Source organism: Clostridium sp., from assembly GCF_036646415.1.
GTDB lineage: Bacteria > Bacillota > Clostridia > Clostridiales > Clostridiaceae > Clostridium_J.
Genome location: NZ_JAVXMF010000011.1, coordinates 1 through 57,671 on the forward strand (window position 1 = coordinate 1; position 57,671 = coordinate 57,671).

Annotated in this window: 51 protein-coding genes (1 of these 51 running past the window's edge); 46 read left to right on the forward strand and 5 right to left on the reverse strand. The window is 30.6% G+C overall.

From position 1 onward, the window contains the following. Positions 1-253 precede the first annotated feature (253 nt). A complete protein-coding gene (locus RSD37_RS09055) occupies positions 254-1,315 on the forward strand; it encodes an LCP family protein (protein WP_346946405.1) in 1,062 nt (353 codons plus the stop codon). 171 nt (positions 1,316-1,486) lie between these two features. Here the strand turns inward: RSD37_RS09055 and RSD37_RS09060 are convergent, their stop codons facing one another. Further along, the gene (locus RSD37_RS09060) at positions 1,487-1,993 is read right to left on the reverse strand and encodes a hypothetical protein (protein WP_346946406.1); all 507 of its coding nucleotides are present in this window, start codon (positions 1,991-1,993) and stop codon (positions 1,487-1,489) included. 332 nt (positions 1,994-2,325) lie between these two features. Here RSD37_RS09060 and RSD37_RS09065 point away from each other — a divergent pair, with 332 nt between their 5' ends. Continuing rightward, entirely contained in the window at positions 2,326-2,748 is a 423-nt protein-coding gene (locus tag RSD37_RS09065; protein ID WP_346946407.1) for a hypothetical protein, read from the forward strand. Between the two features lie 157 nt (positions 2,749-2,905). Here RSD37_RS09065 and RSD37_RS09070 read toward each other — a convergent pair whose 3' ends face one another. Beyond that, entirely contained in the window at positions 2,906-3,475 is a 570-nt protein-coding gene (locus tag RSD37_RS09070) for a sigma-70 family RNA polymerase sigma factor (RefSeq protein WP_346946408.1), read from the reverse strand. Between the two features lie 258 nt (positions 3,476-3,733). On the opposite strand from RSD37_RS09070, the gene galU reads away from it, so the two are divergent. From galU to RSD37_RS09160, 18 genes are all read left to right on the forward strand, one after another. After that, a complete protein-coding gene (gene galU, locus RSD37_RS09075; RefSeq protein WP_346946409.1) occupies positions 3,734-4,618 on the forward strand; it encodes a UTP--glucose-1-phosphate uridylyltransferase GalU in 885 nt (294 codons plus the stop codon). 50 nt (positions 4,619-4,668) lie between these two features. Then, on the forward strand, positions 4,669-5,484 hold the full coding sequence (locus RSD37_RS09080; protein WP_346946410.1) for an SGNH/GDSL hydrolase family protein: 816 nt from the start codon (positions 4,669-4,671) through the stop codon (positions 5,482-5,484). A 137-nt stretch (positions 5,485-5,621) separates the two neighbouring features. Then, positions 5,622-6,803 (forward strand): FprA family A-type flavoprotein, encoded by a 1,182-nt coding sequence (locus RSD37_RS09085; RefSeq protein ID WP_346946411.1) that lies wholly within the window; start codon positions 5,622-5,624, stop codon positions 6,801-6,803. Between the two features lie 115 nt (positions 6,804-6,918). Then, a complete protein-coding gene (locus RSD37_RS09090) occupies positions 6,919-7,671 on the forward strand; it encodes a Wzz/FepE/Etk N-terminal domain-containing protein (RefSeq protein WP_346946412.1) in 753 nt (250 codons plus the stop codon). Then, positions 7,668-8,696: a dTDP-glucose 4,6-dehydratase gene (gene rfbB / locus RSD37_RS09095; RefSeq protein WP_346946413.1), complete on the forward strand. Its 1,029-nt coding sequence runs from the start codon at positions 7,668-7,670 to the stop codon at positions 8,694-8,696. Before RSD37_RS09090 ends, rfbB begins: the two co-directional genes overlap by 4 nt. Before the next feature lie 365 nt (positions 8,697-9,061). Beyond that, entirely contained in the window at positions 9,062-9,718 is a 657-nt protein-coding gene (locus tag RSD37_RS09100) for a CpsD/CapB family tyrosine-protein kinase (RefSeq protein WP_346946414.1), read from the forward strand. A 122-nt stretch (positions 9,719-9,840) separates the two neighbouring features. After that, positions 9,841-10,500 carry a sugar transferase gene (locus tag RSD37_RS09105; RefSeq protein ID WP_346946415.1) on the forward strand — a complete coding sequence of 220 codons (660 nt, stop codon included), beginning with the start codon at positions 9,841-9,843 and terminating at the stop codon, positions 10,498-10,500. 72 nt (positions 10,501-10,572) lie between these two features. Next, the gene (locus RSD37_RS09110) at positions 10,573-11,892 is read left to right on the forward strand and encodes a UDP-glucose/GDP-mannose dehydrogenase family protein (protein ID WP_346946416.1); all 1,320 of its coding nucleotides are present in this window, start codon (positions 10,573-10,575) and stop codon (positions 11,890-11,892) included. Positions 11,893-11,937: 45 nt separating this feature from the next. Next, positions 11,938-12,396, forward strand: coding sequence for a PssD/Cps14F family polysaccharide biosynthesis glycosyltransferase (gene pssD, locus RSD37_RS09115; RefSeq protein ID WP_346946417.1), 459 nt, complete (start codon positions 11,938-11,940; stop codon positions 12,394-12,396). Then, positions 12,393-13,919 carry a PssE/Cps14G family polysaccharide biosynthesis glycosyltransferase gene (gene pssE, locus RSD37_RS09120; protein ID WP_346946418.1) on the forward strand — a complete coding sequence of 509 codons (1,527 nt, stop codon included), beginning with the start codon at positions 12,393-12,395 and terminating at the stop codon, positions 13,917-13,919. The genes pssD and pssE overlap by 4 nt, the downstream gene beginning before the upstream one ends. Before the next feature lie 14 nt (positions 13,920-13,933). Next, positions 13,934-14,797, forward strand: a complete 864-nt coding sequence (locus tag RSD37_RS09125; protein ID WP_346946419.1) for an ATP-grasp fold amidoligase family protein — start codon at positions 13,934-13,936, stop codon at positions 14,795-14,797. A 160-nt stretch (positions 14,798-14,957) separates the two neighbouring features. Beyond that, positions 14,958-15,959 carry an O-antigen ligase family protein gene (locus tag RSD37_RS09130; protein ID WP_346946420.1) on the forward strand — a complete coding sequence of 334 codons (1,002 nt, stop codon included), beginning with the start codon at positions 14,958-14,960 and terminating at the stop codon, positions 15,957-15,959. 123 nt (positions 15,960-16,082) lie between these two features. Further along, the gene (rfbA, locus tag RSD37_RS09135) at positions 16,083-16,952 is read left to right on the forward strand and encodes a glucose-1-phosphate thymidylyltransferase RfbA (RefSeq protein WP_346946421.1); all 870 of its coding nucleotides are present in this window, start codon (positions 16,083-16,085) and stop codon (positions 16,950-16,952) included. A gap of 38 nt (positions 16,953-16,990) precedes the next feature. Next, positions 16,991-17,911 (forward strand): glycosyltransferase, encoded by a 921-nt coding sequence (locus RSD37_RS09140; RefSeq protein ID WP_346946422.1) that lies wholly within the window; start codon positions 16,991-16,993, stop codon positions 17,909-17,911. 55 nt (positions 17,912-17,966) lie between these two features. After that, positions 17,967-18,377 carry an FdtA/QdtA family cupin domain-containing protein gene (locus RSD37_RS09145; protein ID WP_346946423.1) on the forward strand — a complete coding sequence of 137 codons (411 nt, stop codon included), beginning with the start codon at positions 17,967-17,969 and terminating at the stop codon, positions 18,375-18,377. Positions 18,378-18,400: 23 nt separating this feature from the next. Beyond that, positions 18,401-19,498 carry a DegT/DnrJ/EryC1/StrS family aminotransferase gene (locus RSD37_RS09150; RefSeq protein WP_346946424.1) on the forward strand — a complete coding sequence of 366 codons (1,098 nt, stop codon included), beginning with the start codon at positions 18,401-18,403 and terminating at the stop codon, positions 19,496-19,498. Positions 19,499-19,537: 39 nt separating this feature from the next. Further along, the gene (locus tag RSD37_RS09155) at positions 19,538-20,959 is read left to right on the forward strand and encodes an oligosaccharide flippase family protein (protein WP_346946425.1); all 1,422 of its coding nucleotides are present in this window, start codon (positions 19,538-19,540) and stop codon (positions 20,957-20,959) included. Then, positions 20,956-21,954 (forward strand): GNAT family N-acetyltransferase, encoded by a 999-nt coding sequence (locus RSD37_RS09160; RefSeq protein WP_346946426.1) that lies wholly within the window; start codon positions 20,956-20,958, stop codon positions 21,952-21,954. The genes RSD37_RS09155 and RSD37_RS09160 overlap by 4 nt, the downstream gene beginning before the upstream one ends. A 56-nt stretch (positions 21,955-22,010) precedes the next feature. Here RSD37_RS09160 and RSD37_RS09165 read toward each other — a convergent pair whose 3' ends face one another. Next, positions 22,011-22,646, reverse strand: coding sequence for a hypothetical protein (locus RSD37_RS09165; protein ID WP_346946427.1), 636 nt, complete (start codon positions 22,644-22,646; stop codon positions 22,011-22,013). A gap of 297 nt (positions 22,647-22,943) precedes the next feature. Between RSD37_RS09165 and RSD37_RS09170 the strand changes: the two genes are divergently transcribed. The 9 genes from RSD37_RS09170 (at position 22,944) to recJ (ending at position 37,551) form a co-directional block, all read left to right on the forward strand. Next, positions 22,944-23,732, forward strand: coding sequence for a hypothetical protein (locus RSD37_RS09170; RefSeq protein ID WP_346946428.1), 789 nt, complete (start codon positions 22,944-22,946; stop codon positions 23,730-23,732). Between the two features lie 73 nt (positions 23,733-23,805). Then, the gene (locus RSD37_RS09175) at positions 23,806-24,675 is read left to right on the forward strand and encodes a radical SAM protein (protein WP_346946429.1); all 870 of its coding nucleotides are present in this window, start codon (positions 23,806-23,808) and stop codon (positions 24,673-24,675) included. A gap of 141 nt (positions 24,676-24,816) precedes the next feature. Continuing rightward, positions 24,817-26,085, forward strand: coding sequence for an L-serine ammonia-lyase, iron-sulfur-dependent, subunit alpha (locus RSD37_RS09180; RefSeq protein ID WP_346946430.1), 1,269 nt, complete (start codon positions 24,817-24,819; stop codon positions 26,083-26,085). A gap of 248 nt (positions 26,086-26,333) precedes the next feature. Beyond that, positions 26,334-27,269: an alpha/beta hydrolase gene (locus tag RSD37_RS09185; RefSeq protein WP_346946431.1), complete on the forward strand. Its 936-nt coding sequence runs from the start codon at positions 26,334-26,336 to the stop codon at positions 27,267-27,269. Between the two features lie 205 nt (positions 27,270-27,474). Next, positions 27,475-28,497: a tRNA 2-selenouridine(34) synthase MnmH gene (gene mnmH / locus RSD37_RS09190; RefSeq protein ID WP_346946432.1), complete on the forward strand. Its 1,023-nt coding sequence runs from the start codon at positions 27,475-27,477 to the stop codon at positions 28,495-28,497. Positions 28,498-28,797: 300 nt separating this feature from the next. Continuing rightward, a complete protein-coding gene (locus tag RSD37_RS09195) occupies positions 28,798-30,753 on the forward strand; it encodes a DNA topoisomerase IV subunit B (protein WP_346946433.1) in 1,956 nt (651 codons plus the stop codon). An 11-nt stretch (positions 30,754-30,764) separates the two neighbouring features. Continuing rightward, on the forward strand, positions 30,765-33,680 hold the full coding sequence (locus RSD37_RS09200; RefSeq protein ID WP_346946434.1) for a DNA topoisomerase IV subunit A: 2,916 nt from the start codon (positions 30,765-30,767) through the stop codon (positions 33,678-33,680). Between the two features lie 664 nt (positions 33,681-34,344). Next, on the forward strand, positions 34,345-35,709 hold the full coding sequence (locus RSD37_RS09205) for a pitrilysin family protein (protein WP_346946435.1): 1,365 nt from the start codon (positions 34,345-34,347) through the stop codon (positions 35,707-35,709). Between the two features lie 72 nt (positions 35,710-35,781). Further along, on the forward strand, positions 35,782-37,551 hold the full coding sequence (gene recJ / locus RSD37_RS09210; protein WP_346946436.1) for a single-stranded-DNA-specific exonuclease RecJ: 1,770 nt from the start codon (positions 35,782-35,784) through the stop codon (positions 37,549-37,551). A gap of 156 nt (positions 37,552-37,707) precedes the next feature. On the opposite strand, the gene RSD37_RS09215 is transcribed toward recJ, so the two are convergent. Both RSD37_RS09215 and RSD37_RS09220 read right to left on the reverse strand, forming a co-directional pair. After that, entirely contained in the window at positions 37,708-37,899 is a 192-nt protein-coding gene (locus RSD37_RS09215) for an alpha/beta-type small acid-soluble spore protein (protein WP_150845035.1), read from the reverse strand. Positions 37,900-38,025: 126 nt separating this feature from the next. Further along, the gene (locus RSD37_RS09220; RefSeq protein WP_346946437.1) at positions 38,026-38,226 is read right to left on the reverse strand and encodes an alpha/beta-type small acid-soluble spore protein; all 201 of its coding nucleotides are present in this window, start codon (positions 38,224-38,226) and stop codon (positions 38,026-38,028) included. 283 nt (positions 38,227-38,509) lie between these two features. On the opposite strand from RSD37_RS09220, the gene RSD37_RS09225 reads away from it, so the two are divergent. The 17 genes from RSD37_RS09225 to fliY form a co-directional block, all read left to right on the forward strand. Then, the gene (locus tag RSD37_RS09225) at positions 38,510-39,583 is read left to right on the forward strand and encodes an undecaprenyldiphospho-muramoylpentapeptide beta-N-acetylglucosaminyltransferase (protein WP_346946438.1); all 1,074 of its coding nucleotides are present in this window, start codon (positions 38,510-38,512) and stop codon (positions 39,581-39,583) included. A gap of 384 nt (positions 39,584-39,967) precedes the next feature. Next, a complete protein-coding gene (locus tag RSD37_RS09230) occupies positions 39,968-41,362 on the forward strand; it encodes an MBL fold metallo-hydrolase (protein WP_346946439.1) in 1,395 nt (464 codons plus the stop codon). A gap of 224 nt (positions 41,363-41,586) precedes the next feature. Further along, positions 41,587-45,099, forward strand: coding sequence for a pyruvate:ferredoxin (flavodoxin) oxidoreductase (gene nifJ / locus RSD37_RS09235; protein ID WP_346946440.1), 3,513 nt, complete (start codon positions 41,587-41,589; stop codon positions 45,097-45,099). Between the two features lie 152 nt (positions 45,100-45,251). After that, the gene (locus tag RSD37_RS09240; RefSeq protein ID WP_346946441.1) at positions 45,252-45,686 is read left to right on the forward strand and encodes a DUF1292 domain-containing protein; all 435 of its coding nucleotides are present in this window, start codon (positions 45,252-45,254) and stop codon (positions 45,684-45,686) included. Between the two features lie 171 nt (positions 45,687-45,857). Beyond that, positions 45,858-46,496, forward strand: coding sequence for an HAD-IB family hydrolase (locus RSD37_RS09245; RefSeq protein ID WP_346946442.1), 639 nt, complete (start codon positions 45,858-45,860; stop codon positions 46,494-46,496). 2 nt (positions 46,497-46,498) lie between these two features. Beyond that, positions 46,499-47,320: an aminotransferase class IV gene (locus RSD37_RS09250; protein ID WP_346946443.1), complete on the forward strand. Its 822-nt coding sequence runs from the start codon at positions 46,499-46,501 to the stop codon at positions 47,318-47,320. 105 nt (positions 47,321-47,425) lie between these two features. Continuing rightward, positions 47,426-49,186: a flagellar assembly protein A gene (locus RSD37_RS09255; protein ID WP_346946444.1), complete on the forward strand. Its 1,761-nt coding sequence runs from the start codon at positions 47,426-47,428 to the stop codon at positions 49,184-49,186. Positions 49,187-49,197: 11 nt separating this feature from the next. Continuing rightward, entirely contained in the window at positions 49,198-49,656 is a 459-nt protein-coding gene (locus RSD37_RS09260) for a chemotaxis protein CheW (RefSeq protein WP_346946445.1), read from the forward strand. 3 nt (positions 49,657-49,659) lie between these two features. After that, complete coding sequence (locus RSD37_RS09265) at positions 49,660-50,148, forward strand: chemotaxis protein CheD (RefSeq protein WP_346946446.1); 489 nt, start codon at positions 49,660-49,662, stop codon at positions 50,146-50,148. Between the two features lie 25 nt (positions 50,149-50,173). Further along, positions 50,174-51,271 carry a chemotaxis response regulator protein-glutamate methylesterase gene (locus tag RSD37_RS09270; protein ID WP_346946447.1) on the forward strand — a complete coding sequence of 366 codons (1,098 nt, stop codon included), beginning with the start codon at positions 50,174-50,176 and terminating at the stop codon, positions 51,269-51,271. Then, a complete protein-coding gene (locus tag RSD37_RS09275; protein ID WP_346946448.1) occupies positions 51,271-52,035 on the forward strand; it encodes a protein-glutamate O-methyltransferase CheR in 765 nt (254 codons plus the stop codon). The genes RSD37_RS09270 and RSD37_RS09275 overlap by 1 nt, the downstream gene beginning before the upstream one ends. Before the next feature lie 11 nt (positions 52,036-52,046). Continuing rightward, positions 52,047-54,260: a chemotaxis protein CheA gene (locus tag RSD37_RS09280; protein ID WP_346946449.1), complete on the forward strand. Its 2,214-nt coding sequence runs from the start codon at positions 52,047-52,049 to the stop codon at positions 54,258-54,260. A 13-nt stretch (positions 54,261-54,273) separates the two neighbouring features. After that, entirely contained in the window at positions 54,274-54,867 is a 594-nt protein-coding gene (locus RSD37_RS09285; RefSeq protein WP_346946450.1) for a chemotaxis protein CheC, read from the forward strand. A 13-nt stretch (positions 54,868-54,880) separates the two neighbouring features. Continuing rightward, complete coding sequence (locus RSD37_RS09290; RefSeq protein WP_346946451.1) at positions 54,881-55,240, forward strand: response regulator; 360 nt, start codon at positions 54,881-54,883, stop codon at positions 55,238-55,240. 12 nt (positions 55,241-55,252) lie between these two features. Beyond that, positions 55,253-55,651 (forward strand): chemotaxis protein CheW, encoded by a 399-nt coding sequence (locus tag RSD37_RS09295; RefSeq protein WP_346946452.1) that lies wholly within the window; start codon positions 55,253-55,255, stop codon positions 55,649-55,651. 27 nt (positions 55,652-55,678) lie between these two features. Next, positions 55,679-56,674: a flagellar motor switch protein FliM gene (fliM, locus tag RSD37_RS09300; protein ID WP_346946453.1), complete on the forward strand. Its 996-nt coding sequence runs from the start codon at positions 55,679-55,681 to the stop codon at positions 56,672-56,674. Then, on the forward strand, positions 56,667-57,671 hold the 5' portion of the coding sequence (gene fliY / locus RSD37_RS09305) for a flagellar motor switch phosphatase FliY (RefSeq protein ID WP_346946454.1). The gene runs 174 nt beyond the window's last position; the window shows 1,005 of its 1,179 coding nt (coding positions 1-1,005); the start codon lies at positions 56,667-56,669; the stop codon falls past the right edge of the window. The genes fliM and fliY overlap by 8 nt, the downstream gene beginning before the upstream one ends.

The following is a 57,671-nucleotide window of genomic DNA, read 5'->3' on the forward strand; positions in this document are numbered from 1 at the left end:
CCGCACGTACGGTTCTAAGAGGGGCTAGGGTAGTGATTCCCTAGTCTACTTACCGATTGTAAAATATTTAAACAACAAATGCCGCTAAAGCAAAATTTAGCGGCTTTTATTTTGGGTTTTATCGGTTACTAATCTATTCTTTTCACATACTATATTATAAAAGTAGTAAAATTATTGATTTTTTAGTATGTAACAGTATAAGTTAGTAAAGCTATTAGAAAATTTAATCTAAACATACTATATAGGAGGAATCATGGGGATAAAAAGTACAGATAATAGAGGGGACAAGAAAAGAAAATCAAAAAACACTGTAATAATCTCAATTGTAGGTATATTTCTAGCTCTAGTATTCTCAGCAGGGTTCTATGGCTATAAACTATATTCCAACGTAGAACAGGTAAAGATAACGGATGAGGAGTTAGGCTTAACTACAAAACCTGTAGAAGGAAGTGAAGAAGAGATTGAATTGAAGGAAAGTGAAGAAAAAGAAAGTGAAGTGAATTATGGAACCTTTCGTCAAGGTGATAGATTTATAAATATAGCTTTAATGGGAGTTGATGCAAGAAGCTTAAAGGATGATACTGGTACAAGGGCAGATTGTATCATGGTTTTATCCATAGATAGAGAAAATAAATCCATGAAGCTTGGATCTATTGCTAGGGATACCTATGCAAATATTGAGGGTTATGGAATGGATAAGATTAATCATGCTTATGCATTTGGAGGACCTGCGTTAATGGTGAAAACTCTAAATCAGAATTTTGATTTAAATATTAGTAACTTTGTTGTGGTTAATTTCTTTGGCATGGAAAAGATTATTGATAGACTTGGTGGAGTTGAAATTGAAGTGGATGAGGAAGAAATTCAATATATTAATAGCTATATAAATGAGATTAAAAACATTGAAGGTGTTAGTTGTGATGGAATAACAACTCCTGGAATCTATAATTTAAATGGTATACAAGCTGTTGCTTATTCAAGAATAAGATATACATCAGGAGGCGATTTTAAAAGGACTGAAAGACAGAGAGAAGTATTACTGAAGCTGGCTGGAAAAAGTAGTAGTATAAAGCTTACTGATGTAATGCCAATAATAAATGAATTATCCTCAAATCTTAAAACAACTTTAAGTGCATCAGATATGCTAAGTATTGCCACTGAGATAATTAAAGGTGGATACCAAAGAAATATGGAAGAAAAAATGTTTCCAGAAGCTGAGTATTCAGGGGGAGATATGATTAATGGAATATATTATTATGTAACAGATTTAGAGCAGGCAAAAGCAAGAATCCATGAATACTTATTTGGTGAATAGCATCATCAAGGCAACGCTCCACGAGAGTTAAAAAATTTACAATTGATAAGTTAACACCATAGAATTTGATTTTGTGGTGTATTTTTATTTAATAATACCACAATATCCAAGGCGGCAAATATTTAAATATGTCCATATTTCAATATAGAAATATGGACATATTTAAGTTGTCTACATATTACAAAAATTATCACATAAAACTATGATTTTTGATGGTGTTGTCATTGCAGGTATGCTCTTAGTACTACTACCATATACCACTACAAGATTTCTATTTTCAATATTACCTAAAAAAGTCTGGTTATTTTGAAGCAATATCTGTGTTTTATGACTAATATTAAGCTTAAGCATACCATCACTATTTATTAGTTTTCTATTGAAATGATCAACCTCAACATTTTGTTTTTTGGATTTTACCGCTATGACAATAGCACGGAATTGAGGTGGAAATATCAGTGGTACAGGCGCGAAAGCATCATAAAATGCAATTATATTATCACCAGGTCTGATATTAACATGGTCTACAAAATAAGTATTTATGCTAACTACCAAATTAAAGTTATCATCACTTTTACCTCGCACTGACATGAGCATTGTACATCCAGATTCATCATCTGTTGTAGTTTTCATAATTTCTATACAAGTAACTATTCCCTCAACACTTAAAAAATTTTTCACTATTAAGCCTCCATATAGTAACATATTATTTTATTATATATTATGAAAATGAAGAATATGTGTTACTAATGGAGATACTTGTTTCAATAATATAAGAATGGAAGCCTGGTAAATTTATTGCCAGGCTTTTTGTTCGTCTAACATGTATGCTAAGACCATAGGTTAATAGATGTTATGGGTCTTTCTAATAGAGACTTAGAATGGAATATACTAGAATAGAGGAAATTAAAGTAGTAAATAATACACATAGAGTAAAGTAATTACAGAATAAATCGAATATTAAAATATAACTAATATTAAAACATAACAAAAAACAAGAGAGGAGGATTATGATGACAAAAGGTTTTACAGATGAAATAATGTTAAAATACATAGAAGATAAATTAAAAGGGAAACTTATAAATGACTTTGACACTGACTTCATCAATGAAGCCATTAAGTTCAATATAAATGATAATATTTGTACAATATGTGAGTTTATGAGAATTGATTATGTAATTAAGAAAATGAATTGTCATGAAATTATGGATTATATAAAATTATACTCTGTATATGGATATATTTTATATCAATGTACAGAAACGGAGGAGCTAGACAGTGACCAAATAGTTGTAGTGTTGCAACTAGTTTTAGAAATAAGTGATGCAATAACTAGTTACTTAACTATGAGATATAATGAGAATGAATTAAAGGGTGCTTTGAAGCAAATTCAAAGTAAGTTAAATTTTAATAATGAACTTGAAAACAAGTTTTAAAAATAACAACTATATAAAATAGATACTTATAAAACTGCGTTTTTACGTAGTTTATTTTTTTCATTAACATACTAAATTAATGTTTAGCTTAGATGATCATTAATAAAGGGACAGACTCAAAACATATTGAATTTGAAGTTCATCCCTTTTAACTATATTAAATTTTAAGTATAGTATTTAATTTTGATAAGGCTAAATTCTTACGCTTTATAACAGTGTTATATCCAATGTTATTTAATCTAGCGTAATCACTTAAGGTTCCAAAGTTATCAAGGTATACAAATTCTATCACATCTCTTAGTTTTTCTGAAAGATTTTCAACTTCCTTTCTTAAAATTTCACAGCCTTCCTTTGTAACATAGTCATCTTCAATGGAGGTTTTATCTGGCAATAAATCTTTGAGTTCAAGTCCGCTTGATACTGGAGTTTCTAAGCTTTGAATAAAGTTTTCGTTAGTCTTTTGTCTTATTAAATAATTGAAGTTATTTTTTATGGCAAAGGTAACATAACTTGTGAAGTTTCCTTTACCTGGAGTATATTTTTCAATTGCCTTTATTATTGACATATATCCAATCTGTATTAAGTCATCCATCTCATATCCATTGATATATACCCTAGAAGCGTGTTTTATTATGAAGAATTTATAAGAACTTAATAATTCTTCTATGGCAACAATATCCCCCTCTTTTGCATTTGCAACTAATTCATCTAATTCTTTGTAATTCATTAGCATGTCCCCCTTAATTTATTTAATAAGATATATGCAATTTTTTTATTAAATGTAAAATTTATCAAGCAATAAATTAATATTAACACAAACGTACGTTCTTGTAAACCGAATGTTGAAAATTTATATTCTATTTTTATTTATAAAATCAGGAGTAATATATAATCATAATGGATGAGAAAACTTGGATTATGGTATATAATGTTATGGGGTAAGTAAATACATTAGGAAAAACTATTGGGGGGGGGTAATAATATAATGAACAAAAAAATTCGTAAAGCAATAATACCAGCGGCAGGTCTTGGTACAAGATTTTTACCTGCAACAAAGGCACAACCAAAGGAAATGTTACCAATTGTAGATAAACCTACTCTTCAGTACATAATTGAAGAATGTGTAGCGTCTGGAATAGAAGAAATTCTTATTATCACGGGGAGAAATAAGAAGAGTATTGAGGATCACTTTGATAAATCTATAGAGCTAGAGATGGAGCTTGAGAAATCCGGTAAGGATGAAATGCTTAAAATGGTTAGAGATATCTCTGATATGATTAATATTCATTTCATAAGACAAAAGGAGCCAAGAGGTCTTGGCCATGCTATTCATTGTGCTAAGACTTTTGTAGGGGATGAACCCTTTGCAGTACTTTTAGGGGATGATATTGTGTATAACGATGAAAAGCCATGTTTAAAGCAGCTTATTGATTGTTATGAGAAGTATGAAAGTTCCGTACTGGGTGTACAAACTGTAAATAAGAGTCAAGTGAATAAGTATGGGATTGTTGGAGGAACTAATATAGCAGATAGAGTATATAAAGTTCATGATTTAGTAGAAAAGCCAGCTGTAGAAGAAGCTCCTTCTAATGTAGCTATATTAGGTAGATATATAATAACTCCAAGGATATTTGAGATATTAGAAGAAACAGCTCCTGGTAAAGGTGGGGAAATCCAACTTACTGATGCTCTTCTTAAGTTAATAGAGGAAGAGGATATGTATGCCTATGACTTTGAAGGAAAAAGATATGATGCTGGAGATAAACTTGGGTTTCTTCAAGCTACAGTAGAATATGCCCTTAGAAAACCTGAACTAAAAGATGGATTTATTCAGTACTTAAAGGACTTAGTAGCTTCATTAAATGATTAAACTTAAAAGGTTTAGTAAAAGTATAATGTTAGGTGAACGGAGGGATATACTTGAAAAGTGAAAGAATGCAAACAGCTATATGTATAGTGTTATTAGTTGCCTTAATAGGGGTTTTAGGACTAGGGGTATATAAGAGTAAGAAGGAACATGATAAACTTGCAAAATTAAAGGAAGATTATGAGGTTTCCATTAATACAGAGGCTAAGAATACGGAAAATAATACTGGTGAAGGAACTGTGGCAGAGAAGGATGTCCAAGATAAATTCGATTTAAAGGATAAAAATCTTCTATCACTGGGAGATGGAGTATCTAAGGATGGGATTTATCAAGGAAAGGTCAAAGAGCTGACAGGTATGGCATCAGTAACCAATTTAGCTAGTAATGGATTATTACTTAGCAATATGGTAGATAATATTAATGTGGAAACTCTAAAGGATGTAGACTTAGTAATAATCATGGGTGGAACTAATGATTACACCAATAATAAGATTATAGGTAATAAAGAAGATGATGATAAGGTAGATAGCTTCTATGGAAATATTCAAGGTGTTATCAATAAAATAAAGAAATCAAAGAAAGATGTTGAAATAGTATTCTTAACACCATTAAAGCATGGGGAAATTCAAAATCAACCAAGTTACCCAGATGCAAATAATATCGGAAGCAAGCTAGATGACTATGTTAATGCTATTATAGAAGTCTGTGAGAAAAATTCAGTTAAGGTAATAGATCTATTTAATGAAAGTGGAATTGAATTGAGTAATATGGCAGAGTACACTACTAATAACATAATGTTAAATGAAAAAGGACATGAAAAAGTGGCACAGATTATTAGTGAGAAGTTAAAAGAAATATATTCAAAATAATAATAAGATGTGAGTTTTCATGTTATAGTGTATATCAAAAATTTAAACAAATCATCCGGTATTACTTGCGAAAGATAATGAGTGTTTGTTAATATTAAACATATAAGTGTTGTAAAATATAAATGGAGGTATTGAAAATGGAACCTTTAAAACTAACTAATTCTGTTCATTGGGTAGGGATTAATAATCCAGAGCTCAGAGTCTTTGACATAATAATGGAAACAAAGAAGGGAACCACCTATAATTCTTATTTAATTGAAGATGAGAAAATTGCTATAATTGACACAGTTAAAAGTGGATACTTTGATCAGTATTTAAAAAATATCAAGTCCGTTATTGGAGATAAGAAGGTTGACTATATTGTGGTCCAACATACGGAGCTTGATCACAGTGGTTCTTTAAAAGAACTTTTAAATGAATATCCAGAGGCAGTAGTAGTTGGTTCTAAGGCTGCTTTAAAATATACTAGTAAAATCTTAAATAAAGAGTTTAATTCTATGGATGCTAAGGGTGACCTTTCTCTTGGAAACAATACACTAAGATTTATTTCTGCACCAAATCTTCACTGGCCTGATAGTATTTTTACTTATCTAGTGGAGGAGAAAATTCTATTTACCTGTGATGTTATGGGCTGTCATTATTCTTCTAGTGGATGTATTACTGATGTATGTAATGATAACTATGAAACAGAGATGAAATATTATTACGATGTTATTATGAGTCCTTTCCAAAGGTTCGTTAATATGGCTCTTGATAAAATTGAAAACTTAGAAACTGCAATGATTGCTCCAAGTCATGGACCAGTTCATGTTAATGATATAGAGCATTATAAGAATCTTTATAGGAAGTGGGCTAAGCCTTATATAGTTGAAGAGAAGAATATTCAGATATTCTATGTTTCAGCCTATGGAAATACGGAAAAGGTTGCACATTACTTTAAGGAAATTATAGAGAAAGCTGGAATTAAAGCTGATGTTCATGAGATAACCTCACGTCCAATGGCAGAGCTTATAACTCTTGTGGATAGAGCCAGTGGTATTCTTGTAGGTTCACCAACAATAAACCAAGATGCAGTGGAGCCAGCTTGGGATTTACTTGCTCATGTTAGTGCTATTGTTAATCGTGGGAAGATAGCTGGAGCCTTTGGTTCATACGGATGGAGCGGTGAAGGTGTTGACATGTTAACAGCTAGATTGAAAAGTCTTAAGCTGAAGGTGGTTGAACAAGGCTTTAAGTTTAACTTTGTACCAAGTGAAGAAGAGTTTAAGATGGCTGATGAATTTATTGGAAAATTCCTTGATTTAAGATCTACTTGCTAAATTTATAATTAAGACAAAAGAGATGTTCAAATAGTTTGAACATCTCTTTTGTTATTGTAACTTTAAAAAAATTTTAACATATATTATATTGTACCAAAATAATTTAGGGGGTAGTATGAAATCAAATATAAGAGGGAACTTAGGTAGAAATATTAGTGAGAGAGAATCTACTAACTTAGAAGAAACCATTAATATAAAAGAAATGTTAGATGTTCCAATAAGAAGATGGAAACTTATATTAATTTCTATCTTAAGCATAACTTTAATGGTAGCAATATTTACGTTTTTCTTAATAAAGCCACAATATGAGACAAGTGCTAAAGTATTTATTGGTAAGGAGCAAGGATCTAAGGAAGAGTATAGTACCAATGATGTACAAATGTATCAGCAACTCCTAAAGACTTATTCAGAGTTAATAAAGACTAAAGATTTAACCAAGGCTGCAATAGACTCTTCGAGTATTGATATTACTCCAGTAGAGGTTCTAAAAAAATTAACGGTGGTAACAGTGGCAGATACTCAGATAATTGAAATTAAGTATAGAAGTAAAAGTCCGGATGAGGCTCTTAAAATGATAAATTCTATAATAAATGAGTTTGTACAATTGTCGGTTAAGCTGGTGCCAAATGGTAATGTGCAAGTTTTAGAGAGTGCAACATTCCCAGAAAAATCAGTTGTTCCAAATAAGATATTGAATTTATGTGTAGGAATTTTATTAGGGTTAATGGTAGGTATAGGATTAAGTTTTTCATTAGAATTTTTGGATAATACCTATAAAACCAGGGAGCAGGTAGAAAGAGAATTAGGTATACCTGTAATTGGACAGATTCCCAAGGATGGAATTATAAGTAAAGGGGAGAAAAAATGAAAACTTACTTAGTAACAGGTGGGGCAGGGTTTATAGGATCAAACTTTGTGTTATACATGTTAGATAAATATGTAAATATAAAAATAGTTAATTTAGATAAGTTAACTTATGCAGGTAATTTGAAAAATCTAAAGTCAATAAAAGATGATGAAAGACATATATTTCTTCAAGGTGATATATGTGATAAAGAGTTAGTAAGTGGACTGTTTGAAAAATATGATATAGATTATATAGTTCACTTTGCTGCAGAATCTCATGTAGATAGAAGCATCAGGGAACCGGAGGTTTTTGTAAAGACTAATATATTAGGAACTGTAAATTTATTAAATTGTGCAAAGAAGGCATGGGAAACTTCAACAGGGTGGAAGGCTGGTGTGAAATTCCATAATGTATCTACAGATGAGGTATATGGTTCACTTGGGAACACAGGTTATTTCACGGAAATTACTCCCCTAGATCCACATAGTCCTTATTCTGCCAGTAAGGCGGGGGCCGATTTAATGGTTAAGGCATATGGAGATACTTATAATATGCCTATAAATATTACAAGATGTTCAAATAACTATGGAAAATTTCAGTTTCCAGAAAAATTAATACCGCTATTGATAAATAATTGTCTACAACACAAGGAGTTACCAATCTACGGTGATGGAATGAATATAAGAGATTGGCTATTTGTTGAGGATCACTGTAAGGCTATAGATATGGTAATTAATAAAGGGAAATTAGGTGAAATATATAATGTGGGTGGACATAATGAAAAAACTAACATTGAAATAATTGATACAATTATTCATTATCTAAATGAGAATGTAGATAATGAAATAACTGAAAAGTTAAAGAAACATGTAGAAGATAGAAAAGGTCATGATAGAAGATACGGGATAGATCCTAATTATATTAAGGAGGAGCTAGGATGGTATCCAGAAACTACTTTTGAAGTGGGCATAGTTAAAACTATACAATGGTATCTAGATAATAAGGAATGGATGAATAATGTGACTTCTAGAATTTATCAAAGTTAATATGATAATATGTATATAAAGTAAATAATAGTTCAAGAGATGACACCTAAGATTTTATTGAAGCTGATAAGGATGATAATCCTAAGTAAACTGCAAATCAAAGAAATAGCATCTAAGATTTTATTGAAGTATCAAAGTGATATTTTCATAAAACTTAGGTGCTTTCTTTATGTAGTTTTATATAGACCTAATATTTAGCTAGTAAGATTTTTATGTAGAGGAAGGGAAATATGAATCAATAATTCTATGAAAAATAGATGTATCACAAATCAATATAAAAATCATATACTGTACTATGCAGAAATGATTTATGTAACTGAATAGAAGTAAATATACTAATTTTTACTTGAGGAGGAGAGGAGTAAATGCATATAGTTGAAAAAGAACCCAAATCTATTGTAGCAGAGAGTTATAGAACGCTAAGAACAAATTTGCAGTATTCATCCTTTGATGGGGATTATAAGGTAATAGTAATAACTAGTTCAAATCCAAGTGAGGGAAAGAGTACTGTAGCAGGAAATCTAGCCCTATCTTTAGCAAAGGGTGATAAAAAGGTAATATTGATAGACTGTGATTTAAGAAAACCAGCCTTACATAAAAGGTTTAAATTGTCTAATGTCACAGGATTGTCAGATATAATATTAGCAAAAGAAAGGAGTGTAGTAGTAGGGCAGAGATATAATGAAAATCTTATAGTGATAACAGTAGGAACCATACCACCAAATCCATCAGAAATGCTAGGATCTAAATATATGGCTAACTTAATAGAAGCTTTAAAGAAATTATATGATTATGTGATATTAGATACTCCACCTATACAATTAGTTACAGATGCACAAGTTTTATCTGCCAAGGCAGATGGAACCATATTAGTAATAAGAGCAGAAGAAACTAAGAAAAGTTCAGTACATAACGCTATAGACCTATTAAGAAAGGTTAATGCCAATATTATAGGGATTGTACTAAATGGAGTGGATATAAAGGAAAGCAACAACTACTACTATAGTGATACCGATAAGTAACCATTTACCCTTGTAGTACATTTCTAGAGCGTTTATGTTCCTCATTAGGTAGAGCATTAGGATAACCACAGTGAAATGAGGGGTGATGAAATGGAGAGCGTATATTTTATGGGGGAGATGGCATGAAAAAGTATGCCTTGAAAGGTGCGGGACAACAAGGTGAACTTGTAAAAGAAAGTTTGTTTTATTTGTTTTGTAAAAGAATGATGGATATAGTAGCAGCTACATTAACACTTATACTATTAAGCCCAATGTTAATAGTTGTAGCTATTTTAATAAAAATAGAATCCCATGGACCAATAATTTTCAAACAAGAGAGAGTAGGGTTAAGGGGCATACATTTCAATATTTATAAATTTAGAAGTATGGTTATCAATGCTGAGGAATTGAAGAAAAAGCTTGAAAGCCAGAATGAAATGTCAGGTCCAATGTTTAAAATGAAAAATGATCCTAGAGTTACTAGGGTAGGTAGATTTATAAGAAAAACAAGTATAGATGAGTTTCCACAATTTCTAAATGTTTTAAAAGGTGAAATGAGTCTAGTAGGACCTAGGCCAAGCCTTCCAAATGAAGTTGAAAAATTTGAGCCTTGGATGTTGAAAAGATTAACTATAAAACCAGGCTTAACTTGCTATTGGCAGGTATCGGGTAGAAATAATATTGGATTTCAAGAGTGGATGAAAATGGATATAGATTATGTTAATAAAAGAAATTTATGGATAGATATTAAATTGATATTTAAGACTTTAAGGGTGTTGTTTGGAGATGAAAATGCATCTTAGAAGGATTGGCTTATACAACTAGATTAAAGTGAATATACCGTATAAGTTAACAAAATGAGGAGATTTTAGTATATGAATATAGTGATGGTTGGAGCAGGGTATGTTGGGTTAGTTACAGGTGCGTGCTTTTCAGAGGTTGGACACAAGGTAACCTGTGTAGATACTGATGAGAAAAAAATAGAGAAAATGAAAAGCGGAATATCACCCATATTTGAATGTGGGCTAAATGAATTGCTAAAGAAGAATTATGAGGAGGGAAGACTGAACTTTACAGTAGATTATAAAAAAATATATAAGGATGCAGAAGTAATTTTTATAGGAGTTGGAACTCCGGAGAGAGAAGATGGTTCACCAGACCTAAGTTATTTGTATCAGGTATGTAAGCAAATTGCAGATAATGTGGAGAAGGACTGCTTAGTGGTGGTAAAGTCAACAGTTCCAATTGGAACTAATGATAAAGTAGAGGAGTATCTTAATGAGCATAAAATTAATTCAGTTAATATAGAAGTTGCATCAAATCCAGAGTTTTTGTCACAAGGTACAGCAGTTATAGATACACTATATGCAAGTAGAATTGTCATTGGTGTTGAATCTGAAAATGCAGAATCAGTTCTAAGAAAAATTTATGAAAGATTTAATCAACCTATAATAGTCACAAATAGAAGAAGCGCAGAGATGATAAAGTATGCATCAAATGATTTTTTAGCTTTAAAGATTTCATTTATAAATGAAATTGCTAATGTATGTGAAATAGTAGGTGCGGATATTCAAGATGTTACCAAGGGAATGAGTTATGACCCAAGAATAGGAAATAAGTTTTTAAATGCAGGGATTGGATATGGGGGATCCTGTTTTCCAAAGGATACAAAGGCTCTTCATTGGCTTGCAAATGACCATGGATATGAGATAAAGACAATAAAGGCTGCCATAGAAGTTAATGAGAATCAAAAATTTAAATTGTTTAGGCGAGCTAAACAAAGATTTGGGTCTTTAAAGGGAATGAAGGTTGCAGTGTTAGGGTTAACTTTTAAACCAGAAACAGATGATTTAAGAGAAGCTCCATCAATTCCTAATATAAGAAGACTATTAGAAGAGGGTGCAGAAGTAGTTGCTTATGATCCTGTAGGAATAGAAAATTTCAAGGAAATATATCCTAGAGAAATTCAGTATGTAGATACACCAGAAGCAGCATTATTAGGGGCTGATATGGTATTTATATTCACTGAGTGGCAACAAATTAAATTAATAGAATTGAAGAAGTATAAAGAGTTCATGAGCACTCCAATAATATTTGATGGAAGAAATTGTATAGATTTAAAAGAAATTGAGAATATGGGAATAGAGTATTATTCAATAGGAAGAAGGGAAATTGGACCTAGTAAAGTATCGTAAAAAAGTGGTTACAACTACAATATGTTAAGGAATGGTGAAATTATAGTGAAGAAGATTTGTTTTATCGCATCCACAGGAGGTCATTTTGAACAAATTATGATGTTAAAACCACTGATGAATAAATATCATAGTTTTATTATAACAGAGAAGGCTAGTTATAAAGTATCAAATAAAGGTGAAAAAATTTATTATATAAAACAAGTAAATAGAAATGAAGTAAGTTTTATTTTTAAAATGTTATTTAATACCTTAAGTAGCTTAAATATATTCATTAAAGAAAGACCAGATATAGTAATATCTACAGGTGCTTTGGCAACTATACCAATGTGCATAATCGCTAAACTATTTAGAAAAAAAATCATATTTATAGAATCCTTTGCTAAAGTTAATTCACCAACCTTAACAGGAAAGTTAATTTATAAATTTGCAGATAAATTTTATGTGCAGTGGTATAGCATGCTTAATATTTATCCTAAAGCAATATTTAAAGGGGGGATATATTGATATTTATAACTGTAGGATCACAAAAAATCCAATTCAATAGACTATTAAAGGAAGTAGACAGATTAGTTGAAGAGAAGAAAATTACTGAAGAGGTATTTGCTCAAACGGGTTATAGCGATTATTCTCCTAAAAATTATAAATATAAAAAATTCTTAGATAGAGATGAGTTCTCTGACATTATGATGAGTTGTGATAAGGTTATAACTCATGGAGGGACAGGTACTATTATAGGAGCTTTAAAACAGGGAAAAAAGGTTATAGCAGTTCCTAGACTTAAAGAGTTCAGGGAGCATGTAGATAATCATCAGCTGCAAATAATAAATGAGTTTAAAAGTATGGGTTTTATAGAGTCTGGTGAAAACTTAGAAATCCTTAGTAAAGTTATAAAAGATGTAGAAAATATGGAGTTTAAAAAATATACTTCTAATACTGATAATATAATTAATTCAATAGAAAAATTTATACACAAAGAGACTTTTTTAAAAATACTAATGATTGGACCACATCCATATAAGGTTAAAGGTGGTATGTCTACAGTAATAAAAAATTACTATAATTCCCAATTGGCTAAACAGAATAAGATTATTCCAATAAATACTGTAGTAGATGGCAATAAAATTACCAAGTTACTATGTTGTTTATGTTCATATATAAAAATGTTTATGTATTTAATATTTTGCAATATTGATATAGTTCATGTCCATGTAGCATCAAGAAAAAGCTTTTACAGAAAATCCTTCTTTATTAGGTTGGCCCATAGATTTAGGAAAAAAATTATTATCCACATCCATGGTGGTGAATTTGATAAATTTTATTGGAATGAATCAAATAGTAATCAGCAAAAATATATAACTAAAATATTAAATTATGGTGATACAATAATTGCACTAGGAGAAAAATGGAAAACCAGTATATCAAAGTATTGTGATAGAAATATTGAAGTTATATATAATTCTATAGATTCAAGAAGTGAGAATTCTTATGATTCCAATTCTAAAAATATCGTTTTTTTAGGAAGGTTGGAAGAGCAGAAAGGGGTTTATGATCTAATTGAGGCTGCAGAAAAGGTTATTGCTGAAGAGCCTGATATAAAGTTCATATTAGCTGGATGTAGCAAGGATAAGAAAATAGAAGATATTCTTCATAAGAAAGGGCTTAAAGATAATTTTATTTTACCTGGCTGGATTAATGAAGAAGAGATAAAAAAATTATTTTGTAATACTATGATTTTTGTACTACCATCCTACAATGAAGGAATGCCAATGTCAATTTTAGAGGCTATGTCTTTTGGTATTCCAATTATTTCAACCAAAGTTGGGTCTATACCAGAAATAATACAACATGGAACAAATGGCATATTACTTCAACCGGGGGATGTTGAAACCTTAGGAAATTCATTATTAGATCTAATAAGTAATAAAGATAAAAGATTGTTTTTTAGTAGAGAAAATTATAAAGATGCAAATGAAAAGTATAGTAATATAGCTAACTATAAGAAATTAAATAGTTTATATGAAAGGTGATTAGTGTGTAGAAGATGAAAAAATTAAAGAAGATATTAAGGAAATCATGTGCTATTTTACCGAGAAAGTTAGTGGTATATATAGATTATATAAGATCCTATAAAATGATGCTAAATTTAAAGAATCCTAAATATTACGGTGAAAAAATTCAGTGGATAAAATTATATGGAAATTTAGAGCGTTTTGCACCCTATGTGGATAAATATGAAGTTAGAAAATTTGTAAAAGATACTATTGGTGAGGAACATCTACCTAAATTATATGGTGTATATGAAAGAACTGAAGAAATTGACTTTAATAAATTACCTAAACAGTTTGTTCTAAAAATGAACAATGGTTCTGGGGGAAATATTATTTGTAAAGACAAAGATGAATTTAATAAAAAACAATGTATAAAGAAATTAAATAAATGGTCTAAAGAAAAGTTTTATAAATATACAAAAGAAAATCAATACAAAGGAATAAAAGCTAAAATAATTTGCGAAGAATATTTAGAGGATGAAACTGGTTCATTAAGAGATTATAAAGTACAGTGCACAAATGGGAAAACTCATATTATTGAAGTTCATACGGATAGATTTAAGGAGCATAAAATGAACTTTTACTCAGCAGATTGGGAGAAATGGGAAGCATATGATAAGTATGCTAAGGAAGTAGATTTTATAGAAAAACCAGAAAAATTAAGTGAGTTATTATATTTAGCTGAATTACTGTCAAAGAATTTTAGTTATGTAAGGGTAGATTTTTATATAGCTAAGGGTAAAGTGTACTTTGGTGAATTGACTTTTACACAAAGTAGTGGAACAGAGCCATATTTTCCATTAGAGAAAGATTTAGAAATTGCAGAGATTATTGATATCCATAAATATAATTTATAGTAGGTAAAGTTATATGGAAAATATACTATTTATTTTAATAATTTTTAGACCTTTTTTTAGAATTTTCTCTAGATGGCTAGGGTTTCTTACTGATATTAATTCTGGAAGTATAATTATAACTTGTTTTATAATTTTGGTTTTTATAAAAGGGATAAAGCCTTTGGAACATTTATTTTTCATATATATTGTAATATTAACATCCATTTCATTTATATCAGCAGATATGATTAGTTTAGTAATTAAAGATCCTTACTGGTTAAGCATAGCCATACTAATACTTGTATGCTGTAGACGGAAAGATATAACTGATAAGTTTATAAAATTTGTGAAGAGTAAAAGGAAATTAATTAAATATGAATTAATTATTATAAATATAATATTGTTTATATCAATTTTTGATATGTCTTGTTATGAAATTAGATGGGGTGAGGGGCGGTATTTTGGTTCATATTTAGAAGGTCCACACCCCTTAGGATTTTTTCTGATTTTAGTTATTTCAATTACATTATTATTGAAAATCATAACCAGAGATAAAAAGATAAATTTTTTATTGATATTACCTACTGTAGCTATAATGATGACAGGTGCAAGAACTGTGCTTATAACTATGGTTAGTTTATATTTGATTTTTATGAGAATTAATGTGAAATCCGTTATGTCATGGGCAGTAGTATTGAGTGGGGTAATATTTTCATTTTGGGATAGAGTGATTAAAATACCTATTATTTACAAGTTTACGGCTCAAAAATCTTCAGGGGACCTAAGTAGTGGTAGATTTGATTTTTGGTTAAAGGATGTTGAAAGTTTTTTTGAATTAAATTTGTTGGAAAGGTTTATAGGTGGAGGCTTTGATTATCCCTATATAGTTAATTATCAAATGAGAGGCGTATATATATGGGCACACAATGATATTATAAATTTACTTTTATCAATAGGGATAATAGGACTTAGTATTTATTTATACTTTATATTTAAGTTATGCAAGTATATTCATAAGAAGTTAAGAGGTATAAACTTTATTATGTTTCTAATATTTCTTTTAGGTACAATGAGTTTAAATGGATTTTATAATTATACTGATTTTGTAGTATCTGTTTTTATAGTATCTGCAAGTTTATTTATTAATAGAAAGTCTAATTTTGGAGTGGAAATTTATGATTAGTGTAATTATGAGTGTATATAATGAAGGAAATCAATGGCTGAATAATAAGTTACATATGATGAAAAAACTTGAAATATACCAATGATTAAGTGATTATAATAAAGTATTTAAGAGGTGTAATGTATGAAGGGAATTATTTTAGCAGGAGGAAATGGTACAAGATTATATCCAGTAACCAAGTCTATTTCAAAGCAAATTGTGCCGATCTATGATAAACCGATGATTTATTATCCTATGTCAATTTTAATGTTAGCAGGCATAAGAGATATATTGATAATTTCTACAGAGAGAGATATAAAAAACTTTAAGGAGCTATTTAAAGATGGTTCAGAATATGGAGTAAATGTACAATATGAAGTACAATACAATCCCAATGGATTAGCAGAAGCATTTATAATTGGTGAGGAATTTATAGGGCACAGCAATGTAGCACTAGTCTTGGGTGATAATATATTCTATGGAAAAGGATTAAGCTATTACCTACAAGAAGCTTGCAAACTCAAAGAAGGAGCATTAATTTTTGGACAATATGTTCATAACCCAAGAGACTTCGGAGTTGTTGAATTTGATGACTATGGGCAAGTGTTATCCCTTGAAGAAAAACCTAAATACCCTAAGTCAAAGTATGCTGTACCAGGATTGTATTTTTATGATAATACTGTGATTGAAAAAGCTAAAAAATTAAGATTATCTAATAGAGGAGAACTAGAAATAACAGATTTAAATAAATTATATTTAGAGGAAGGAGCTTTAAAGGTTGAAATTTTTGGGAGAGGAATGGCATGGCTTGACACAGGTACTCACTCATCAATGCTTAAAGCTTCAAATTTTGTTGAGGCAATACAAACAACTCAAGGAACTTATATTGCATGTTTAGAAGAAATAGCTTACAAAAAAGGATGGATAAGCAAAGAAAAAGTTGCAGAGTTAATTATACCATTAATGAAAACAGGATATGGTAAATATTTGGAAGATATTATAAATGAGGACTAATGTATTTTACTGTGTACCATTTAGAAGAGGTGAAGAATATGAATGAGTTAGTTAGTGTAGCAGTAATAGCTTATAATTCCGAGGATTATATAGAAGATACAATATTAAGCATTTTAAATCAAAGTTATACTAATTTAGAAGTAATAGTAGCAGACGATGGTTCTGTAGATAAAACCATTGAGGTTGCAACGAATATCTTTAAAACACAAAATTTTGAGAATTATAAGTTCATTAGTGATGGTGAAAATAAAGGCATTCCAGCTAATTGTAATAGAGCAATTAATAATTGTAGTGGACAATATATAAAGGTAATTTCAGCAGACGATATTTTACTACCTGATGCTATAGAGAAAAATGTTGACTTTATGAAGAAGAATAATAGTTTAATACAATATTCAAGAGCAAAAGATTTTACAAAAGAGGAAGAACGGATGGTATATCTACCTAGTTCAGCAAAGTATGATGTAAATTTTAATAGTTATGATGTAAAGAAGCAATTTAAAATAGTAAGCTATGAAAATATTATTATAGCTCCTACTATTTTTTATAATAGGCTCTTCTTTGAAAAATTTAAGGGGTTCAATGAAAAATATAGACTTATAGAAGATTACCCAATGTGGATAAGGGTCTTATATAATGGAGAAAAGATATATTTCATGGACGAATTAACAGTATTATACAGAAAGCATGATAAATCTGTAAGTAGGAATAGTAAAGTAGCTATAAATGAAAATATGTTTAATGATTACTGCAATTTCTTTAAATATGAATTTGAAGAATATTTAAAAGAAAATAAGAATTATTTACTACTCCTTCATAAGAAAATTTATATTTATAGAATGAAAAAAATTATAAAGCATGGTAATTGTAGAAATAAGTTTTTTATAATAAGTAGATTATATTATTTATTAGATCCGCTGTTTGTAGTGAGAATGGTAAATATCTTTAAAAAGAAATAGTAGAATGTATTTAAATGGTTAATTTTAGAAATTGGAGATAGTGGGTGAATTTACTATGTACAATGTTTCGTTATTGAAGTTTAAAAATATTAAAAATCAATGTGGAAATCTTACTCCAGTAGAGGGGAAAACGGATATTCCATTTAAAATAAGAAGGATTTATTATATAAGTAATGTTCCAGAGGGAATATCCAGAGGATTTCATTCCCATAGAAAACTTCATCAAGTATTAATATGTTTAAATGGAAGTGTAAAGATAAGAGTGAAAAATCCTAAAGAGGAAGAGGTTATAGAGTTAAATAATCCTTCAATAGGATTGTATATAGGCAATAAGGTGTGGCGAGAAATGTTTGATTTTAAAGATAATGCAATATTATTAGCATTAGCTTCAGAATATTATGATGAAAATGATTATATTAGGAACTATGACTCTTATATAGAAGATTCCAATAAAAATTATGATTAATGTATATTATGGGAGGAAATTCTGTGAAGGTTATTTATTCAAAATTAGATTTTATGCACAATGAAATGAAAGAAGAACTTAAAAATGCATTTAACAATGTTCTTGATTCTCAACGGTTTATAATGGGGGATTTTTTAGATGAATTTGAAAAAAAGTTTGCAGAGTTCTGTGGAGCAGAATATTGTGTTGGTGTTGGCTGTGGACTAGATGCAATTCAACTTATTCTAAAGTCATATGGAATAAAAGCAGGAGATGAGGTTATTCTTCCATCAAATACCTATATAGCAACTGCATTAGCGGTTAGTTATGTTGGCGCTACACCAGTATTAATTGAACCAGATATTAAAACTTTGAATATTGATGCAGATTTAATAGAAGAAAAAATAACTTCTAAAACAAAAGCAATAATTGTAGTACACCTATATGGTAGAGCTGTAAATATGGATAAGATAAGGGATATTGCTCAAAGATATAAATTGAAAATAGTAGAAGATGGTGCTCAAGGTCATGGAGCATATTACAAGGGTAAAAGAGTTGGAAATTTGGGGGATGCAGCAGCTTTTAGTTTTTATCCAGGAAAAAATTTGGGGGCATTAGGGGATGGTGGTGCTGTTGTTACAAGTGATAAGGAAATAGCAGATAAGGTAAGAGCCTTAAGAAATTATGGATCATATAATAAATACTATAATGAATTTAAAGGCGTAAATTCAAGACTAGATGAGTTGCAGGCCGCATTTCTTTTAGTTAAATTGAGAAATTTAGATAAATGGACAAAGGAAAGAATCCGAATAGCTAATAGATATATAAATGAAATTAATAATGAGAAAATTGCACTGCCTATAGTTGAAGATATGTCATCACATGTATATCATATATTTCCTATTCTATGTAATGAAAGAGAGAGGTTAATGTCATATCTAGATGAAAAAGGTATAGAAGTTTTAATTCATTATCCCATTCCTATACATTTACAGAAAGCATATAAAGAATTAGGATTTATTAAGGGCGATTTTCAGATAGTAGAGAAAATATGCAAAATGGAATTAAGTATTCCATTATATCCAGGAATGTCTGAAGAAGAAATAACTTATGTAATAGACTCAATAAACAGCTTTAAATAGGACCGGGTTTCCTATCCTATTTTTTTTATAGGAGATAATATGAATAGAGGGAAATTATTTATACAAAATTTCCTGATCTATGGAATTGGAAATATAATATGCAAAATAATACCGGTGATAATGCTACCCATAATAACTTCTATAATCCCTAATAGTGGTTATTATGGAATAAATGATATGGTTAATTTAATTGTTAGCTTTGTAGCAGCTATAGCCATGATGGGTATGTATGATTCCATGTTCAGGATGTTTTTTGAAAGAGAAGATATTGAATTTAAAAAGAGTATATGTTCTACTGCTATTTTTTTTGTAATGTTGTCATCAACTATAATTTGTATCTTAATGTTTATATTTAAGGACTTGATATTAAATGCAATTGTTAGTGATGTTAAATATAATTTATTATTTTTCATTATTATATTTAACATCTTCTTCAGTGGAGTTTCAAGTATTGTATCTGCACCAACTAGAATGGAAAATAAGAGAAAAGTTTTTCTCATTGCCAATGCTGTAACACCTATTTTATCCTATAGTGTATCTATACCTTTACTTTTAAAGGGTGAATATGTATATGCTCTTCCAATTGCAGCTATGAGTTCAACTGTAATTATGTCAGTTGTTTTTTATATAATTAATAGAGTATGGTTCTCATATAAACTAATATCTTTTAAATATTTAAAAGAATTGATTAAAATGGGAGCACCGTTAATGCCAACATTTTTAATGTATTGGGTGTTTAGTTCATTTGATAGAGTAATGATTAAAGAAATGTTAGGACTAAATGAGCTTGGTGTTTATAGTGTTGCAAGTAGAATAGCACAAATATCTCAATTTATATATACAGCTTTTGCTATGGGATGGCAGTATTTTGTATTTTCAACAATGAATGATGAGGATCAAAAGGAGTTAATTTCAAATGTAGCAGATTACTTGCTAGTAATATCTATAGTAGCTACTATAGGCATAAATGCATTATCTAAAATAATATTTAGTATCTTAGCCAAAGGGAGCTATGGTGAGGGGTTTATAATATTACCATATTTATTTATATCCCCATTACTATTAATGATATACCATACTATAGGAAATCAGTTTTTAATAGTTAAAAAAACCTGGTTAGAACCAATAATATTAAGTATTGCTGTAATTACTAATGTAGCTTTAAATTATGTCTTAATACCAATAATGGGTATAGAAGGAGCTTCCATTGGCACAATGATAGGTTATTTAACGGCAGTGTTAATATGCTATTTTACTTGTGTAAGGCTTAAATTAATTATCAGTAAGCCAAGGATTTTAATATCACTGGGTATATTTACAACTTATTTAGTAGTATGGAGAGTATTCTTAGTTAACAAATTTTGGGTAACAGCATTATTTTCAATAATAACAGTTATGATATATATATTTCTGTTTAAGGAAGAATTGTATATTATTAAGGGTAAGGTGATTAAGGTATGAATATATTTAGAATTGAAAGATATAAATTTGAATATGAAAAACAATGGGATAATTTTATTTTCAATGATGCGATTAATGGAACATTTTTGCAAAGTAGAAGATTTCTTAATTATCATCCCAAAGAGAGATTTTCAGATAGTTCATTAATTATATTTGATGAAAAAAATGAAATAGTAGGTGTAATTCCCGCATGTGAATATGTGGAGAATGGAGAACTAGTGTTTGATTCTCATAAGGGAAGTACTTTTGGTGGTGTTATAATTAGTAAAAAGTATAATAATATTGCAAGTATATTAGAGGTTATAGACTTATTAGAAAAGTTTCTGTATGAAAATTCATATAATAGAGTATTATTAAAAAACACTTCTCAGATATTTTCTAAGGAAAATGTAAGTTTAATAAATTATTTACTATATTCCAGGGGTTATGACACTTATGAGGAGATAAATTCTGTAATTGATTTAGATTTATATGAAAAAGAAGATATATTAAGTAACTGTAATGCTACTAAAAAAAAGCAAATTAAAAAAGCAATAAAGAATGGATTTAGATTTAGGGCTTTAACCAATGATAATGAATTAAAAGAATACTATAGCATATTGGAAGAGAATATAGGTAAATTTGGAAAGAAACCTGTTCATAGTTATGAGGAGTTAAAAGAATTTAAAAATTTTAGGCTAAGGGATCAGGTTATCTTTATGGGAATATTTTTAGAGGATAAGATGATAGCGGGAGCTATGTTATTTAACTTTAATAATAAAGGATTACATGCTCAATACATTTCATCAAAACAAGATTATTTGAAATTGTTTCCAGTGCAATTCATCTATTATAAGATAATAGAATATGCAATAAAAGAAGAATATAAGTATGTTTCCTGGGGCATATCAACATTAAATCATGGAAGAGAGCTAAATAAAGGTTTACTTGAATTTAAAACTGCCTTTGGAAGTAAATTTGATATAAATAAATCTTATTTTAAGAAGTTAGAATAAGATGAAAAATGAAAACCACAATGAAAGAACAGAAGATTCTTCATTGTGGTTTTTGTTTAAACTTCTTCGTTTTCTACGATTTCTAGGTTGTGTCTTCTGTTATCTAAAGGATTAAGATTGATATGATGAACTGTTACGTTGTTTTCAACGTTCATAAGTAGTTTATCCATGTAGATTCTACCTTCAGGGGTATTTGATACTACACAAGGGTTACCAAAGTTTTTATAGTATACCCAGCTGTGGTTATCATTTAATACTTTAAATAAATCCTCTTTTGAAATTAATGCTTTCTCTTGAGGTTTTCCATATTTATCTTTAAGGATTATAGCTACTTCATCGTTGCCTACTAAGTCATATTCATTTTTACTGTTTCTTTCAACAAGCTCTAAATTGAATTTTGTATTGTCTAAAGTATCTTCATTAATATGTCTAATAGGAGCTTTAGGAGAAGCATTCATGATTACAGAGTGTAGACTTCTCTTTACAGTTTTAGTTTTACCATTAAGTGTAGCTGGTCCTAAGTTTTGTACAAGATAGCTGTTGAAATCTTTATGCCATTCAGCAAACCAAGTACCCATACTTTTTACTCTGTCTACATCTTCACTATCGATTTTAGCTATAAGTGGAGTTCCGTCTTTTTTGTAGATTGTAATTAAAGCAGTGTTATCTTGAATTTCATATTCATTATTCATATTTTTATAATTATTATTTATTTTGAGCACCTCTTTCGTATTAATATGATTTTATTCATATTAGGCATCTGAAAATAAATAATAAGTCAAAGATGCGAAGGATATTTTGACTTATTTATTTTTTGAAGATGCCTTAAGTTATTATAACAAAACAAATGAAGAAAAGATATGAAAATTTGAAGTAGAAGAAATTCACTGGTATTAATAATAAGTTCACATAGTATATTAACTTAAATTAATTTGCTACAATAGAAAAATATGATAGAATATACTTATATTTTATAGGGAGTGATAAGGTTGAAGTGGTTAAATAAATTAGAGAAAAAATACGGAAAGTATTCAATACATGGATTGATGAAATACATTGTAGCTGCAAATTTAGCAGTATTTTTATTAGATTCAATAAGTCCAGGATTAATAAATAATTTGGCATTAATACCACAAGCTGTTATGCAAGGGCAAATTTGGAGAGTGCTTACATTTATATTCATTCCGCCGAGCATGTCAGCCTTTTGGATATTATTTACTTTATATTTCTACTTTATAATAGGATCAGGTCTAGAGCAAGCTTGGGGAAGCTTTAAGTTTAACATATATTATCTTGTAGGTATGATTACTACAATAGCGGTATCACTTATAAGTGGAAACTTTGGTACAGCATACTATTTAAATTTAACTTTATTTCTTGCTTTTGCATCTATATATCCAAATCATGAAGTTCTTTTATTCTTCATTTTACCAGTTAAGATGAAATATCTAGCTCTTCTTGATGTTCTTCTTCTGTTAAACCAGTTTGTTATGGGAGGCTTTGATATTAAACTTATGATTTTAGCTTCATTAGCAAACTATCTAATATTCTTTGGTAAGGATTTTATTTGTTTATTTAAGACTAAGAAGGTTGTAAAGAAGAATAAGGAGCGATTTAAAGTTATAGAAATGAAGAATTATGTTCGTCATAAATGTACGGTTTGTGGAATTACAGAAAGAGATGATCCTAACATGGAATTTAGATATTGTTCAAAATGCAGTGGTCATAAAGAATACTGTATGAATCATTTAAGAGACCATGAGCATACTACAGACTAAACTTTTAAGGCTATGTTTATTAGTTTAAACATAGCCTAATTTAAACATAATAAATATAGGGAGGAAGTTAAATATGAGATATGAAGGTGCAGTTTATAGACCGCCTAGTGAGGGAAGAAGCTTAATTGTTCAAGGAACTATTGGCTGTTCTCATAACAAGTGTAGCTTTTGTAATATGTATAAAGCAAAACAATTTAGAATGAGAAAAATAGATGAGGTTATTCAGGATTTAAAATGGGCAAGGGAAAGTTATAAATACATAGAAAAGATATTTATAGCTGATGGAGATGCTTTAATTATGCCAACTGATAAGCTTAGCTTAATTCTTGATGAGATTAAGGTTCTGTTTCCAGAGTGCAAAAGAGTTACTGTCTATGCAAGTCCTAGGTCTATTCTTTTAAAAACACCAGAGGATCTTGAAATCTTAAGGGATAAGGGATTATCCATGGTTTATCTGGGAGTAGAGAGTGGCGATGATGATATTTTAATTCAGGTTAATAAAGGAGCAACATCTAAGGAACTTATAGAAGCAGGAAGAAAAATCAAGACTTCTGGTATTAAGTTATCTTGTACTTTAATAAATGGATTAGGTGGAAAAGAAAATTGGGAAAAACATGCTGAAAATTCCGCAAAGGTTATAAATGCAATTGATCCTGATTATTTAGGATTATTAACCTTAATGACACCGGAGGATGCACCTATTTACAATGTAGTAAAAGAAGGGAAGCTTACAATTTTAAATCCACAGGAAGTTATGGTGGAAATCTATGAATTTGTTAGAAGGCTAGAACTTACAAACTGTATATTTAGAAGTAATCACGCTTCAAACTATGCTCCACTAGCTGCAGTGTTAGGAAAAGAAAAACAAGAATTGTTAGAAGATATTAAGAACTTTTTACAGGGGGAGGAAACCTTTAAACCTGAGTATTTTAGAGGCTTATAAATAAATAGTATAAGTTCTATATTTTCATCCTATTTATCATCCTTGTAAACCATTAAATAACTTGATACAATGTAGTGGTTATAATGATAATTTTAAATCCATAGTAAGGTTACATAAGATATTAAGAGGAGATGTTGAATAATGAATGATACATACATAAATATTCTTAAGAGAGAAGTTATACCAGCACTAGGATGTACGGAGCCAATAGCTTTAGCTTTAGCAACAGCAAAGTGTAGTCAAGCTTTAGGTGGAGTTCCGGAAAAAATTACAGTATTTGTTAGTTGCAACATTCTTAAAAATGGTATGGGCGTAGGAATACCAGGAACAGGAATGGTTGGATTAAACATTGCAGCAGCTCTTGGAGCTATTGGTGGAAATTCAGATGAAGGGCTAGAGGTTTTGAAGGATGTAACTAAGGAACATATTGAAAAATCAAAACAATATTTAGCGGAAAATAGAATTACAGTAGAACTTACAAAAGCAACAGAAAAACTTTATATTGAGGTTGTTGGAGAAAAGGGTGAGGATAGTTCTTCTGTTATTATTAAGAATAAGCATAATAATATAGTTCTTATAACAAGAAACGAAGAGATATTATTTGAAATAGAAGAAGTTAAATCTGTAGCTACAAATAGTGAGGATGAGTGTTTATCTATAAAATCAATATATGAGTTTATAACCACTGTACCTTATGAAGATATAGAGTTCTTAATGTCAGGAGTAGAGATGAATCGTAGGGTTTCAGAATCAGGAAGAATAGATGATTATGGTCTTAAAACTGGAAAAACCATATTAAATAGTAAGAATAACAAGGTCTTTAGTGATTCATTACAAACTTATGCTATGGGAGTTACAGCAGCAGGGGTTGATGCAAGAATGGATGGCTGTACTCTTCCAGTTATGAGTACTGGGGGAAGTGGAAATCAAGGATTAACAGCTACATTACCTGTAATTGCAGTAGCAGAAAAGCTAGAGCTTAGTGATGACACATTAGCTAGAGCCGTAGCACTTAGTGATCTTGTAACTATCCATGTAAAGAGCTTCATAGGAAGACTTTCAGCACTATGTGGATGTGGAGTTGCAGCATCTATTGGATCTAGTTGTGCTATAGTTTATATGCTAGGTGGAGATTTATGTGCTATAAATAAAACTATAAAAAATATGGTGGCAGATGTATCAGGAATGGTATGTGACGGTGCAAAACCAGGATGTGCCCTTAAAATTTCTACAGCAGTAGGAACAGCAGTGTTATGTGCAGCCCTTGCCATAGACGGTATAGAGGTTTCAAGTCATGATGGAATTGTTCATGAAGATGTGGAAAGAACTATAAAGAATATGGCTGATTTAGGTGTTGTTGGAATGGCTGATGCAGATAGAGTTATCCTTAATCTAATGATGTGTAAGTAACTGTTGACATGTCCCCATAAATGGAATATAATTCTAAGGTGATTATTCAAATTACAAATTAAATAGAATTATAATTTAAATCTAAATTTTTAATTATATAAGTGAAGAAGTTACCCACTTTGATAACCTTCAAAGTGGGTTTTTTTTATCTATATATATTGATAGAAAATGGGAATTTGTATATAATTTATTTTAAGGAATTATTTGTAGGGATTATAATAAAGAAAAGTGATAGGTGGAGATATATTATGGGGTATGTAGAGCAAACATTAAAGATGAGAGATGGTAAGGAGATTTATTTACATAAATGGGAACTTAGTGAAGGTGTGCAACCTAAAGGTATAGTACAGGTTATTCATGGAATGGCGGAGCACGCTCTTCGCTATGATAAATTTGCAAGGGAGCTTATAAAAGAGGGTTTCATTGTGTATGCTGATGATCACAGGGGACATGGAAAATCAGCAGAGAGTTTAAGTTCCTTAGGATATATAAGTGACAAAGATGGGTTTCATACAATGGTTCAAGATCAAGAGGAAATAAATAGATTCATAAAGAAAGAAAATCCAGGATTGAATGTATTTATTTTTGGTCATAGTATGGGATCTTTTATAACTCAAAGATATATAGAGATTTATGGTGATACAGTTAAGGGTGTTATTCTTTCAGGAACTGGTGGAAAACCATCTGGAAAAAACAACATAGGTATAATGTTATCAAAGATAATTATGGGGTTAAAAGGTAGAAGATCCAGTGGAAAACTAATTGATGATATGGCATTTAGTAGTTATAATGATTTGGTAGAAAATCAAAAGACTAAGTTTGATTGGTTAACGAGAGATGATGATGAAGTTGAGAAGTATATTTTAGATCCATATTGTGGTAGCGAATTCCCTATATCTTTTTTCTATGATTTCTTAAAAGGTATGAAAGCTATTCATAAGAAAGAAAATCTTAGAGCAATACCTAAAGAGTTGAAAGTAAATATTCTAAGTGGAGATAAAGACCCTGTTGGTGAATATGGTAAGGGTATTTTATCTTTAGTGGAAACATTTAAAGAATTAGGTATTGTGAATCTATCTCATAAACTATATGAAGGTGGAAGACATGAGATATTAAATGAAATCAATAAAGAGGAAGTAATAAATGATGTTAAAGCTTGTCTTAAAGAGTGGAGCGCCAGTTAAGTGACACTGAAAATTGAGTAAGTTCGAAGAGCTAAATCATAGATTTAGATTCTCACTTACGGTTTGACATATGACTCATTACAATATAAAATAGATAGAGTTGTAGTTATTTAAAAATTCTATAGATAATTGCAAAATATATTATTTATATAGTGAAATGACTCCGAAGAGGAGTATATATTTACTTGAATTTGGAGGCTTGATTATGTCAAAGACCGTAGAATATAAAGACTTAACTGGAGATTGTGTACTTGTTGATGTTAGAAGTAGTGGAGAATTTGAAGAGGCTACTATTAATGGTGCAGTAAGTATTCCTCTTTTTAATGATGAAGAAAGAGCTATTATTGGAACCATATATACTAGAAAAAGTACAGAAGAGGCTAAAAAATTGGGAGTTGAGATTGTATCAAAGAAGCTTCCATTTATATATGATAAAATTTATGAGTTGGAAAAGCAACATAAAAATGTAGTGTTATTCTGTGCTAGAGGTGGAATGAGAAGTGCTTCTATTACAGATTTGCTATGTGCTCTTGGCATGAGGGTTAGAAGGATTCAAGGTGGATATAAGGGATATAGAGCCTTTATTAATGAAGAATTACCTAAAGTCAATGAAAAGGTTAGTTATATAGTACTACATGGTAATACCGGGGTTGGAAAGACTGAGATTCTTAAAAAGCTGAAGGCAGATGGCTATGATGTATTAGACCTAGAGGGATGTGCAAATCATAGAGGGTCTATACTTGGTTCAGTTGGACTTGGGAGTGGAACTACTCAAAAGCAATTTGAATCTAATGTTTATGAAGAATTAAAAGCAGTTAAGGGTAAATATGTGTTTATTGAAGCAGAGAGTAAGAGAATAGGAAGAGTCCTAATTCCAGATTATATTCATGAATATATGAAGAAGGGAATTCATATTTTTGTAGATGCTCCTATAGAATTTAGAAGTAAGATAATAATAGATGAATATACTAAGAGCAGTAGTTTCAAAGAAGAAATATGTGAAGCTTTAAGAAAACTTCAAAAACACATTAGTGAAAAGAATATAGAAGCTTACTGTGACATGGTTGAAAAAGATGAGTTTAATGAAGTAGTTAAGGAACTTATGGTAAAATATTATGACCCTCTATATATGCATAGCTCAGATAAATACGACTATGCTAAGAAATTAATGATAAATAGTGTAGATGGTGCAGTAAATGAACTCAAAGAGTTTATTGATACACTTTAGAAGGTAGGCCATGTTTTAACCTAGTGTTGGTTATGGTCTTTTAAAACATAACTAAAAAGAGCTAAATAACAGAAAATAAAGGCTTATGATTGATGTTGATAAACTTATACAAATTAGTTTGTATATAGTTCCAATTAAACATGTAATTGTAAGTTTTTTTTATTAAGAAATATTGCTCAAATTAAGTGGTTTTTAAAACTTATGAGAACATAAGTTTTCATGGATTTAAAGAAAAATCTTTACTACTTTAGTATAAAGTTATACAATAACAATTGTAACTCAGGTTTGAGGAGGGATATAATGACAGAAAAAGCGAATAATAGAGGAAGTTATGAAGTTACGGATCTTACATCTCTTGAAAAATTAGAGCCAGTAAGAGTTAGACCGGGAATGTATATTGGTTCTACAGGAACAAAAGGTTTACATCATTGTATATGGGAAATATTGGATAACTCTATCGATGAAGTTGCCAATGGATTTGGTGATAAGGTAGTAGTTACTTTAAATAAAGATAAAACAGTTACTATAGAGGATAATGGAAGAGGAATACCAACAGGGATACATCCAGTTAAAAATAAATCTGGAGTAGAAATGGTTTATACAGAGCTTCACACTGGAGGAAAGTTTAATAATAATAATTATAAAACCTCTGGAGGACTTCATGGAGTTGGAGCAGCAGTTGTAAATGCGCTATCTAAGTGGCTTGAAGTAGAAGTAAAACAAAAGGGAAATATATACAAACAAAGATTTCATTACGGATATGATGTGGAACTTAAAAGGGACATGCCAGGAACCCCTGAGACTAATCTTGAAATAACAGGTAAATCTAAGGATACAGGTACTAAGGTGACTTTTTTAGCGGATAGTGATGTTTTTGGAACTGTAGATTTTAAATTTGACATAATTGATGAAAGATTAAAGGAATTATCTTTTCAAAATAAAGGCATTACCTTAGTTCTTAGAGATACAAGAAAACAAGAAGTAGTGGAAAAGGTCTATCATTCAGAAAGAGGACTTTTAGATTTCATTGATTATTTAAATGAGAGTAAAACAGTTCTTCATAAGGAACCTATAATTTTCTTGGGTGAAAGAGAAATTAATGGACTTTTAGTATCTGGAGAAGTGTGTATACAGTTTACTGATTCTACTGCTGAACATATAGCTAGTTATGTAAATAATATACCAACAAAGGAAGCAGGTACTCATGAAACTGGCTTTAAGACTGGTATGACTAGAGCATTTAAAGAGGGTAGTAAAAAGCTAAATCTTTTAAAAGAAAAGGATAAGGATTTTGAAGGTGATGACATTAGAGAAGGTATGACTGCCATCGTTAAGGTTAAAATCACAAACCCTGTATTTGAAGGACAGACAAAGACAAAGCTTGGAAATGTTGAGGCCTATTCTGTGATGAATGAACTTGCCTATACAAAGCTTGGAGAGTGGATTGAAGATAATAAAGAACTTGCAAGCATAATCATTAATAATGCTATTTCAGCCGCAGCAAGAAGAGAAAAGATAAAGAAGATAAATGATGCGGAAAGAAAGAAAATTGGTAATGGAACTTCACCACTAGCTGGAAAAGTAGCTGTTTGTACTTTGAAGGATAGAGAGTTTACAGAATTCATTGTAGTTGAGGGAGATTCTGCGGGGGGATCTGCAAAGCAAGCTAGAGATAGAAGATTTCAAAGTATTATGTCTTCTAAAGGTAAAATTATGAATACGGAAAAGCAAAAGTTAGAGAATGTTCTTGCTAGCGAGGAACTTAGAATTTTTAACACTGGAATTGGTACGGGAGTTCTTGAAAATTTTAAATTAGAAGAATTAAAGTATGGAAAAATAATAATACTTAGTGATGCAGATGTTGATGGTTATCATATAAGAACTTTATGGATGACCTATGTTTATAGATATATGAGACAAATGATTCAAAATGGAAACTTATTTATTGCACTACCACCACTTTATAAGGTATATAAAATGACTAAAAACGGTGAAGTTCATAAGTATGTCTACAATGATGAAGAATTAGATAAGGCTAAGAAAGAAATTGGTAAGGGCGCTCTTATTCAAAGGTATAAAGGACTTGGAGAGATGAATGCAGACCAACTTTGGGATACAACTTTAAACCCAGAAACTAGAACTCTTCAAAGGGTTACTATTGACGATGCAGCAAAGGCAGAAAAAATGGTATCTCTATTCATGGGAGATGTAGTTGAACCAAGAAGAAATTATATGTACAATCACGGTGAGTTTTAGGAGGTATTATTATGGCAAAGAAAAAAGAACCTATTCCAATAGATAATAATATTATAGATGTTTCTATAGATGAGGCTATGCCAGATAACTATCTTCCTTATGCGGTAGAGGTATCAAAGGATAGAGCACTTCCAGATGTAAGAGATGGAATGAAGCCAGTTCATAGAAGAATTTTATATGGTGCATATATGCTAAGAGCATTTCCAGATAAGCCTTATTATAAATCTGCAAGAATAGTTGGAGATATCCTAGGTAAGTATCATCCCCATGGTGATTCATCAGTTTATGATGCCATGGTAATACTTGCTCAGGATTTTAGTACGAGAAAACCTTTAATAGATGGACATGGAAACTGGGGATCTATTGATGGAGATAATGCGGCGGCAATGCGTTATACAGAAGCTAGACTTTCGAACATTGCTATGGAGATGTTAAAAGATATAGATAAAAATATAGTTGATATGACGGATAACTATTCTGATACTGAGAAGGAACCTACAGTATTACCAGCAAGGTATCCAAATCTTCTAGTTAATGGAGCTTTTGGGATAGCCGTCGGTCTTGCAACTAATATTCCACCTCACAACTTAGGCGAGGTTATTGATGGAGCCCTTGCCTATGCTGATAATGAAGAAATAACTACAAGGGAACTTATGGAACACATAAAGGGACCAGATCTTCCTACTGGTGGAATACTCATGGGAAAAGATTCTTTAGTAGCAGCTTATGAAACTGGAGAAGGTAAGGTAGTTTTAAGAGCAAAAACTCATTTTGAAACCTTAGAATCAGGAAGACTTGCTCTAGTTATTACAGAGTTCCCTTATAGAAAGAATAAAGCAAGATTACTTCAAGCTATATCTGATTTAACTGGAGATAAAAAGCATAGTAAAGCAGTAGAATCTATAGCAGATATTAGAGATGAATCTGATAGAAATGGAATTCGTGCTGTTGTAGAATTTAAGAAAAATACTAGCGACGAAACGGGAGAAAGAGTTCTTAAGTATTTATTTAAGAGAACTGAGCTTCAGTGTAATATATCTTTTAATATGGTGGCTCTTGCAGATGGAAAGCCAAGAACCATGGGCCTTAAGACTATAATTAAATATTACATAGAACATCAAAAGGATATAGTTACAAGAAGAACTACAAGAGAACTTGAAATAGCAGAGAAAAGATTCCATATTGTAGAAGGTTTTATTAAAGCTATTGGTATAATGGATGAAATAATTAAAACTATTAGAGCTTCAAAATCTAAGAAGGATGCAGGGGAGAACTTAGTAAATCAGTTTGGATTTACAGCTCCACAAGCAGAGGCAATCTTAGAACTTATGCTTTATAGACTTACAGGTCTTGAAATAAAGACTTTTGAGAAGGAACATAAGGAATTAGAAGCTAGAATTAAAGTTCTTAAAAGAATACTAGGAAGTGAAAAAGAACTTATAAAAGTTATTAAAAAAGAATTGTTAGAAGTTAAAGAAATTCACGATGATCCAAGAAGAACTACAATTTTAGAGGATGATAGTGATGCTAAGATAGATTTAGAGGAGCTTATTGTAGAGGAGGATGTGGTAGTTACCATGTCTAATGAGGGCTACATTAAGAGAACTTTAGTTAAATCATTTATAAGAACTAGCCAAAATACTGAGGATATTGATTATAGAGAGGGAGACTTTAATAGGTTCTTCTTTGAATGTAATACAAGGGATACCTTATGTGTCTTCACAAATCATGGAAATATGTATCAATGTAGAGTTGGTAACTTAATAGAATTTAAGTGGAGAGAAAAGGGTGAAAGAGTCCAGAAGTTTATTAAAGGGCTTAATTTAGATAAAGAAAAAATTGTAACTGTTTGTACTATAAGTGATTTCTCTATTCCGAGAGATGTAATGTTTATTACATCAAAAGGACTTATTAAGAAAACTGAACTTAGTAATTTTAATGCAAATAATTCTAGAGTTCAAAGAATTAAGCTAAGAAATGATGAAGAATTAACAAATGTTAGAATAGTAACTAAGGATAGAGAAGAGGAGTTTATTTCTATTAATACCTTTAAGGGATTAAATTTTGTGGTTGAAGAGCCAAAACTAGACCCAGTTGATAGAGGTATTCTTGGAAAATCTCTTGTAAATATTACAGAGGGTGACTACATTACAGATTGTGAATATGTAAGTAACTTTAATTACAAAGAGTTTTATGTAACTTTAAATAAAAAGGGTTCACTTAGAGTTTCCAATAGACGAAGCGGAGAAGAGGTTATTACAACTGCTAACTCTAACAGTGAGTTATTCTTCTTCACTGCGGGTGGAGATTTATTTAAAATTGCTGCAGTTATGATACAAAATATGGATAAAAAAGGCTTTGACATAAGTAAGTTATTTGAAGGTTATAATTCAGAAGATCCAATAGTCACCATAGTTGCAACAAATAATAATGCTACTTCAAAAAAGGAAAACTTTTATTTCTTCACTGAAAAGGGAGTAGTAAAGAAAACTTTAATTAAGGAATTCTTAGGAGATTATATTTATAGCACTGGATACAAGTTTAAAACCGATGGAGATAAACTAGTTAAGGTAGAACTAGAGAATCAAGAAGGTGAGGGAGTTATCCTTACAAGAAAAGGTATGTGCCTAAAATTCTCTTTAGATTCTATAAGTACCATGGGTAAAAATGCCACTGGAGTTATGGGAATAACTTTAAAAGATGATGATAGAGTAATCTTTGCTAGAACTAAAGGTGGAATCGGTACAAATAAAGATAATGAGTTATGTGTATCATTATCTGAAGAAAATCTTAAAATAACCACTAGTAAGGGTGAAGAGAAAAAGGTAGATATAGGATCAGTACCAGTGCAAAATAGAGCTGGTAGAGGTAAGAACCTCATAGTATTTATGGATGATACTATCGAAAAAGTAGAAGTTTTGAAATAGAGGTTGGGTAAGGCATCATATTATCTTCGATAAATCTGTGTTGAAAGTGGACTTATATTATTGCCACTTAGCCGTTTCGAAACATTTATTTACTAACGATCTACTCAAGGAAAAAGCTAAACTACAAAAACTCGCATACGCTCAAACACTTTGTAGTTCTAAACGCTTTTACCTTTCGCATCGCTGAGTAAAAGTAGAAATGAGGTATCTCCTTCTCATATGCATTCGAATGAGTAAGTTCGAAGACCTAAATCATAGATTTAGATTCTCACTTATGCAAATGGCTTCGTTCTCAATAATATTTAAGTCCACTTTCAACATTCAGATAAAACATAAGTCAATCATTTTGAGACAGCACTTATGCAAATGGTATTCATACCAATAATATTGATGCCAATTCCAACTATCTTTTAAAACTAAAAATAATAACAGATTAAAAATAATCAATATTAATAATAAATAAGTTATAATTAAGAAGTAATCTAACGAGGTTACTTCTTAAATTATATGTGCAGGTTTTATTAAAAATTTACACATATAATTTAAGTATTAGTATAGTGAAATTGTCATAGGAATATTTGGATATGGTTTATCATAATATTATGCCATAATCAACATTAGTTTAAAACATATTAGTGTCAAGGGAAGTAAGAGGAGTTTAAGTATGAAAAAGATAAGACTTTCAAATGGGATAAAAATTTTATATGAGAAAGTTCTGGGTAATATTACCTCTTTTACTATTGGCTTTGAAGCTGGTGCAAATACTGATAATGAGAATAAACTAGGTATTGCTCATGCTGTGGAACATATGGTGTTTAAGGGGACTAATAGTAAGACTGAGAAGGAAATTAATGATTTATGTAATGAATACTTAGGATTTCATAATGCTATGACTAATTATCCTTATGTAGTTTACTATGGGAGCTGTTTAAAAGAGGATTTTAGCAATGGATTTAATTTATATTGTGATATAGTTTTTAATCCTGCTTTTAAAGAAGATGGGTTTAAGGAAGAAATCTCCGTAATTTTAGAGGAACTAAAAGAGTGGAGTGATGATGTAGTTCAACATTGTGAGGATGTTCTTTTTTATAATAGCTTTGAGAAAAGAAGAATTAAGGAGCTAATTATTGGGAAGGAAGAAACTATAAAATCTATAACTCTTGAAGATATAAAAGAGTTTCATAAAAGTTTTTATACAGCAGATAATTGTGTAATATCTGTGGTAACTTCTTTAGAAATTGAAGAGGTTTTGAAGATAATAAATGGTTCTTCGGAGCTTGTTTGTGTTAACAAAAAGGTTGAATCTGAAGTTTTAGGCACAGCAGGTGCAACATATGAGGAGAGAGATAAAAATAATTTAGGGGATTTGAATAAATCAGTACAATTAACTTATGATAGTGACAATTCCAATAAAGATAACAAATATAGTGATATATTACCTGAAAAAGATAAATTTCCTTCTTATGAAAATCCTAAGGATGGAGTTTTTATAGAAGAGAATACCACTATTAATGGATGTAAGCTTCAATATATTTTTCCAATTCATGAGCTTTCTGAAAGGGAAGTGACTTTACTGAACCTGTTCAATGAATATTTTGCAGATGGAACTAGCTCTATTCTTTATGATGAGATTAGAACAAAGAGAGGTCTTGTCTACGATATTCAGGGAAAGGTTAAGAATGAGAAGGGTATAAAGTTATATACAATAACTCTATCTACCTCAAAGGATAACCTTCTACAGGTTCAGGAAATAATTAAGGAAAATATAGAGAGAATTAAGCAATCAAAAGGGATTTTCATAGAAAAATTTTTTAGAAAGTATGAAAGAAGCCAAAATCTCAAAAGAATGTTAGCTTTAGAAAAATCTATAGTACTGTCCATGCATCTAGCAGTTTATGAGATAATGTATGGTAAGTGTGAGTTACTCCTAGAGGAATTCTATAATTTAAATAGCTGTAATGAAGAAGAAATGATTTATACGATAAATAAGGTGTTTAATAATGAGACATTAGGGATAATTAGTAATTAGTATTGTTTAATAACCTTTTATCTAGAGTGATGTTATAATGAGATGACGATATATTAAAGGTAAGGTGATTAAGTGAAAACAATTTGGAAACAAACACAGTGTTCCATGGATGTGTTAAATAGATTATATAGTGCTACGAAGCTTACTCCTATTACTCTTAGAGTGTTAATTAATAGGGGATTAGATACAGAAGAGAAAATTAAAGGTTTTTTAAATAATTCTTTGAAAAATCTTTATGATCCATATTTAATGAAGGATATGGATAAGGCTGTATCTATTATGTGTGATTCCATAAAAAATAATGAAAAAATTATTATTTATGGAGATTATGATGCGGATGGAGTTACAAGTACAGCAATCCTTTATAAGGCTATAAAAAGTTGTGGTGGTAATGTGGATTACCATATACCGCATAGGGAAAATGAAGGATATGGAATGAGTATTTCTAGAATAGAAACTATTGCGGAGGAAGGCTATGACCTTATAATTTCTTGTGATAATGGAATATCTGCTATAAAAGAAGTTGAAAGAGCCAAGGAACTTGGATTAAAGGTTATTATTACGGATCACCATGAACTTCCCTTTGAAGAAGTGAATGGAGTGAGAAAGGTCATAGTGCCAAATAGTGATGCTTTAGTAAATCCTAAGAGATTGGATTGTGATTATCCATTTAAACTGCTTTGTGGAGCTGGAATTGCATATAAGTTTTCATTAGCTCTATATGGAGCTATGAATAAGTCTACAAATGATACAAGGGAACTTTTAGAACTTGCTGCTATTGGAACCATTTGTGATGTGGTAGATTTAGTTGATGAAAATAGAATCATTGCAAAGGAAGGACTTAAAATATTATCTGATACTAATAATAAAGGAATTATTGCTTTAAAGAATATTATAGGGATTAAAGATAATGTTAGTTGTTATAATGTAGGATTTAATATAGGACCTTGTATAAATGCTACGGGAAGACTTGAGACAGCACAGATGTCTTTGGAATTATTATTATGTAAAGATGACAGAATAGCAAATGAAATTGCTACAAAGGTCTTTAATCTTAATAAGGAAAGACAAGATTTAACTACAGAAAGTGTAGAAGCGGTTTGTTATGATATAGAGAATAGTTCTTTAATAAATGATAAAGTAATAGTAGTTTATAAAGAGAATATTCATGAGAGTATTGCAGGTATTGTGGCAGGAAGAGTTAAAGAAAAATATGGAAGGCCAGCTTTTGTATTAACTAAGGGGAAAGAAATGCCAAAGGGTTCTGGAAGATCTATTGATGAGTATAATATGTTTGAAGAAATGTTAAAATGTAAGGACCTTCTTTATAAGTTTGGTGGTCATCCTATGGCAGCTGGATTATCTATAGAGGAAGATAACATTTCAAAGTTTAGGGACATGCTTAATAAAAATTGCACATTAAATGACAATGATTTAGCAACAAAAATAAAGGTGGATTCACCTATAAAGCTAAATTATGTGGATGAAGTAGTTGTAAATGAGTTTGAAATCCTTGAACCTTTTGGAAAGGGAAATCCAGGACCGGTTTTAGGTGCCATTAAGGTTAAGGTCAATGGCATTAGATTTTTAGGTAGCGAAGAACAACATGTAAAATTTAGATTTAATGTTGAAGGTACTGATAGAAGTATTGACGGATTATATTTTAATAAAAAAGAAGAAGTGGAAGAAATACTTATAGAAGTTTATGGTGAGGATTATAGAAATCACTTAGTGAAGCCAGAAGGGTTGTTTTTAGATGTATTATTTCAACCGGATATTAATGAATTTATGGGTAAAAAAAGTATTCAGCTTAAAATTAAAAACATAAGAATAGCCAAATAATTATGGTATTCCCTCGGATAATATTGATGTCAATTTCAACAATTTGCTAAAATAGAGTTTAAGAATTAAATATAAAGAAAAGAGAGGCACTAATTAGTGCCTCTCTTTATTTAGGGGTTACTTACTACTAAATGTATTTATTAGATATAATTTATCTTATAAATTTCTTTCGTAAGATTCAACCATTTTCTTAACCATTTGTCCGCCGATTGATCCAGCTTCTCTTGAAGTTAGGTCTCCATTGTAACCTTCTTTTAAGTTAACTCCAACTTCTTGAGCTGCTTCCATTTTAAATCTGTCTAAACCTGCTTTTGCTTCTGGTACTAATAATCTACTTTTGCTTGTCATTATATATTCCTCCTCTAATAATTAGTAGAAGTCAACAAACATATTATTGTAAAACGCTTATTATTTAAATAATCTTGTCAACTTCTTAAATAATAAATTTACCACATGCTACTTACAAATGTTCAATTATAGATTTCTTTCATAAGATTCAACCATTTTCTTAACCATTTGTCCGCCGACTGATCCAGCTTCTCTTGAAGTTAGGTCTCCATTGTAACCTTCTTTTAAGTTAACTCCAACTTCATTAGCTGCTTCCATTTTAAATTTGTTTAGTCCTGCTTTAGCTTCAGGTACTACTGGATTGTTTGAGCTTTTATTGTTTGTCATTTATTTTCACCTCCTTTGCTTTGATAATAGTATTGTACCCGGATATATAAAGATTATTTAAGAGAAACGGTGGTAAGATAGGAAGTGTTATGATTAATTTCCTTTTAATGTATAAATTTTAACTGAAATTTAGCGTTTCGTATTTACATTTGCAAGTATATGTGGCATAACTTAATAAGAAGCATAACATAGGTAGTGTAATATAAAATTTATGTAGTAGAGATAAACACATCTTTTAATTTAAAATAAATTTTTACTATGTTAATTTAGGAGGATTTTAAAATTGAGTAACAAAAAAATTATAATGACAGGCGGAGGAACAGCGGGACATGTTACTCCCAATATTGCGCTCATGCCTAAACTAAAAGAATTAGGGTATGAAATTCAGTATATAGGAACTGAAAATGGTATTGAGAAAAAGCTTATAGAAGAAGAAAAAATAAAATATCATATAATATCAAGTGGTAAACTAAGAAGATATTTTGATGTTAAAAACTTTACAGACCCATTTAAGGTTATAAAAGGTATATTTGATGCTAAGTCTATAATAAAAAAAGAAAAGCCAGATATAGTTTTTTCAAAGGGTGGATTTGTATCAGTTCCAGTAGTTTTAGGAGCTTATTTTAATAAAATTCCAATTATAATACATGAATCAGATATTACTCCAGGACTTGCAAATAAAATATCTATGCCTTACGCTACAAAGATTTGTGTAACTTTTGAAGAGGCAATGGATCATGTTAATAAAAAGAAAGCTGTACTTACAGGTTCTCCAATTAGATTAGAATTATTTAAGGGAAGTAAAGTAAAAGCTAAGGAATTTTGTGGTTTTCATAACAATAAACCTGTAATATTAGTTACTGGAGGAAGTTTAGGTTCTAGAATCATAAATGAATGTTTAAGAGAATCTTTAAAGAATCTACTAGATAAGTTCAATGTAATACATTTATGTGGTAAGGGAAACTTAGATAGAAACTTTAATAAAGTAGAGGGATATGCACAATTTGAATATATTAAAGATGAACTATCTGATTTAATGCAGCTAGCAGACATAGTAATTTCAAGAGCAGGTTCTAATACTATATTTGAGTTATTAGCCCTTAAAAAGCCAAATATTTTAATACCATTATCAGCTAAGGCTAGTAGAGGAGATCAAATTTTAAATGCTAACTCATTTAAAAAGTCAGGGTACAGTATGGTAATTGAAGAAGAGGATTTAAATGCATTAAATCTTTTAGAAAAAATAGATGTTTTAAATGAGAACAAGGAAACATATATAGAAAATATGAGTAAAAGCAAACAACGGGATAGTCTTGGAAACATAATTAAGTTAATAGAGACCTATAGGAAAAAATAATAGACTCAGTTTCAAACAAGTTTTGAAACTGAGTCTATTATCTTATATAAGAAAATCTCCATTTTCTAAATTACATTTATTTTCTAAGGCAATCAATTGTCTATTATTTTATATGAGTAAATCCCTATGAATAGAGATTTATTTTATTGTGGTCAATTATAATATCTAGTGGAATTTTATAAGTATAAAATGTAGTTTAAAATAAATATTGTTAAAGATGTACATAATATAAATTAGAAACCATATGTAAAAAATACGAAATGGAGGTAATTTATTATTTAGCTTTGATATATTTTAAATAAGGGTTAGTTATATTATTATGAGTAAATAATATTCAAGTAAATTTATATTAGTGAGTATATAGTTAAATAATAATAAATAAAAGTGAAATTAAAATTTTTAGGTGCAACAAAGTGTGTTACAGGATCATGTCATTTACTTACTGCAAATAATAAAAATATACTTTTAGATTGTGGATTGTTTCAAAGTCATGATTTAGATAAATATGATAATGATATATTTAATTTTAACCCAAGGGATATTGATTATGTAGTATTGTCTCATAGTCATGTGGATCATAGTGGAAGAATACCTTTATTATTTAAGAGAGGATTTGAGGGGAAAGTTATTTGTACTAATCCAACCAAGGATTTATGTGAGTATTTATTAAAGGATGCTGCTAGAATTCAAGGTGAGGAAACCTATTTTAATAATCTATCTAGGCAGAAGAAGAATTTAGAACCATTAATGGCATTATATGAAGAAAAGGATGTGGAAGTAGCTATAGATAATTTTTGGGGATATGATTACAATGAAGAAATTATCCTTGAAAGTGATGTGAAAGTGGTTTTTAGAGATGCGGGACATATCCTTGGGTCTGCAATATGTGAAATTTTAATCAAGAACCATGAGGGAAAATGGATAAAATTAGTATTTAGTGGAGATTTAGGGAATGTTGATAGGTATATTTTGAAAAATCCTGAAGTTAATGTTAAAAGTGATTTTTTAATTATTGAAAGTACATATGGAGATAAAATTCATGAAGCGGAAGATAATTACCCCGAATTTTTAAAAATTGTTAAAAACACAATGGAAGGTGAAGGCAATCTTATAATACCATGCTTTTCTTTAGGGCGAACTCAAGAAATAATATACATGCTAAATAAGCTTGTGGAAAATGGTGAGGTAAAGGGGTGTAATGTCTATGTGGATAGTCCTTTAGCCTCAAATATAACTAAGATATTTAAAAAATATGAAAATTACTTTGATAGAGAATCTAAGTTACTTATAAAGAAAGGTGATAATCCTCTAGAATTTACAGGTCTTCACTTTGTAGAAAATAATGAGGAATCACAGAAATTACACCACATTAAATCAAGGGCAATAATTATAGTAGCTGGAGGAATCTATGATGGAGGGCGTGTATCAAAACATTTAAAAAACAATTTAACAAGAGAAGAATGTGGAATTATAATTACTTCTTATCAAGGAAATAAAAGCATTGGGAGTAAACTTTTAAAGGGAAGGAAAGAAATCACTATTGGTGGGGATCAGCTTAAAGTAAAATCGAAAATACATTATATAGGTGGATTATCTGGTCATGCAGATAAAATTGGATTATTAAAGTGGGTAGAAAATATGAAGTCGGTACCTGAAAAAATATTTGTAGTACATGGTGAAGGTAAAAACATTGAATCCTTCACAAATGAATTAAAATCCAAAAATTACAATGTTTACATGCCAGAATTTTCACAAGAAATTAAATTGAGTGATAATTAAAAATTTAACAAAGATTGTTGGGGGTTAAGGGTTGAATTTTATTGTATTTAGGGTATAATCTAAGTGTGAGACTTATGTTAAAGATTACCACTAGAAATAGAGGAAGTTTAAAGTCTTAATATACTGTTAAATATAAGTGAATTCATGATAGCATTTTAACAATTTAAAGTGAAATTAAGAGTTTGCTAATTAAAATATTTATGAAAGAAAGAGGGTTGCTTACAATGAGAAAAATGAAAACTATGGACGGTAATACGGCCGCAGCTCACGTAGCATATGCATATACTGATGTAGCAGCTATATACCCAATTACACCATCATCACCAATGGCTGAGCACTGCGATGAGTGGGCAGCACAAGGAAGAAAGAATGTATTTGGACAAGAATTAAAATTAATGGAAATGCAATCAGAGGCTGGAGCAGCTGGAGCAGTTCATGGATCATTACAAGCAGGTGCATTAACATCTACTTTTACTGCATCTCAAGGATTATTGCTTATGGTACCAAATATGTACAAAATTGCTGGGGAATTACTTCCAGGAGTTTTACACGTAACTGCTAGAGCGTTAGCTGCTCAAGCACTTTCAATATTTGGAGATCACCAAGATGTTATGGCAGCAAGACAAACTGGGTTTGCTTTACTTGCAACAAATAGTGTTCAAGAAGTTATGGACTTAGCTCCAATAGCTCACTTAGCAGCAATTGAAGGAAGAGTTCCATTCCTACATTTCTTTGATGGATTTAGAACATCACATGAAATACAAAAAATCCAGACTTGGGATTATGAGACTTTAGGGAACTTTTTAAACAAAGATGCAGTTGAAGCATATAGAAATAATGCTTTAAGCCCAGAGCATCCAGTAACTAGAGGAACAGCACAAAATCCAGATGTATACTTCCAAACTAGAGAAGCAGCAAACCCATTCTACGATGCAATACCAAACGTTGTAGAAAAATATATGGAAATGATCAACAAAGAAATTGGTACAGATTACCATACTTTCAACTACTATGGAGCACCAGATGCTGATAGAGTAATAGTTGCTATGGGTTCTGTATGTGATGTTGTTGAAGAAACAATAGATTACTTAACAGCTCAAGGAGAAAAAGTTGGATTATTAAAAGTTCATTTATTCAGACCATTCTCATTAAATCACTTCTTTAAACATATGCCATCTACAGTTAAGAGAATTGCTGTACTTGACAGAACTAAAGAGCCAGGATCAGCTGGAGAGCCATTATATCAAGACATAAGAAATGCATTTTATGATAGAGAAGAGAGACCAGTTATTATAGGTGGAAGATATGGACTAGGCTCAAAAGATACTACTCCATCTCAAATAGTTACAGTATTTGACCATTTAAAAGAAGCAGATCTTAAAAATGGATTTACCATAGGAATTATAGATGATGTTACAAATACATCACTTGCACAAACAAGAACAATATCTACTACACCAGAAGGAACTGTAGAGTGTAAATTCTGGGGACTTGGATCTGATGGAACAGTTGGAGCTAACAAGAGTGCAATCAAAATAATTGGAGACCATACAGATATGTATGCTCAAGCATATTTTGCATATGACTCTAAAAAATCTGGTGGGGTAACAATGTCTCACTTAAGATTTGGTAAGAAAGCAATTAAATCTCCATATCTAATTAACCAAGCTAACTACATTGGATGTCATAATCAATCATACGTTCATAGCTATGATGTATTAGCAGGAATTAAAGATGGTGGTACATTCCTATTAAACTGTATCTGGAACCAAGAGGAACTAGAACAAAACTTACCAGCATCAATGAAGAGATACATTGCTGCACACAACATCAACTTCTACACTATAAACGCTGTAAAAGTTGCTGAGGAAATTGGTCTTGGTGGAAGAATCAACATGATTTGTCAAGCTGCATTCTTCAAGCTAGCTGAGATAATACCAGTAGACGAAGCAATTGCATACTTAAAAGATGCAGTTCAAAGTTCTTATGGTAAAAAAGGTGAAAAAATTGTTAAAATGAACAATGATGCTATAGATGCGGGTGTTAATGCTATAGTTAAAGTTGAAGTTCCAGCTTCATGGAAAGATGTATCGGATGCAGAATCAGCTAAGAAAGAAAATCCAGACTTCATAAAAAATATAGTTGAAGTTATGAATAGACAAGAGGGAGATAATCTTCCTGTAAGTGCATTTGAAGGAAGAGAAGATGGTACATTTGATCACGGAACAGCAGCTTATGAAAAAAGAAGTATAGCTGTTAATGTACCTGAGTGGATACCAGAAAACTGTATTCAATGTAACCAATGTTCATATGTGTGCCCACATGCTGTAATAAGACCATATGTTGGAACAGAGGCAGATTTCGCGAATGCTCCAGCAGCTATGAAGGTTGCAGATGCTAAGGGCGGACAGCTTAAGGGATTAAAATTCACTATGTCAGTATCTCCAGAGGATTGTACAGGATGCGGAAACTGTGCACAAGTTTGTCCAGCTAAGCAAAAAGCTTTAGTTATGAAGCCTATTGCTACTCAAATAGAACAAGCAGAAGCCTGGGAATTTACAGTTAAAATGCCAAAGACAAACAATCCATTAGGAGTTACATCTGTTAAAGGAAGTCAATTCGAAACTCCACTTTTAGAGTTCAGTGGTGCTTGCGCAGGATGTGGAGAAACTCCATATGCTAAACTTATCACTCAATTATTCGGAGATAGAATGATGATAGCTAATGCTACAGGATGTTCTTCAATTTGGGGAGGAAGTGCTCCTTCAACTCCGTATACTAAGAACCAAGAAGGTAAAGGACCAGCTTGGGCTAACTCATTATTTGAAGATAATGCCGAGTATGGACTTGGAATGTTCTTAGGATCAAACCAATTAAGAGAAAAACTTGCTGATCTTGTAAATGAAGTAGTAAAAACAACTTCAAAGGTCGAGTTAAAAGCTGCTTTAAATGAATGGTTAGAAAACAAAGATGATGCTGAAGGTTCAAAAGCAGCAACTAAAAAAGTTCTTCCACTTATTGAAGCAAGTAAAGATTGCTGTGAAACAATGGCTGAATTATATAAACACAAAGACTACTTCGTTAAGAGATCTCAATGGATCTTTGGTGGAGACGGTTGGGCATATGATATTGGATATGGTGGAGTTGACCACGTTCTAGCATCAGGAGAAGATGTAAATATATTTGTATTTGACACAGAGGTTTACTCAAACACTGGTGGTCAATCTTCTAAATCTACTCCAACTGCAGCTATAGCAAAATTTGCAGCTGCAGGAAAGAGAACTAAGAAGAAAGATCTTGGAATGATGGCAATGAGCTATGGATATGTATATGTTGCTCAAATAGCTATGGGGGCTGATCAAGCTCAAACTCTTAAAGCTATAAGAGAGGCTGAAAGCTATAAAGGACCATCTCTAATAATAGCTTATGCTCCATGTATTAACCACGGAATTAAGAGTGGAATGGGAGCAACTCAATTAGAATCTAAAAAAGCTGTTGCTTGTGGATATTGGGGTCTATACAGATTTAATCCGAATCTTAAAGATGAAGGAAAGAATCCATTTACATTAGACTCTAAAGAACCAACTGAATCATTCAAGGACTTCTTATTAAGTGAAGTAAGATATGCATCACTTCAAAAGATGTTCCCAGAAATATCAGAAGAATTATTTGTTAAGACTGAGAAAGATGCAATGGAAAGATTAGAAGGATATAAAAAACTTGCAGCACAACAGTAGTATTTAATTTAAAATAATTACAAAAAAGCTGACCTAGGGGAACCTATTGTCAGCTTTTTTAAGTTTTAACAAAAATTTATTTAAAAAACACTTCTAAAATCTATGAATTAAGGGTACAATTAAGAAGAGAATTATTTAAGGAGGCTATTAATATGGGAAATAAATGTTGCGGACATAACGAAGATAAAAAAGAAACAGCATGCTGTGGTGGACACGATCATGAAGAAAGTCATGAGGGATGTTGCTGTGGAAACAACCATGAGGATAACCACGAAGGATGTTGTGGTGGACATGATCATGATCACCAAGATGATGAATGTGGATGTGGTTGTGGAGAACATGAATCAATGTTCGTTGAATTAGAAGACGAAGAAGGAAATGTAACTCAATGTGAAGTTGTTGATGGTTTCCTATTTGAAGAAAATGAATATGCATTAGTGCAAAATCCAGATGATGGATCAATATATTTATTCAAAGTAGTTGGTGATGATGAAGTAGGAGAACTAGTTGTACCAGAAGATGATGAATATGATGCAGCAAGAGCATATTATGAGCAAACTATTGCAAATGAAAATAGTGAAAACTAATTTAATCTCCTTAAAGCCGCTATTTTAATAGCGGCTTTTTGTATAACATTAAAATTAAAGACTTTGTTTTAAATCAATGTTGATTATCACATTAGATTATCCTCACTCAAGGGTTACTTAAAACATAGCCAAATTAAATTGTAATAAGGATGAAAGTAGGGTTAATTACAAATGGAAAAATTAGCTATATTCGATATCGATTATACTTTAACTAAAAAAGAAACTTCTATGGAATTATATAAATATATGGTTAAGCATGATAAAAAATTATTAAGGTATTTACCTTCTCATATAATTACCGGACTGTTTTATACAATGAAGGTTTATGATGCTAGTAAAACTAAGGAGAGATTTTTGAGATTTCTAGCAGGAACTAAAGAAGAAGAACTAAAGATTTTAGTTAAGAATTTTTATAGAGATCAGGTTGCTAGTATTTTATATGAAGATGGTATTAAAGCTATTAAAGATTTTAAGAAAAATGGCTATAAAATATATTTAATTTCTGCATCCCCTGAGTTTTATATTAATGAATTCTACAATATTAAAGAAGTAGATAAGGTGATTGGAACTAAATTTAACATGGATAATGGAATATTTGCTCCTAAAGTTGTGGGAGAAAATTGTAAGGGCGAAGAAAAGGTAAGAAGGTTAAAGGAAGAATTGAAAAAGGATAATATAGAAGTTGATTATGAAAATTCTTATATGTTTTCCGATTCTCTTTCGGATTTACCACTTCTGAAATTGGTTGGGAAAGGGTATTTAATTAACTACAAAAGGAATCATGAGTTGAAGATTTTAAGGTGGCGATAGATATGGAAGTTTGTATTAATGAATATTTTATAAAGAATAATGAAATTTACCCAAGTGAAAGATTTAATGAAGAATATGTGGTAGAAGGTAAGTGTATATATGAAGTTATAAGAGTTATTCAAGGAGTTCCTGTATTTTTAGATGAACATTTAAAAAGACTTGAAAATTCATTGGAATTAGCTAAAGAAAATAATTCTACAAGTATGGATATGGTTAATTTCATGGTAGATAAGTTAATAGATGCGAATAATATAGAAAACGGAAATATTAAGATGGTAATTAATAAAAAAAATATTTTCATATTTTCTATAAAACATTCTTATCCAAGTGATGATATGTATAGAAATGGAGTTAAAACTATTCTGTATTTTGGAGAGCGTAATAATCCAAATGCTAAGGTAATCGATAGTACTTTTAGAGAAAAGGTAAATAAAGAAATAGAAAGAAGTAATAGTTACGAAGCTATTTTAATCAATGACCAAGGATATATTACTGAAGGTAGTAAATCTAATATCTTTATGGTAAAAGGAAATGAAATCCTTACAGCGCCAGTAGAGGGAGTTCTTCCAGGAATCACAAGAGGACAGATAATAAAAGCTTGTGATGAATTAAATTTAACGGTTAAAGAAGAAAATATAAACGTTAAGGATATAAAAAACTTGGATGGTCTTTTTATATCAGGTACATCGCCAAATGTATTGCCAATAAGTGAAGTTCAGGGAGAAATAGAATATAAATCAGTTTCAGACACGATATATAGAATAAAAAATCAGTTTGATATGATAATAAAAAGAAATTTAAAAGATTATAAACGAATTAAATAGTAAAGTATATAAAAAACAATACGATAATATATTATAGTATATTTTAGTGTTGTTTTTTATATTATGTAATATAAAGTAACTTTATTAAAAATTGGGGGTGGGAATGTGGAAGAAAGTATTTCCACAGGAACTGCAAAAGTGGTAAATGGAAATATAATTATTACTGATGGAGCCAATAATTCTGAAGAGCCTTGGATTGTAAAAGGGAAAGATATAGGTTTATATGTAGATGGAAAAGAGGTTAAAGAAAGAGTCAGAGTTAATTCGAAAAGTAACATTGAAGTTGTTTTAAAAGAAATTAAGGCTGAACGAAACCTTGATATTACTGTTAGTGAAGATAAAATGTTAGCCACAATATCAATAAGTTATTCTCCAGAAATCATTTATACCTTAGAGGATACAGAAGAAAAAAAAATGATTTTCTTGAATTCTATAGTGAAGGAAGAACGTGCTTTACCAAAGTTTACAAGCAATGAAATTTTGAATGAACTTAAGTCCAAAGGAATAATTTACGGTATAGATGTTAAAGGATTAAATTCTATAATAGGCATGGATCAGATTAAGGATTTCACTATAGCAAAAGGTAAACCGCCTGTTGAGCCTATAGATGATGTTTTAAATATATATTTTGAATGTGGAACTAGAAGTTTTAAGGCTGATGATCATGGAAATGTAAATTTTAAATCTATAGGTAATATAACCAGTGTAAAAGAAAATGAAGTTCTTGCTAAACGTATAGTTGGAAAAGAAGGAACTATAGGCATTAACTTATTTTCGCAACAAGTACAGTCAAGAAAAAAAGTAGTAAAAGATATGATGGTGAAAACTGGGTGTAAGTTTTTGAATAAGGACACAATAGTAGCCACAATAGAGGGAAAACCGCAATTAAAGGGATGTGTTTTTCAAGTAAATAATGTACACGCTGTGGTTGGCGATGTTGATATATCAACAGGGGATATCAATTTTATAGGGGATGTAGTTATTAATGGAGACATAAAGGATGGAATGAAGGTGAAAGCTGGTAATTCTATCACTGTAAGTGGTAATGCTATAAGATGCAACCTTTGGTCTGAAGGGGATTTAAATGTAAAAGGAAGTGTCATTTCTTCTGATGTTAAAATTAAAAGTGAAGTCTCAGAATTAAATGATTATGTAGAAACTTTAGATAGTATTTCAAAGGTTTTTAAAAATGTATATATTGGGGTAATGGCTATTAAAAATAGTCAAGGATTAAAATCTGGAATTAGTGATGGTAAAATAGTAGAGCTTGTAATAAAAAGTAAATTTTTTAAATTTAATGCTATGGTTAAAAAGCTCTTAACTATGATGAGTCAGGTTAATGATGATAATAATGAAATATTTAGAATCTTAAAGATTAAGTATGCTTCAAGAAATTATATATTAATAAGTAATGCTGAAGAGTTAAATACAATAAGTAAGTTAATTGAAGAAAAGGTTTTAAGTATAAATTCTATGAAAGATATTAAAGCTAATGCAACAATTGGATATGTACAAGATTCTAATATTAAATGTTCTGGGAATGTAATAATAGAAGGTAAAGGTGTATATAAATCACAAATATATGCGGAGGATAGTATTTATTTTGTAACGGATGGACAATGTGAGCTTAGAGGTGGGAGAATTCAAGCTAAGAATGAAATAAGAACCAAGATTGTTGGTTCATCTTCAGGCGTAACTACGGAGTTGGTTGTGGGTAAAAATGGAAACATATATTGTGATATAGCATACTTAAACACTAAATTTGTCATTGGGGATGCTGAGACAATATTAGATGAAAACTGCAGAAATGTTCATGTGTATATAGATAAAAATAAAAACTTAACTGTAGATAAATTCAAAATTTAGGAGGGATAAAATTGGCAGGAGAATTTAAATTACTTGTATTTAAATTAGGGGAACAAAGCTTTGCGGCTGATATTGTAGAAGTTGAACGTATACTTAACTATGAAGAGCCAACAAAGCTTCCAGATTCCGAAGATTTTTTAGAGGGAGTTATTAATTATCAAGAAGGTATACTTCCTGTAATTAGTCTAGCTAAAAAGTTTGGAATAGCTGGTAGTGAAACCAAGGATAATAAAGGATCAATAATAGTTGCAAGAAATGGAGAGGAGGCATTAGGAGTAATAGTTGAGGCAGTTAATGAAGTAATATCAATGGATTCAAGTGACTTAGAGGAAACACCAGACATTTCTTCAAATATATCAAAGAGATATATTAAAGGATTAATAAGGGATAAAAACAAAAACAATATTATATTACTTCTTAATCTTAATCGACTTTTGTCAAAAGAAGAAAAAGAAAAAATAGAAGGGTAAAATATGGGGTACGAAGATATAAAAGTAGGGATTGCAGATTATAAAATAGCTAAATCACCAAATAGGCTTATAACCATTGGATTAGGATCGTGTGTGGGAATAGCAATAATAGATAAAAGAAATGGCGTTGGTGGTCTTGCTCATATTATGCTACCAGATAGCTGTAAGTTTAATAAAATATCAAATGAAATAAAATTTGCTAATCTTGCTATACCTATTTTAATTAAAGAACTAATAGAAAATGGGGCAGAGGAAAAGTTTTTAAGAGCCAAGATTGCTGGGGGAGCAGCTATGTTCAATTTCTCAGATAATAATGTTAACATGGATATAGGAGCTAGAAATAGCATTGCAGTTAAGGAAATATTAAAAGCAAGAAGGATACCTATAGATAGTGAGGAAATTGGTGGAAACAAAGGAAGAACTATAACATTTGATACAGCAACAGGAGATTTACAGGTTAAAACTGTAGGGGCGGGTATAAAGGTTGTATAAAGGTTAATGATTGGAGTGATTACATATGCCACAAAAGATTAGTGTAATAATTTCAGATGATTCAGCATTAATGAGAAAAATGATTTCTGACATGGTAAATATGGAAGAAGACATGGAAGTAATAGACATTGCTAGAAATGGAATAGATCTTTTAGATAAATTACAAAAACATGTTCCGGATGTTATTACTTTAGATATAGAGATGCCTAAAATGAATGGAATAGAAGCATTAAAAAAGATAATTGAACTTAATCTTCCTACAAAGGTTATAATGCTTAGCAGTTTAACACAAGATGGTGCAGAAGTTACCATGGAATGTTTGGCTCAGGGAGCAACAGATTTTGTCCCAAAACCATCGGGAGCAATATCTTTGAATATTGATGAAGTTAGAGAAATTTTAATTTCTAAAATTAGAGGACTAAAATGTATTAAAAAACAAGTAGGAAGAACTATAGGAAAAAGTAATTTAGAGATGAAAAATTACGAAAAACCAATAGTGAGAGATAAAATAATCAGTAAGGTGAATAGGGAAATCGGAATTAGAAGTAAAAAGATTTCAGCTGTGGTAATTGGAGCTTCAACAGGAGGACCAAAGGCATTATTTACGTTGATTACAAGTTTACCAGAGAATCTTGGAGTACCAGTATTTGTAGTTCAACATATGCCGGAAGGTTTTACAAAAGCTTTTGCTGAAAGACTTAATAAATTCTCAAAAATCAAGGTGGTAGAAGCTAGTCATGGCATGGGAATAGAAAAAGATGTAGTTTATATAGCACCAGGTGGAAAGCATATGGAGATAAATAATAACAGTATATGTTTAACTTTAGAGCCATCTATTTGGGGAGTTAGACCTGCAGTGGACAAGTTATTTACTTCCGCCTCTAAGATATATAGAAAGAATTTATTGGGAGTTATACTTACTGGTATGGGAAGAGATGGAGCAAATGGTATTGTAGAAGTGAGAAAATCTGGAGGAGTAACTATTTCTGAGGATGAATCTACTTGTATAATTTATGGAATGCCTAAAGCTGCATATGAAACTAATATGATAGATGAAGTTATTCCGCTTTATGATATTAGTAAAAGAATAACTAATATAATACTAGGGGATGTGAAAATTTAATGGATTTTACAAAATTTGAAAGTTGGGTGTTGAAGGAGTTTAACCTTGATTTATCAGCTTATAAATCAAATCAACTTCATAGAAGGATACTTACATTAATGACTAGAACTGGTGCAAGCTCCTTAGATGAGTACATGAACATGATAAAAAAGGATAACCAGGTTAGAGATAAGTTCTTAGATTATGTAACTATAAATGTTACAGAATTTTATAGAAATCCACAGATATTTAAAGAACTAAATAACTTTATAAGAAGTGAATTAAATTATACAAGACCACTTAAGATTTGGAGTGCAGCCTGTTCTATAGGAGCAGAACCATACTCTGTTTCTATGATGTTAAATGAAGTGACTCCTAATGTAAAACATAAAATATTAGCTACAGATATAGATGATAATATATTAAGTAAAGCTAAGTTAGGAGAATATATAAAAGCAGATGTGAAGAATGTGTCCGATTCTCAATTGAATAAATATTTTAAGTGTGAAAATGATAAATTTGTAATCAATAAAGAAGTTAAGAATTTAGTAACATTTAAAAAGCATGATCTTATATTGGACAAATATGAAGGCGGTTTTGATATAATCATATGCAGAAATGTGGTTATCTACTTTACCAATGAGGTTAAGGAAAAAATCTATGATAAGTTCTCAAAATCATTGAATCCAGGAGGACTATTATTCATAGGAGCTACAGAGAGTATATATGGATACAAACAATTTGGATTTGAAAAACTTTCAACATTTATCTATAAAAAAAATTAAGGAGGGATAAAATGGACACTTCCCAATATCTATCTATGTTTTTAGAAGAGTCAAGTGATAATCTACAATTATTAAATGAGTCATTACTTATACTAGAAAATGATGCTGAGGATATAGAAATATTAAATCAGATTTTTAGAGTTGCACACACTATAAAAGGTATGGCAGCTACTATGGGTTATACAAAAATGGCTGAGCTTACTCATAAAATGGAAGACGTTTTATCTAAGTTTAGAGATGGAGAACTTAAAGTAACCCATGAAGTTATAACAGTATTGTTTAGCTGTCTAGATGCTTTAGAGTCTATGGTAAGTGATATATCTGATGGAGGCGATGGGGATTTTCAGGTTGAGCATATTGTAACAAAACTTGTGAACATAGCTAGTGGACAATGTGTAAACAGTATGAAGGAAGAAGAATTACTACAAGAAGTGGAAATCCAAGGAACAGTTACAGATGATTGTAATCATGAAGTGAATGAAATCGAATTGAAAGGTTTTAATTTAGAACTTAATGAATATGATTTGGATATTTTAAGAGAAGCAAATAAAAACAACTACAATGCTTATCATGTTCATGTAGAATTAGATGAAAAAACTATATTAAAATCAGCTAGAGCATTTATACTATTTCAAACTCTTGAAGAGCATGGTGAAATATTAAAATCCAATCCAAATTTAGAGGATTTAGAAAGTGAAAATTTTGACTTTGACATTGATTTAATATTTGTAACAGAGACATCATTGAGTGTTATAAAAGAAGCTATTACAAACATATCAGAGATGAGAGAAGTTATGGTAAATGATATTAGCGATTTACTAAGTAAAGGAAAGGTACAAGGGAAAAATAAGCCAAGTTGTACAGGTATGGTAGATTCAATTAATGAGGTGGCTATAACAGTTGAGGCTAATGAAGAAATATTATCTGCTGAAATAAAGGAAAGTCATAAAACTAATTCTTCAAAATCAAGTAAAACAAAAGTAATAAATTTAAACACTTCTAATGAAGGGGTTAAAGCAAAGGATTTAGAAACGGTTTCAGATAAAAACACTGTAGAAGTAAATAAAAAATCTTCTACAAAGCAGAAAAACAAGGGAGTAGGGCAATCTGTAAGGGTAGATTTAGAAAGACTAGATAATTTTATGAATATGGTATCAGAGCTAGTTATTCATAGAACTAGACTTGAGCAAATAAGTTCTAATCATAAGATTGTAGAACTAAATGAAACACTAGAGCAGGTAGCAAGAACTACTACAGACCTTCAAGATTTAGTAATGAAAATTAGAATGCTTCCATTAGATGTGGTGTTTAATAGATTCCCAAGAATGATAAGAGATTTATCTATGGAACTTAATAAGGAAATTGAATTTGAAATTCAAGGTCAAGATACAGAACTTGATAGAACTGTAATTGAAGAAATTGGAGAGCCGTTAATACATTTGCTTAGAAATGCAGCAGACCATGGAGTAGAATCTAAAGAGAAGAGAGTGGCGCAAGGAAAGTCACCTGTTGGAAAAATCAAATTAATAGCTTATTCTGAAGGAACAAAAGCTGTTATTAAGGTTGAAGATGATGGAAATGGTATTGATGTAGAAAGAGTGAAAGCAAAGGCTGAAAGAATGGGCATTAATACTGAGGGTATGATTGATAGTGATGTGAAAAATCTTATTTTCTCCCAAGGGTTCAGTACTAATGAAGTAGTAACGGATATTTCAGGTAGAGGAGTAGGAATGGATGTTGTAAAAACAAAAATTTCTAGTCTTGGTGGAACTGTAGATGTTATAAGTGAAATTGGCAAGGGAACATCATTTATAATTAAATTACCACTTACACTTCAAATAATACAATCTTTACTTGTAAAAGTTGGAACAGAAACTATGGCCATATCATTAGGATTCATTGATAGGGTTATGGAGTATGATGAAGAGCAAATTAAAAGAACTAATAATAAAGAAATTGTAGTATATAACGATAAAGTATTTAAATTATTGAGAATTAATGATAAATTAGGTATTGAGAGCGAAAATTATGGTAAAAAATATATAATACTTGCGAAGGTTGGCGAAAAAGAAGTTGCATTAGTGGTGGATTCATTACTAGGACAAAAGGAAATTGTTATAAAGGCCTTCGGAAATATTTTAAAATCTACAAAAGAGTATATTGGTGCTACTATTTTAGGTGACGGATTAGTAACCTTAATTTTAGATGTAGCTGCCCTTATTTAGGAGGCAAGCTACTATGGAGTTTAATGAATTACAGATAGATGCGATAAGAGAAATAGCAAATATAGGACTGGGTAATGCAGCTACGGCTATGGCCCAGATTCTAGGTAGAGAAATACAAATATCCGTACCTAAGGTAAATGTTATTTCCCTAGAAGATATATTTGAAAAAGTAGAGGATGAAACCATAGTTTATGCAGTAATTGCAAGGGTACTTGGAGAAGCACCAGGAAATATATTATTTATGTTTCACACTTCTACCATGATGAAGATAGCTGAATTATTACTTGGACATCAAGACGGGGACGAATTAGATGAAATGGGTTATTCAGCCCTTGGAGAGATAGGTAACATAATATTTGCTACCTACATGAATGCAATAGGACAGATGACGGGTTTAAACCTTTTTCCATCTGTACCAGCAGTTGCAAGGGATATGTTTTCTGCAGTGCTGTCCACAAGCTTTATTGAGTCTGGACAGTTTAATGACTCTGTATTAGACATTGAAACGGGCTTTACTCAAGAAAATGAAGATCTAAGAGGTGATTTTTATTTCATCCCTATGCCAGGATCTTTAGAAAAAATATTAGAATCATTAGGATTAAATTAACGGAGGTATTAAAATGGCAAGAGTATTAATTGTAGACGACGCGACTTTTATGAGGATGATGGTTAAGGATATTTTAGAAAAAAATGGATATGAGGTTATTGGAGAAGCTGCTAATGGTCTTAAAGCAATAGAATTATATAAAGCAGAAAGACCTGACATAGTAACTATGGATATAACAATGCCAGAAATGGATGGAATAGAAGCAGTAAAACAAATTAAAGCTTTTGACCCAAGTGCTAAAATTGTTATGTGTAGTGCAATGGGTCAACAGAGCATGGTAATGGATGCCATAAGAGCAGGAGCTAAAGATTTTATTGTTAAGCCATTCCAGGCAGATAGAGTACTTGAAGCAATAAAAAAAGTATTAGGATAAGGGGGAGTTTATGTGCAAGTTGTGGTTTTTACTATAGGTGATGAACAGTTTGCTGTAGAAACAAGTAAGGTTCAGGGAATAAATGGACTAATGAAAATCACAAAAGTTCCCAAAGCCAAAAAATATATTAAAGGTCTAATAAATCTAAGGGGAAGCATACTTTCTGTATTAGATATTAATCTTTTATTAGGTATGGACACAAAAGATGAAAATAATAACAATATTATAGTTTTAGAGCTTAATGAGGAACAAGTAGGAATAACTGTTGACCATGTAGAAGAAGTTATGAATATTGATGAAGATATTATTAAAAGAGTTCATGAGGACAAAGAAAAACCATTTATTAAAGGAATTATAAATATTAACAATAGAATATTAACTATGATAGATATTGATAAACTACTACAATAGACCCAATGGGGAGAAATGAGGTTGAGTATGGCAGAAACCTTATCACAAAGTGAAATAGATGCTCTTTTATCTGCCTTGTCTTCTGGTGATTTAGAGGCCGATGACATTGCCAAAGATGAAGAAAATGTAAAAATAAAAAATTATGACTTTAAGAGACCACAAAAGTTCTCCAAGGATGTAATTAGAGCGATAGAAGTTATTCATGACAATTATGCTAGAATAATATCAAACTACTTAACGGCGCAAGTTAGAAGTAATGTGAAGGTTAGAATAGAAAGTGTAGAACAGATTACCTATGAGGAGTTTATACACTCTATTCCTAATACTACAGTTCTTAGCTTATTTAGGATGTCACCTCTAGAGGGACAAATAATATTAGAGACTAATGAAGAGTTTGTACTTAGAATTTATGATGTTTTAGCAGGTGGTCATGGTGGTAATAGTGCTAAACTTAAAGAACTTACAGATATAGAAAAGAATCTTATAAAACACATTAACCAAGAGTTAATTGCTAAGCTTAAACTAGCTTGGGAAGATGTTATGGTTGTAGAGCCTGTTATGGATACTATGGAGACCAATCCTGCATTAAATCAAATCCTGGCTCCAAATGAACCAGTGGCATTAATAACTTTTAGTGTAGAGATGTTTAACACTAATATATTTATAAATATATGTATTCCATATATAAGCATAGAAAAGGTTTTAGATAAATTAGTAATTAAGAATTGGTTTAGTGCATCGGATGAGAAACAAGGTGAAGATGCCAAAAAGAATATAAATAAAACTATAAGAAATGTAGATGTGGGTATGAAGGCTGTCCTTGGAGAAACAAAAATTTCCGTAAATGACTTCTTGAATTTATTTGAAGGAGATATCATTGCGCTAGATAGAAGTTGTGATAGCACAATTGATATTTATGTGGAAGAGGAACTTATGTTTACGGCTAAGCCAGGTCTTAAGGGGAAAAATAAAGCAGTTCAAATAATTGAATATATGGATAAAGGAGTGGAGAACGATGGATAATTCATTTCTTTCACAAGAAGAAATAGATGCACTACTAAATGGTGATAACAGCTCATCAGATAATGAAACCAGTGAAAAATTATCTGAATTAGATAAGGACTTACTTGGAGAGATTGGGAATATATCTATGGGTACAGCTGCTACAGCACTTTCCGCAGTGGTTGGAAAACCTGTAAATATTACAACTCCAACTATAAGTAGTACTACACTAAATGAATTAAAAGATAGTTTTATAACACCAAATGTAGTACTAGATGTACAGTTTACAAGTGGAATATCTGGTGGTAATTTATTTATAATTAATATCTCAGATGCAGCAGTTATAGCAAATCTTATGATGGGTGGAGATGGAATTATAACTCCACCAGAAGTGCTTTCAGAGCTTGAAATAAGCGCAGTTCAAGAGGCAATGAATCAAATGATAGGTTCCTCTGCTACATCTATGGCTACTATGTTTAGCAGAGAAGTTAATATATCACCACCGATTTCTTCAATCTGTGATGAAAATACAGAATCCATATCTGTGGACATAGATAATGATGAAGAAATTGTTAATATATCATTTAGGATGACCATAGGAGATTTAGTAGATAGTAATATTGTTCAAATATTACCATTTGCTACAGCTAGAAAAATAGTAAGTATTATGATGGGAACTGAAGCGGTAGAAGCAGTAAAAGCAGTAAATACTTCATTGCCAGTGGAGCCAGCATATGTAGAATCTAGTGAGACAATTTCAGTAGCTCCTAAAGAGGCAATGATAGATAATGGATATAGTAGCAGAGAGATGCAGGAACAAAATTCTAATAATTATGGAATGCAAAGCTCAAATCATTATCACCAAGAACCTGTAAATGTAAAACAGGCATCATTTAAACAACTTGAAGAAGTTAGAACAGCAAATATGCCTAAGAACATAGATTTAATACTAGATGTACCTCTAGAACTGTCAGTGGAACTTGGAAGAACTAAGAAAAATATAAGAGATATATTAGCA

Excerpts from the sequence above, each read along its gene's own strand:
- RSD37_RS09100 (WP_346946414.1), top strand. The coding sequence starts at position 9,062 with ATGCATATAGTTGAAAAAGAACCCAAATCTATTGTAGCAGAGAGTTAT.
- RSD37_RS09070 (WP_346946408.1), bottom strand. The coding sequence starts at position 3,475 with ATGAATTACAAAGAATTAGATGAATTAGTTGCAAATGCAAAAGAGGGG.
- RSD37_RS09145 (WP_346946423.1), top strand. The coding sequence starts at position 17,967 with ATGTACAATGTTTCGTTATTGAAGTTTAAAAATATTAAAAATCAATGT.
- RSD37_RS09125 (WP_346946419.1), top strand. The coding sequence starts at position 13,934 with ATGAAAAAATTAAAGAAGATATTAAGGAAATCATGTGCTATTTTACCG.
- RSD37_RS09200 (WP_346946434.1), top strand. The coding sequence starts at position 30,765 with ATGGCAAAGAAAAAAGAACCTATTCCAATAGATAATAATATTATAGAT.
- RSD37_RS09180 (WP_346946430.1), top strand. The coding sequence starts at position 24,817 with ATGAATGATACATACATAAATATTCTTAAGAGAGAAGTTATACCAGCA.
- RSD37_RS09195 (WP_346946433.1), top strand. The coding sequence starts at position 28,798 with ATGACAGAAAAAGCGAATAATAGAGGAAGTTATGAAGTTACGGATCTT.
- RSD37_RS09185 (WP_346946431.1), top strand. The coding sequence starts at position 26,334 with ATGGGGTATGTAGAGCAAACATTAAAGATGAGAGATGGTAAGGAGATT.
- RSD37_RS09160 (WP_346946426.1), top strand. The coding sequence starts at position 20,956 with ATGAATATATTTAGAATTGAAAGATATAAATTTGAATATGAAAAACAA.
- RSD37_RS09275 (WP_346946448.1), top strand. The coding sequence starts at position 51,271 with ATGGATTTTACAAAATTTGAAAGTTGGGTGTTGAAGGAGTTTAACCTT.
- RSD37_RS09110 (WP_346946416.1), top strand. The coding sequence starts at position 10,573 with ATGAATATAGTGATGGTTGGAGCAGGGTATGTTGGGTTAGTTACAGGT.
- rfbB (WP_346946413.1), top strand. The coding sequence starts at position 7,668 with ATGAAAACTTACTTAGTAACAGGTGGGGCAGGGTTTATAGGATCAAAC.
- mnmH (WP_346946432.1), top strand. The coding sequence starts at position 27,475 with ATGTCAAAGACCGTAGAATATAAAGACTTAACTGGAGATTGTGTACTT.
- RSD37_RS09155 (WP_346946425.1), top strand. The coding sequence starts at position 19,538 with ATGAATAGAGGGAAATTATTTATACAAAATTTCCTGATCTATGGAATT.
- RSD37_RS09090 (WP_346946412.1), top strand. The coding sequence starts at position 6,919 with ATGAAATCAAATATAAGAGGGAACTTAGGTAGAAATATTAGTGAGAGA.
- galU (WP_346946409.1), top strand. The coding sequence starts at position 3,734 with ATGAACAAAAAAATTCGTAAAGCAATAATACCAGCGGCAGGTCTTGGT.
- RSD37_RS09240 (WP_346946441.1), top strand. The coding sequence starts at position 45,252 with ATGGGAAATAAATGTTGCGGACATAACGAAGATAAAAAAGAAACAGCA.
- RSD37_RS09085 (WP_346946411.1), top strand. The coding sequence starts at position 5,622 with ATGGAACCTTTAAAACTAACTAATTCTGTTCATTGGGTAGGGATTAAT.
- RSD37_RS09055 (WP_346946405.1), top strand. The coding sequence starts at position 254 with ATGGGGATAAAAAGTACAGATAATAGAGGGGACAAGAAAAGAAAATCA.
- RSD37_RS09290 (WP_346946451.1), top strand. The coding sequence starts at position 54,881 with ATGGCAAGAGTATTAATTGTAGACGACGCGACTTTTATGAGGATGATG.
- RSD37_RS09250 (WP_346946443.1), top strand. The coding sequence starts at position 46,499 with ATGGAAGTTTGTATTAATGAATATTTTATAAAGAATAATGAAATTTAC.
- RSD37_RS09175 (WP_346946429.1), top strand. The coding sequence starts at position 23,806 with ATGAGATATGAAGGTGCAGTTTATAGACCGCCTAGTGAGGGAAGAAGC.
- RSD37_RS09205 (WP_346946435.1), top strand. The coding sequence starts at position 34,345 with ATGAAAAAGATAAGACTTTCAAATGGGATAAAAATTTTATATGAGAAA.
- RSD37_RS09245 (WP_346946442.1), top strand. The coding sequence starts at position 45,858 with ATGGAAAAATTAGCTATATTCGATATCGATTATACTTTAACTAAAAAA.
- rfbA (WP_346946421.1), top strand. The coding sequence starts at position 16,083 with ATGAAGGGAATTATTTTAGCAGGAGGAAATGGTACAAGATTATATCCA.
- RSD37_RS09280 (WP_346946449.1), top strand. The coding sequence starts at position 52,047 with ATGGACACTTCCCAATATCTATCTATGTTTTTAGAAGAGTCAAGTGAT.
- RSD37_RS09140 (WP_346946422.1), top strand. The coding sequence starts at position 16,991 with ATGAATGAGTTAGTTAGTGTAGCAGTAATAGCTTATAATTCCGAGGAT.
- RSD37_RS09220 (WP_346946437.1), bottom strand. The coding sequence starts at position 38,226 with ATGACAAACAATAAAAGCTCAAACAATCCAGTAGTACCTGAAGCTAAA.
- RSD37_RS09285 (WP_346946450.1), top strand. The coding sequence starts at position 54,274 with ATGGAGTTTAATGAATTACAGATAGATGCGATAAGAGAAATAGCAAAT.
- RSD37_RS09265 (WP_346946446.1), top strand. The coding sequence starts at position 49,660 with ATGGGGTACGAAGATATAAAAGTAGGGATTGCAGATTATAAAATAGCT.
- RSD37_RS09270 (WP_346946447.1), top strand. The coding sequence starts at position 50,174 with ATGCCACAAAAGATTAGTGTAATAATTTCAGATGATTCAGCATTAATG.
- fliM (WP_346946453.1), top strand. The coding sequence starts at position 55,679 with ATGGCAGAAACCTTATCACAAAGTGAAATAGATGCTCTTTTATCTGCC.
- RSD37_RS09165 (WP_346946427.1), bottom strand. The coding sequence starts at position 22,646 with ATGAATAATGAATATGAAATTCAAGATAACACTGCTTTAATTACAATC.
- RSD37_RS09105 (WP_346946415.1), top strand. The coding sequence starts at position 9,841 with ATGAAAAAGTATGCCTTGAAAGGTGCGGGACAACAAGGTGAACTTGTA.
- RSD37_RS09065 (WP_346946407.1), top strand. The coding sequence starts at position 2,326 with ATGACAAAAGGTTTTACAGATGAAATAATGTTAAAATACATAGAAGAT.
- RSD37_RS09215 (WP_150845035.1), bottom strand. The coding sequence starts at position 37,899 with ATGACAAGCAAAAGTAGATTATTAGTACCAGAAGCAAAAGCAGGTTTA.
- nifJ (WP_346946440.1), top strand. The coding sequence starts at position 41,587 with ATGAGAAAAATGAAAACTATGGACGGTAATACGGCCGCAGCTCACGTA.